Genomic DNA, 57,342 nt, shown 5'->3' with positions numbered 1-57,342 from the left:
GCACTTCAGGTAGCTTTAGGCGATGCTGCAAATAACTGGGGTGTAAAGATAATGCGTGTGGAAATTTCTGAAATTTCAGTGCCTGCTGGCATAGAGGAAGCTATGAATATGCAGATGAAAGCAGAGCGTGAAAAGCGTGCAATAGAGCTAAAAGCTGAGGCTGATAAGGCGGCACTTATACGAAATGCAGAGGCAAATAAACAAGAAAAGGTACTTCAGGCTGAGGCGATAGAGCGTATGGCTGATGCTAAAAAATATGAGCAAATAGCCCTTGCAACAGCCCAAAAAGAGGCTATGGATATGATAAACGCTAGTATGGCTAGTAACGCAAAGGCTGCTGAGTTTTTGCTTGCTAAGGATAGAGTTTCGGCGTTTAATGAGCTTGCTAAAAATAGCTCAAAGGATAAAATTTTAGTCCCTTATGAAGCTAGCGAGATGATAGGCTCTATGAGTGTTTTAAAAGAATTTTTAGGTTCTAAAAAATGATGATTAACGGTTATGTTTTGATGGCTATTGGCACTGTTTTGGGCGTAGCTGAAATTTTTGCATTTGGATCTTTTTACCTATTTTTTTGTGGTATAGGATTTTTTGTAACTGGCGTCATAAGTGTGATATTTGGCGACTTTGCTTGGTATTTTGGTTTGCTTTATTCTCTGACTTTGGCAGTTGTTTTTGCTTTTTTGTTTAGAAAAAGAATGCTTGGTTTGATAAAGCCAAAAGAGAGTTTTGAAGCTGAGTTTCTAACTCAAAGCGGAATTGGGGAAGTGCGAGAAAATATGGTATATTTTAAGGGTACTTTTTGGCATTTTGATCCGAATTTGGATTTAAAAAACGGAGATAAAGTAGAAATCCTAGGCACAAAAGGCAATGAAGTTATTATAAAAAACTAGCCCAAAATTTTGGGCTAGTTGTCATCTTATTTTACTGTGCAAAGTCCAGCATTTTGATGAGCCATATCGCAAGGCATTTTTTGTCCTGGCTTGATATGGGCGTGATTTTTGTCATGTGGCATAGCTTTTAAATTTTTATGTGTTGCATCGTTTGGCATAGGTGTGCCAGCTTTTACATCTTTATGGGTCGCATCATTTGGAACAGGCATCATGGCTCCGTGCATATGATGATGGTGATGATGTCCTTTTTTGCAACCACAGCTAGCGTTAGTAGTGTTCATCTCATGGTGTTTATGAGTCTGATGAGATGTAGCACAACCAGCGATAAATAAAATAGCACAAACGCTTAAAGCAAACTTTTTCATATCTATCCTTTAGATTTATTTATGGCAAAGCCATTGGATAATTTTACCTATAATATGTTTAAAAATTTTTAAACATATTTGATGTTTTCTAAAATTTTAAAGCATTTTTTGCTAAACTTGTATAAAAAGTAAAAGGAAAATTTTGAATAGACTTAGTATAGAGCAAGCGGTTGATCTTATAGAAAATGCGTCGCTTCACGAGCTTGGTGCCATGGCTTATGACAGAAAAAAGCAGCTACATCCTGATGGCACTACGACATTTATTGTTGATAGAAATATAAACTACACAAATGTTTGCTGGGTGGATTGCGAGTTTTGTGCATTTTATCGTCATGCAAAAGAGGAAGATGCCTATGTCCTTAGCTTTGAGGAGATTGGTAAAAAGATAGAGGAGCTTATAGAGATAGGTGGGACACAAATTTTATTTCAAGGTGGAGTGCACCCAAGATTAAAAATAGAGTGGTATGAGGAGCTCGTGGAGTTTATCACAAAAAACTATCCAAGCATAACTATACACGGATTTTCTGCGGTTGAGATAGACTATATAGCAAGAGTTTCTAAAATTTCAGTAACAGAGGTTTTAAAGCGCTTAAAAGATAAAGGGTTTTACTCTATGCCAGGTGCTGGGGCTGAAATTTTAAGCGATAGAGTACGCGACATCATAGCTCCAAAAAAGTGTGATACCACTGTTTGGCTAGATATCCACAGACAAGCGCACAAGCTTGATATAAAAACTACTGCAACTATGATGTTTGGAACTGTTGAGACTACGCGCGAGATAGTTGAGCATTGGGATCATATTAGGAATTTACAAGATGAAACAGGCGGTTTTCGTGCATTTATACTTTGGAGCTTTCAGGGATTAAACACAAAGCTTATGGCAAAACATCCTGAAATTTCTAAGCAAAGCTCAAACCGTTACTTGCGCCTATTAGCTGTATCAAGACTTTTTTTAGATAACTTTTTAAATATCCAAAGTAGTTGGGTTACGCAGGGTAGTTATGTTGGTCAGTTGGCACTTAAATTTGGTGCAAATGATCTTGGTAGCACCATGATGGAAGAAAATGTCGTAAAAGCAGCTGGCGCAGCATTTAGAATGAATCAGGCTCAGATGATAGAGTTGATACGAGATGTTGGTGAAAAGCCAGCAAAGCGCAACACAAACTATGATATTTTAGAAAGATTTTAGATGAAAATTTTAAATTTAAATGTAAAAAATATAGAAATTCCAGTTGTTTTTGAAAGCTCAAATTCGCTTGAAGTGGCAAATTTAAAGCTTGTTTTTAAAGTAGCCGGTGCGTGCAAAAATAAAAAGTCAGGACTTGCTAGGTTGGCTGCAAATATGCTAAATGAAGGCACGAAAACAATGGGCTCGGTAGCTTTTGCTAGAGAGCTTGAGAGCAGGGCGATAAGCCTTGATGTGAGTGCTGGATTTGAGACATTTGGGATTGATATTAGCTGTTTAAAAGAGCATTTTTCTTTTGCGTTAAGTTCGCTAGAAAAGTTGCTTCGCGATCCAAATTTAACTGATGAGTGCCTTGCTAAGTGCAAAACCATCACGCTTGGTGAGATCTCAAATAACCAAAATGACAACGACTATCTAGCAAGATGCGGGCTTTACAAAATGCTTTATAATGGCACAAATTTGGCTGAGCCAACTATTGGCACAAGCAAGAGTTTACAAGATATTTCACTAAAAGATATAAGTGAGTTTTTGAGTTTACATATGGATCTTTCAAATTTATTTATAGTTTTTGGTGGAGATGTAAAAGCTGATGAGCTTGATGAGTTAAAGAGTGCCTTAAGCGTGCTTAATGTTGGCTCTAAGCGCGAGCTTGAAATTTATAAAACGAGCGATAAGTGCGAAACTAGCATTATCACAAAGCAAAGTGAACAAGCTTATATCTACTTTGGTTCGCCGTTTAATGTTGCTAAAGATGAGAGATTTAAGGCTAGTGTTGCGATGTTCGTACTTGGAGAAAGTGGCTTTGGATCGCGTATAATGGAGGAAATTCGCGTCAAGCGTGGTCTTGCTTATGCGGCTTATGCTAGAGGAATTTATGGTCTTTCTAGTACGCAAGTTTTTGGATATTTGCAAACTAAAAATGAGAGCAAGGACGAAGCGATAAGCGTAGTAAGGGCAGAATTTGAGAAATTTATTAAAAATGGTGTAAGTAAATCTGAACTTTTGCAAGCAAAGAAATTTTTACTTGGTTCATTGCCATTGCGTTTAGAAACGCTTTTTAAGCGTTTAAATATAGCTCAAGATGAGTTTTATAAGGGCGAAAAGCTTGGCTCATTTATCCAAGAGCTTAAAAAGATAGAGCAACTAACACAAGATGAGCTAAATAGCTTCATCTCATCACACAGCGAGATAGGCAAGCTAAGCTTTTGTGTGCTTTTTGATGGAAAATGAAATTTGAGCCAAAAGACCGTGAAGAGCTAGCAAGCATTGGTATATTTAGCCTGCTTGACCTAGCACTTTGTCTACCAAAAAATTTTGAAAGCAGTTTTCTTACGCAAAGCCCAAGACAAGGCATGGTTTGCGTTGAGGCTGAAATTTCATCATTGCGGCGTGCAAATGGTGGCATGCTTGTAGCTAGTGCTTTTTGCAAGACTTGGGAGTGTGAGATAAAGATAGTTATATTTCACGCAAAGAGCTGGCACTATGGTGCCTTTAAAGTACATAAAGAGCTTATTTTAAGCGGTACTTGCGCCTATGCTTATGGAGCTTGGCAGCTTACAAATCCAAAAATCATCACAAAAACTGGCACTATCACTCCAAAATTTCGTCGCGATATGAAAGATGAGAAGCTGTTAAAAATTATCGCAAAATATATAAATGAGCAAAATTTAATAGATGAAGGTCTAAATGGCTTAGAAATTTCATATCTTTTATCGCTTCATGGTGGCGATGAAAATGCTGTTTTATTGCTTGAGAAGCTAAGAAGTGGTGAGCTTGATACGAATGTTTTAAAATTTGTAGAAATTTTTAACTATATAAAAAAACTAAATTCAAAAAAACTAGTCTATAAAAATCAAAAAGTGGAGCTTTTTGAGATTGAGCAGTGGTTAAAAAATTTGCCATTTAGTCCAACAAATGACCAAATTTCGGCTATTTACGATATAAGGACAGACTTAAAAAACAATCACGCTGTGAGGCGAGTGGTGATGGGAGATGTTGGTAGCGGAAAGACTATCGTTATGCTTGCTGGTGCTCTTAGTGTTTATCCGCAAAAAGCTGTCTTGATGGCTCCAACAAGTATCTTGGCTGAGCAGCTTTATAGTGAGGCTGTGCGACTGCTACCAGAGTTTATGCGTGTTGTTTTGTTAAAGAGTGGCGAAAAAAATTCTAACTTAGATAGCGCAAATTTAATAATCGGCACCCATGTTTTGCTTTATACTGATTTACCAAAAGCTCCACTTGTTATGGTTGATGAGCAACATCGTTTTGGCTCAGCACAGCGCGCAAAGATAGAAGAGCTTGTAAAAGATGGTGACCGTATGGCTACTTTTGTTCAGTTCTCAGCCACGCCTATACCTCGCACTCTTACGCTTATTAACTCATCTTTGGTGAGTTATAGCTTTTTACGAGAAATTCCTTTTAAAAAGCATATAAGAACGCAAGTCATTAAAAATGCGGACTTTTTGTCGTTTTTAAGCCATTTGCGCTCAGAGATAGCAAAGGGCAGGCAAGCCATCATCGTCTATCCGCTTGTTGAAAGTAGTGAGAATTTTAACTATCAAAGCCTGAGTGAGGCAAGCGAGTTTTGGCTTAAAAATTTTAAAAATGTCTTTATAACGCATGGAAAAGATAAAAATAAAGAGGAAATTTTAGCTAAATTTCGTGATGAGGGTGAAATTTTACTTGCTACTACGATCGTTGAGGTAGGTATATCTTTGCCGCGACTTAGTACGATATTAGTTGTTGGGGCTGAACGGCTTGGACTTGCTACGCTTCATCAGTTGCGTGGTCGTGTTGGTAGAAACGGCGGTGAGGGGTATTGTTTTTTATATACAAAACTTAAAGCCATCCCTGCAAGACTTACTGAATTTTCGGCAACGATTGATGGTTTTAAGATAGCTGAACTTGACCTAAAAAACCGCCAAAGCGGCGATATATTAAACGGTAGCGTGCAGCATGGAGCGACATTTGAGTATTATGATTATGAAGAAGAGATAACCCTTGCAGCAAAGGATAGGGTGCAAAAATTAAGCTATGTCTAAAATGCATGAAGTTACTTAATTGCTATTTTATTGCTCATTAATAAAAGGATAAAAAATGAAAAATATAAAAATTTTCTTGCTTTGTATAGTGTGTGTGATTTTTGCAGGTTGTACAAAAAAGAGTTTAGAGGAGCGTCTAACAAAACTAGATGATCCTACAGCTAGATACTGCGTGCAAGTTGGCGGTAAAATTTTACCAAGGGTAAAAACTGAGTCAAATAAGCGACTTCTTTGCAGGCTAAGCCCTGTAAAAGTAGTTGATGCTTGGGAGCTTTATGAGGCTTCACGAAAGCTTAATCCTTAAAAAGTTCACTTTTTAGCTTTAGAAAATTTTCATACATATCTTTGGCATTTTGACGCAGCTCATCATCTCTTGTGTAAACACTTGTAAGAGTTACAAAATCATCGATCATGATCTCGCACATGATTTTTATCCGCTCTCTATCCGCCTTGCTTACGCCTTTATCGCTCATTGCACGAATTTTACTTAGATATTCGTTGCCTTGGGATATGTAGGTTACAAATTTTAGTGAGTTCGTAGCATTTGCGTGTGTTGCGGTTGCCATCTTATTATATGCATCAATGCTAAGTGCCTCTTTGCTTAGTTGTAAGGCTTGCTCGTAGTTTCCGATACTTTCGTAAAATCTTGCTTTAAAACTTAGCTGGTACGAGCCATTAGTCGCAAAGAAAAATGAAAATAGTAAAACAATCGATATGCCTAAAATAAGGGCTAAATTTTTAGCTCTCATTGCTTTGCTCGTTTTGCTTCTTTGCTTTTTTAGCCCACCAAATTTTAAGGTTTGCCACAAAGTCGCTTTTATTTTGCAAGGCACTTTTTCCGCCATCTTGCTCGCTAGCTAGCCACAGCTTATTTTGAATGAGCTCTTTTGCCTCATCTTGTGACATATCAGCCACACTAAATGGCTTTGAGAGACTGAAATTTATAGTGCAAAATGGTTTTGGGATTATCATCTTATCCCAGCTTTTTAGCTCCCAAAATGAGCTTGCTTCATAGTTTAGCGCGTAAATTTCACGATTGGTTTTTTGTGCTATCACGACCGCTCCATCAGCCACGCTATGTCTTGGTCCGCGTGGTCCATCTGGCGTAATGATGACATCGGTGCCATTTTTTATCTCACGAAGTGCCTCGATGAGCGCCTTTGCACCGCCTCTTGAGCTACTTCCGCGGATGGTGCCGATACCAAAAAATTTTATGATTTTTGTTATTAGCTCGCCATCTCTGTGATCACTTATGATGACCTTGCCAGCCTTTTTACCGCCAAAGTCCTTGCCCCAGTATCTTAAGTATGCAAAGCTCATAAAAGCAAGCCGACCGTGCCAAAATACAACGACACAGCCATCTTGCGGGAGCTTGGTATTTGTATAAGTTTTTTTGCAGGTCAAAAATATAAACCAAATCAGCGCATTTATCGCAATCACAGCGCAATTTAGCTTAAATTTTTTAAACCAACTCGCCATAAAGCACCATGCGCTTTGGATTATCAACGCGGACTTTTAGCGTCTTGCCAAGTAGCTCTTCACTACCTTGGACTTGAACTAAGAAGTTATTAAAGCTACGCCCAGCCACACCGCCGTTTGCGCGAAGCTCTTCAAAATAAACATCAAACACCTTGCCATTTTGCGCCGCCACTATCTCATCAAGTATCTCATTATGGCGCGCTTGCAGGCGTGTTAGGCGTGCGGAGGCTACTTTTTCATCGATTTGATTTGTAAATTCAGCCGCCTTCGTAAGCGGGCGTGGAGAGTATTTAAAGCTAAAAATTTGCTCAAACCTCACCTTTTCTATCACATCCATCGTATCCTCAAACTCCTCATCGCTCTCGCCAGGAAAAGCTACGATGATGTCGGTTGAGATGCTTACATCAGGGCAAAGCGAGCGAAGTTTTTGCGCGCGGTCCAAAAACCACTCTTTTGTATATCCGCGCTTCATTTCGCGCAATACCTTTGTATTTCCGCTTTGAAGTGGCATATGCATGGACTTGCAAATTTTAGGATTATTGGCAAAAATTTCTAGGAATTTATCATCCATATGAAGCGGATGTGGGCTAGTAAATCGGATACGCTCAATGCCATCAATCTCGCTAAGCCTTACCAAAAGATCTGAAAAGTCCATCTTCTCGTGCGAGTTTGAAAACCTTTTTCCATAATTATTTACATTTTGACCGAGTAAGAAGATCTCGCTCGCACCGCTTTTGGCAGCTCTTTGCGCCTCTTTTACTATAAGATTTGCAGGGATTGAAATTTCATCGCCTCTAGTGTGTGGCACGATACAGTAGGTGCATTTTTTATCACAACCGATTGAGATGTTGATATGGCTTTTATACGGAGAGCCACGAAACTCGCCAAATGCGTAGTCGCTCTCATCGTAGTTTATATCAGTTGAGATAAATTTTGGTGTTTTTACGGCAGTTGAAATTTTGCTCACATTTCTAGCGCCAAGCACAAAATCAACATAAGGTGCGCGCTTAAAAATTTCACTCCCAAGATGGCTTGCCGTACATCCGCAAACACCGATCTTAGCGCCGTTTTTCTTAGCTTTTTCAAATGCCCCAACCTCGCTAAAAAGCTTATGCACAGGCTTTTCGCGCACAGAGCAAGTGTTTATAAGTATGAGATCAGCCTCGCCCATCTCATTTGTGAGCTCATAGTCATCTTTATCTTTTAGCTCAGCGATGATATGCTCGCTATCGCGGACATTCATCGCACAGCCTAGTGTCTGAATAAATAGTTTTTTAGCCATTATAATATATGAACTTCATACATATAGTCGTTGTCATCAAGTCCGTACTTAACCGTTCTGTGATACACACTAAGCCCCTTTTCTTCAAAGTGTTCAACAAGGGCTATAAGCTGTTTGTGGCTATTTTCTTTATCAAAGTAAAAAATTTTCTGTCCCTCTTTATTTACGGCAGCTTCTATCTTATCAAGTGAGATAGCTTTTGGCTTTGCGTCTATCTCGTTTCTAGCAAGTTTTAACTCCATTTTTTATCCTTATTTTGACTTTTTGAATTCGTGAGTATATCAAAATGCTAATAAAAAGCACATTAAACTTTTTATTAGTAACAAAATTGTATAATTATCAAACTTCACGATTTAAATCCCAAAATTTATCGTCAACAACGGAGAGATAATGGAAAGAATTTCAGATATTATAGAGTCTATAGCAAACGAAAAAGGGCTTGAGATAGATGATGTTAAAGAGCGTGTAAAGCGTGCTTTGATAAATACTGCAAGACATGTGTATGGTGAGCATTACGAGTATGATGTAAGCCTTGATGCTAATAAAAATTTAAAGCTTTATCAAAAAATTTTGATATTAGCAAATGATGATGAGCGTTTAAGCGAAGATAACGAACATTTTATAGGCGTCAGTGAGGCGAGAAAGATTCACGGAAGCGTGGAAGTTGGAGATGAACTCACATATGAGCTAAGCCTTGATAACCTAGGTAGAACAGCTGCTCAAACGCTTCATAAAGAGCTTGAGTTTCATATACAAAGACTTGTTGAAGAGAAAATTTTTCAAAAATATGAAGAGATGGTTGGAAATGTTGTTTTTGGAACGGTTGTGCGTGTTGATGAGCAGGAAAATACCTTTATCGAAGTAGATGAGCTTCGCGCAGTTTTACCGCGTAAATACCGCATAAAAGGTGAAAAATTTAAGATGGGCGATGTTGTAAAAGCGGTTATTAGAAAAGTTTATAGTGATAAAAATTTGGGCATAAAAGTAGAACTTTCTCGCACATCCCCTAAATTTCTTGAGGCACTTTTAACGGCTGAAGTGCCTGAGATAAAAGATGGTGGTATTGTCATACAAGGTAGTGCGCGCATACCTGGAGAGAGGGCAAAAGTGGCGATAATGTCAGTTTCTCCTAGCATTGACGCTGTTGGTGCTACCGTTGGTACTAAAGGCGTGCGTATAAATGCTGTAAGTAAGGAGCTAAAAAACGAAAATATCGATGTTGTTGAGTACTCTCACGAGCCTATCATCTTTATCACTCGTGCGATGAGTCCAGCCATTATTAGCTCTGTAAAGATCGATTACAAAAAGGCTATAGTAAGCCTTGTGAGTGATCAAAAAAGTAAGGCCATAGGTAAAGCTGGCATCAATATCCGCCTTGCAAGCATGCTAACTGGCTATGAGATAGAGTTAAATGAGCTCGGTGCTGGCGGTGCAAAAACAAACAGCGATGGCAATAGCATGACTCGTGATTTAAAAGCTTTATTTGGGGATTTGTAGTATTTGTGAAAACAGCTTTGGTTGTTGGCGCAACTGGTGTGGTTGGGCGTGAAATTTTACTTCAGCTCTTAGCCGATGAAAGATATGACAAAGTTATAGTTTGGGCTAGAAGAGAGATTAAAATTTCTAGCGCCAAACTTGAAACAAGGGTTATTGATTTTGAAAAAATTTCAGAACTTAGTTTATATGGCGTAGATGAGGTTTTTTGCGCTCTTGGTACTACTATAAATCAGGCAAAAACTCGTGCAAATTTTATCAAGGTAGACTTTACATATACTTTTGAAATCGCAAAAGTTGCTAAAATATCAGGTGTTCAAAAATTTATCCTAATCTCTGCTCCAAATGCAAATTCTACTTCAAAAAATTTCTATCTTTGTACAAAAGGCAAGGTTGAGGACGCGATAAGGGGTTTAAGATTTAAAGCTCTACATATTGTAAGAGCGCCTTTGATTGATGGTAAAAGAGCTCAATTTAGGCTTGGAGAGTGGATTTTTATAAAACTTTTTAAAATTTTGCCAAAGGGATTTTTAAAAACATATCAGCCCTTAGGTGGCAAGCAGATAGCAAAAGCGGCGATACTTAAGGCTCAGGATAGAAGCTTAGGAGTTTGCGAGTATTTTGTATTTGAAATTTTAGGCTAATACTTTTTGTAAAAATCGTAGTTGTTTTTTACGCTTTGTTAGTTTTATTAATGTATCTTTTTAATATTATCATCGCAGCTACGCTGTCAAATTTACCATCTCGCTCATCTTTTGTAAGCTCACTTGCCTCAAAACTACTTAGCGCCTCATCTTGGTAAAAAATTTCCCCATCAAACTCTAAAAGTGATACAAAATGGCTAATCCGCCTTTTCATCTCATCTTCACTCGCGCCCCCAAGCGGAACACCAACAACTAAAATTTCAGCTTCTCTTTGTCTTATTGCTTCACTTACATCTCGCGCGGCTTGGTTGCGATTTTTACGAAGTATGGGTGTAAGAGGTAAGACTACTTCGCCGTAAGAAAATGCCATACCTATGCGCTTAAGACCTATGTCTAGTGCGATGATTTTGATCTTTTTTGTGCTTGTCATGCCATGCTTTTTACTTGTAAATTTTTTATCTCAAGCTTGCCAAGAAGTTCATACTCATAAATCTTATCGCCAAATTTTGAAAGCGCCATATCAAGTGAAATGCCACCATTGCAAAATTCTAAAATCTCATCACTTTGAGTTTTAATTTCACTTTTTTTGCCAAAAATGCTAGCAAAATTTTCAAAGTTATCTATGATTTTTGCCTTACCTTCGCTTAAGAGTTTATTTGTGCCACGACTTTCATTGATACGCTGTGGCAGGACAAATATCGGTACTCCAAGCTCACTTGCTAGCCTTGCGCTTTGCATAGAGCCACTTTGTAAGTCCGCTTGTGCTATGACAAGGGCTTGTGAGAGAGCTACAACTATGCGGTTTCTTTCTAAAAAGCGAAAGCCAAGAGCAGGTGTTTTAGCTGGATATTCACTTAATGCAAGACCTTGTGCATAAATTTGCTCTATAGTTTTTGTGTTTGATGGTGGATATATGGTATCAAGACCAGTTGCAAAAACACCAATGGTACAAGGTAAAGATGCTTTATGTGCGGCTATATCAACACCTATAGCACCCCCACTAACTACACAAATACCAAAATTTACAAGCGTTTTACAAAGCTCGTTAACACACTCTTTTGTATAAACACTCGCTTTTCTTGAGCCAACGACTGCTACTTTTGGCAGGCTTAACAACTCCAAATTTCCGCTGTAAAAAAGCTCTTTTGGGATATTTTTTAGCCTTTTTAGCTCGTGCGGAAAAATTTGATTATTTAAGCAGTTCATAAGCTTCATTGATATAGATAAGTTCTACATCTTTAAGTAGTTCATTTGCTGATTTTAATACGGCTATCGTATTTTTTCGCGGATGACCTATGGCGATAGCAACACCATTTGTTTTGGCGATATGCACAGCTAGTTCAAGTTGTTTTTGTATCTTAGAAACACTGTCTGTATCATCAAGAAATACATCTCTACAAAAGTAGGGTACTTTATGATTTTTTGCAACCAGTTCGACCTTGCTAGAGGCTATGGTTTTGCTGTCCATGAAGATAAAGCCTTGATTTTGTAGTATCTCAAATGTCTTATTTATGGCGTTAAAGTTGCTCGTAAATTTTGAGCCAGTATGGTTGTTTATAAATTTTGCTTTCGGGAAGTCGGCGCGGATTTTTCTTATCTTCTTTTCTATGCTTTGAGAGCTTTCATCTACCAAAAGAGTTTCTGGCTCTTGGTTGCTTGAGTTTTGTGCTTGCATAGGCAGATGTATCATAAAGTAGCCAAATTTTTTGGCTATCTCTTTGGTGTCTGGGTAGTTTTTTGAGACAGGAAAAATGGATGGCGTCATCTTTAGTCCAGTTGATAACATCATGTTTACATGCGCATGTGTCGCGACATCATCTATAACTATGGCTAGCTTCGGCTTGCCTGTATTTAGGTATTTTGATCCAGTTTGTTTTTTTGTTTTATACTCGCTAAATTTTGTGTTTTGGGTTTGGTCTTTAGTTTTTTGAATTTGTTTTTTTGTCTCTTGTTTTTCTGCTTTTTCTTTTATATGTGACTCTTGATTTAGTGGTTTTTGCTCAGGCTTTTTTTCGGCTTGTGTTGCAGGTTTTGTTAAATTTTCTTCTGATTTTATGGATATTTTGCGCCAATCATCAGTCGTTAGCTTGTCACTAAATATGACATCAAGCTCTGTTGGCGTGTAAGTTTTACTTTGATTTGTCTCTGTGTTATTAATATCTTGTGCTTTTGTTGCGTTAGTCTCAGGTTTTATATCCAAAACTTTATCATTAGGCAGTTTTTTAATAGGCTGCTCTTTTGGTGTTTTTGGTTTTGGTTTTTGCGAGAGTGCATGCGTTTCGTCTATGCTTTTTGGGTCAAGGAAAATTTTACTTAGATTTTCATCTTTGTCAAATTTTATAACCTCTCGTACATTTTTTTGCTCTTTTTTTATCTTTTCTGCGACATTTACGGCTTTGATTTGCTCTGATTTTTGCTGTTTTGGTTGTTCGGTTAAATTTGGTTTTTTGCTATCTAGTGCAAGATAAAAAAGTCCAGCACATAACAGAACAAAAAGTAAAAGTGCAACATAAATTTTAGTTCGCCCAAGCGCAGGCTTTTTGCCTTTGCTCGAGCGTTTTTTGGCTGGTGCCGTAGATTTTTTGTTAGCCAAATTAATTTTTGCTTTGATCTACGATTTTATTTGAGCTTATCCATGGCATCATAGCGCGAAGTTTTTTGCCAGTTTGATTTAGCAAGCTTCTCTCGGCTAGCCCGCGCTCAGCGTTCATTCTAGCATAGCCTGTTGTTTTTTCTAGTACGAAATTTTTAGCAAAAGTGCCGTTTTGTATCTCTTTTAAAATCTCCTTCATAGCCTTTTTGCTGTCTTCGTTTATCACGCGTGGTCCGCTTACATAATCACCATACTCAGCTGTGTTTGAGATAGAGTAGCGCATATCAGCCATACCGCCTTGATACATTAGATCCACGATAAGTTTTAGCTCGTGCAAGCACTCAAAGTAAGCCATCTCATGCTCATAACCAGCCTCTACAAGCGTTTCAAAGCCAGCATTTACAAGTGAGCATAGACCGCCACAAAGAACAGCTTGCTCGCCAAATAGATCTGTTTCTGTCTCATCTTTAAATGTTGTTTCGATTATACCAGTTCTTCCGCCGCCTATCGCGCTAGCGTAGCTTAGAGCGATCTGCTTTGCTTTGCCGCTTGCATTTTGCTCAACCGCGATAAGATCAGGTATGCCACCGCCTTTTACAAACTCGTTTCTTACGGTGTGACCCGGTGCTTTTGGAGCTATCATGATAACATCAATATTTTTTGGAGCTTTGATCTGTCCAAAATGCACGTTAAATCCATGCCCAAATGCAAGTGCAGCACCATCTTTTAAATTTGGCTCGATTTCATTTTTATAAATTTCGGCTTGATGCTCATCTGGTGTAAGTATCATAACTACATCAGCGTCTTTTGTAGCCTCTGCTACCTCTTTTACGCTAAAGCCCTTTGCCTCAGCCTTAGCCCAGCTACTGCCACCCTTTTTAAGACCGATAGTTACGCCAACTCCGCTGTCGCGCAGATTTTCAGCGTGTGCGTGTCCTTGTGAACCAAAACCGATGATGCTTACTTTTTTGCTTTTTATCAAGCTTAAATCGCAATCTTTATCATAGTAAATATTTACTGCCATACTCTCTCCTGTATTAAATTTTGACCGATTATACATTTTAAGAGCAAAAATAACGCTGAAAGAGATAAAAATTTACACTTTAAGTTTTATAACAAGGCAATTTTGATACAATTGCCGATAAATTTTATAAAAATGAGAGCTGAAAATAATGAATGATTCTATTTATACTAAGATAAAGACACTGCCACCGCTTGATGATACTGTTGTAAGAATTCAGCGTTTGTGCGCAGACGAGAACAGTTCTATTGGTGATCTAACCAAGATAATCGAAAAAGACCCTATGCTTACTGCAAACATCTTGCACTCAGCAAATTCTCCGCTCTATGGTTTTAGTAAAGAGATAACAGCTATATCTAGAGCTATATCACTTTTTGGGATGGCTACCATCCGTGGTTTTGCTCTTTCAAGTGCTATTAAAAAGAGCTTTAGTATAAATTTAGAGCCTTATGGTATCACATCGCATGACTTTTTAAGTATCTCTATAATGCAAAATGCGCTTATGTATAACTGGTATTCTAAAATTAAACCAAAAGATCTTGAGATACTCTCTCCAGCATCTTTTATGATAGAGGTTGGTAAGATAGTTTTGGCTAACGAGATAAGTGAAAGCGGTAAGATAAATGACTTTAAAGATCAGCTAAAAAATGTAACTCATCCAAGTGACCTTGCAACAATAGAGACAAATATGTTTGGCATTACAAACGAGGATATAACTGCTAAAATTTTCGAACAATGGAACCTTGAGAGCGAGCTTGTTGGCTCTATACAGTTTGCAAATGACCCAGATGCGGCTCCAAAACACATAGTCGAATATGCAAAAGCCCTAAAAGTGGTAAAAACTGCAGTAAATATTTTTGGTCAGCTTGATGACACAAGTATCCAAAATTCGCTAATGCTGCTTGATGAGTATGGTTTTGACCACGATACATTTTTAATGGCTGTTGCAAAAGTAAAAGATAATCTGTGAAGGAATTTCTCTACGCCCTTCTTAATGGCGTAAAAGAGCGAGAGATCTCAAACGAAAATAGGGAAATTTTACGCAACCTTGAAAATTTAAAAGCTGTAAGCCAGCACAAAGCAAGCTTTTATCTAAATGATGGTTTTGTTTGTGGGCGACTTGATATAAGTATAAACGGCACAGGTTATCTTACGCCGTTTGACCCACGCTTTAAACAAGACATAATAATAGAAAATAAAAATTTAAATAACGCCCACTATGGTGATATAGTTTTAGCCAAAATTTTACGAACCAAAAAAAAGCGTGAGAGCGCAAAGGTAATCATGAGCCTAAAGCTTGCGAACGAAACAAGTGTGGTTTATACGAAATTTTTTGGACAAGCTATACTTGGCGTAAATGTAAAAACTGGACTTAGTACAACCTTAAGAGCCAGCCAAAAGAGCCTAAAACAGCTGCCTATAGGTACTTTGCTAAAGATAAACAACATAAATGGTGAGGTTACAGAGGTTTTAGGCAATATAAACGACCCGCTGAGCGATGAGAAAATTTCACTTGCTATCTATAATAAAAATGATAAATTTAGCGATGCTTGCGAGGATGAGGCGCTGGCTTGGGGTGATAGTGTCGAGGCTAGCTTTTATCCAGATAGGGTCGATCTAAGAGAGTTGGAATTTGCTACTATTGACCCAGTTCATGCAAAGGACTTTGATGATGCGATATATTTTGATGTCAAAAAGCGTGAAATTTATGTTGCTATCGCCGATGTAAGTGAGTATGTAAACGCCTATTCTCCTATCGATAGTGAGGCAAAAAAACGCGGTTTTTCTATATATTTTCCACATATTGCTATACCAATGTTGCCACGAGCTTTGAGTGAAAATATATGTTCGCTTAAGCCAAATGTTGATAGGCTTGCATTTTGCTTTAAAATCTCACTTGATGAAAATTTAGATGTCGTTAAAGAGGAGCTTTTTGAAGCTATCATAAACTCAAAAAGACGCTTTAACTATGATGAGATAGATGAAATTTTAGACGGTAAAAAAGATAGCGAAATTTCTTGGGTAAAACCACTTTTTGTCATTACCTCAAAGCTTAGAAAAAAACGCCTTGTAAATGCTTTTGACTTTCGTACTAGCGAACTTAGAATGAGTCTTGATGAGGCAGGTATGCCAAGGCAGACTATCTTTGAGACAGACAGCGATTCTCATAGGCTTGTTGAGGACTGTATGTTGCTTGCAAACAAAGCCGCTGCAAAGCGTATAGGACGCGGAGTTTTTAGGAATCATGCTTCGCCAGATTTTAAGAAAATTTATAATTTGCTTGAAGACTTAGCCTTGCTTGGTATAGATGTTGCCTATGAGAATGACCTTGCTAAGCTGATACGGAAGGTTCAAGCTCAAGCTGACTTGCTGGGCAACCGTGAAGAGATAGATAAGCTTATTATTAAGGCACAAAAAAAGGCTGAGTACAGTAGTGAAAATTTGGGACATTTTGGTCTTGGATTTGATAGATATACACATTTTACAAGTCCGATAAGGCGTTATTCTGATTTGATATTGCATAGAATCTTAAAAGCAGGGCTTAAAAATGATGAAAGGCTCGTAAATTATCTGCTTTTAAATATTCAAAGCACATGTGCTACTCTAAGTGAGCTAGAGCGTGAAGCAGATAAAGTGGCATATGATTTTATGGATCGTAAATTTGCACGCTGGGCGGCGCAAAATATCGGAAAAGAATTTCGTTGCTATATAAGTGAAAATCAAGGCGTGGTAACGGCTAGGCTTGATGATGAGCTAAAGGGAGCTAGAATTTTTATCACAGGCTTTGGTTGCGAGCTTTTAACTCCAGTTATAGTACGCATAACAGAGTCTGACATAGCTCTTGCAAAGATAGTTGGCAAAGTGGTAAGAAAGCTCGAAAAAAAGAGTTCTGATGTATAGAAGAGAGCTTGAAAGTCAGCTAAACTTTGGTTTTAAAGCGAATTATTTTTTACTTTTTGGTGCCGATGAGTATCAAATAGAGATGTTCGCAAAGGAAATTTTAGCTATTTACTCAAATGATGATAGTAATGTTTTAAGCCTTTATTTTGATGAGTATGATTTTACTCTTGCAAAGTCTCATTTAGCCGAAAGTTCTTTGTTTGGAGGCGAAAATATACTTCATATAAAAACTGATAGAAAAATTCCAACCAAAGAGTTAAAAGAGCTTATAAGCATATGCGAAGCTGATAAAGACAAGAAATTTGTCTATGAGTTTTATGAGTATGATATGAAAATTGTCATGGATGCACAAAAGACTTTTGGAGTAAATTTTGCTAGATTTTTTAAGCCAAGCAATCCATCAGAGGCGGTAGAGCTTTTATCCAAAAATGCTTCAAAAATAGGGCTAAATATAACTCGCAACGCTCTTTTTGAGCTTTATGCAATACAAAATGAAGATCTATATCTTGCAGCTGCGGAGTTAAATAAGCTTGCCAGCTTAAATACACATATTGAACAAGATATGGTAAGAAAGCTTGTTTTTGGGCTTGGTAGCGTTAGTTTTGATGATTTTTTTGCAAAACTTATAGGGCTAAAAGATATAAAAAATGACTTTTTTGCATATGAGCAAGATGTAAATTTTAATGAAATTTTACTAATAAATTCACTCTACAAGGCATTTTCTAGACTTTTTAAATTGTATGCTCATGTAAAAATAAACGGGCGTTTTGATATAAAAGAGACCCTTGGTTATGCTCCGCCAAAAAATATTGAAGAGGCGCTAAAAAAGCAGAGTTTATCTATAAATTTAAAGAGTTATAAGGATATTTTTATGGCTTTAAATTTGGCTGAATTTGAGCTAAAAACCAATAGCAAAATAGATAAAAATACCTACTTGCTTACATCGCTTCTAAATATCCAAAATATCATCTCAACAGCAAATATTAAGTAAAAAAAGAGTACAATCTCCAGTTGCCGTTTGGCAAACATCCTTGCTTATGCCACCAGGCACAGGCGAAATCCATAAGGAGAATACATGAGACATTACGAGCTTTTATTTATTCTTAAGCCAACGCTTACAGAAGAAGAAGCTAAAGCAAAAGTTGACTTCGTAAAAGAGGTTATTACTAAAAATGGCGGCGAGATCGCTAGGATAGACGAGATGGGTACACGCAAGCTTGCCTATACTATACAAAAGTATGAGCGCGGTACATATTTTGTTATTTACTACAAAGCTCCACCAGCACTTCTTGCGGAACTAGTAAGAAATATAAGAATTACAGAAGATATTATTAGATTCTTAAGTGTTAAATATGAAAACAAGCGTGAGATAGCTGCTTGGGATAGAATGAGCAAAGGTATAAAGCAAACTATCGTAAGAAAAGAGCGAGAGCCAAGAGCACCACGCGAGCCAAAAGCTGAAAAAAGTGAAGAAATAGCGTTTTCAGAAGAAAACTAAAGGAATAAAAGATGTTTAATAAAGTTGTTTTGGTAGGAAATTTAACTAGGGATATTGAGTTAAGATATACTACAAGTGGCGCTGCCATAGGAAACACTGGGATAGCTGTTACTAGGCGTTTTACTGCAAACAACGAAAAGCGTGAAGAGACATGCTTTGTAGACATCTCATTTTTTGGAAAACAAGCTGAAATAGCAAATCAATACTTAAGCAAGGGCTCAAAAGTCCTTGTTGAAGGACGCTTAAAATTTGATCAATGGACAGACAATAATGGTCAAAATCGAAGTAAACATAGCATAAGCGTTGAAAATATGGAGATGCTGGGCGGTGGTTCAAATCAAGGTGGATTTAATCAAAATAATCAGGGCGGTTATGGCTCAAATGGCGGCTATTCACAGCAAAACAGCTATGGTAACCAAAATAATTCACAAAACTACGGTAATCAAAATAGCTACAACTCAAATAACCAGCAAAGAGTAGCCCAAAACCAGCCAAATAAACAGCGAAACGATGATTATTATGAAGAAAAAATTCAAGAAGTAGATGTCAATGCCGATAAATTCGATATTGACGAAGATAATATACCATTTTAAAAAGGGATAACAAATGGCAGAAAAAAGAAAATATTCACGCAAATACTGCAAATTTACAGAGGCTAAGATTGATTTTATAGACTATAAAGATACTTCACTTTTAAAGTATTGTTTATCTGAGAGATTTAAGATTATGCCACGCCGATTAACAGGCACATCTAAAAAATATCAAGAGATGGTTGAAAAAGCTATCAAGCGTGCTCGTCATGCGGCTATCATACCTTATATAGTTGATCGCGATAATGTAGTTTCAAATCCATTTGAGGGTCTATAACATACCAAAATTTCGCTCAATTTTTTGAGCGAAATTTCTCATTCTTTCTAAGCCAATACAGAAAATAAAAGTTAGCTTTTATAAAAAATAAATCTTGTAAAGTATAAATTTTTAGTTATTAGTGCCACATTTATGGTTAGTCTTATCGGGCTTAAAAATTCCCTCCATCAAAACCACAAATAGATAAAACATCTTTTCATCGTTTGCTTTACAAATTTCTTGCAATGTTTGACTTTTGCTTTTTACTTTTATATCGCCATCATTTAAAATTTGCTCCACATCTGCATTAAACTGCTTACTGAGCTCATCTACTCTAACATCTTTTAATGCTTCGATAAAACGCGTTGTGTTGCATTCTAGTTCAACTTTTTTGCCTCGCAAAGCATTTGCAAATTCACTTGTAAGTTTTTTGATCTTTTTCTTTTTGATGTAAGCATGTATAAGAGATATGGACACAAGCATTACTCCAGATATAGCGTGTGTTTGTATTAAAAACTCGCTGTATTTGCCTTGATAAAACATAAAGCCACTTATGCCAAGCGAAAATACAAGTGCTACTAAAGCTATTAGTATAAGATATTTAAATACGACTTCAGCTAGATCACTTTGCATATCTCATCCTCAGAGTAAATTTTAATTCCTACAGCGCTTAGCTTTTTTGTTGTTAATCCTTGCCCCACAATTAGTCTTTTACCAAAGCTCCCATCATAAATTTGATAAACGCCACAGCTTGGGCTTCGCTCTTTTAAGATTGCTATTTTGCAGCCATTTTGTTGAGCTATATTTACGCATATTTTCGCACCCATTAAAAACTATTCACTTGCATCTGTGTGGCTAAATTTTGTAATTATTTTTTCACCTACTATCTCGGCAGGCTCTCTTAGAGTACTAAGTCCACCAAGCTCTTCAGGGCAGAGTGCTATTAGTTCAAATTTTTCTTTTAGCGCCTCTAGGTTTGGCATTAGCTCTTGCTTTAAGTTATTGCCGCCATTGTATTTACAGTTTGTGCCAAGCAAACAAGCGCTTATTAAAATTTTTTCTTTCACTTTGATTCGTTGACAAATTTTTGTTCGTATAATTGTCGTAACTGTTTTGTGTGTTTGCCAACTTGTCCGCCATTTATTAGGTGCTCATCAGCTTGAACGATAGGCAAAAGTATAAGAGTCGCTGCGCTTATAAATGCTTCGTCGGCTTCATAAACTTCATCAAGTGTAAAATCCCTAAGTTCAGTTTTTAGACCAATTTTATCAGCAAATTCGAGTAAGTTTTTGCGTCTTATGCCTGGTAAAATTTCATTTGAGAGTGGCTTAGTTATCAAAATATCATCTTTTATGATAAAAACACTTGAGCTTGAACCCTCGCTGACAACTCCATTTTCTATCATTATAGCTTCAAATGCGCCTTGTTTTGCTGCTTCGTTTTTTGCCCAACATTGCGCTAGTAGGGATATTGACTTTATGTCACGGCGTTTCCATCGTATATCTGGCACACTTGCGACATGTATACCACTTTTTGCAAGTGGGTTGTTTATGATTTGAGCTTCGTAGCAAAAGATAAAAATAGTAGGGGCAAGTCCGCTTAAAAATTTAAAATCTCTTGGTGCTGAACCGCGAGTTATTTGCATATAAATGCCACCTTCTTTAAGCTCATTTTTTGTTATGATGTCTTGCAAAATTTGCTCAAATTCCACATGAGAGTAGGGTAGTTTTAACTCGATCTCGCTCATACTTCGTTCAAATCTTTGCCAAAACTCAGCCTTATCAACCATCTTTGAGTTTAGCACAGGAACAACCTCATAAATTCCATCGCCAAATATAAAACCGCGATCAAACGCACTTATTTTAGCTTCGTTCGCGCTTACAAATTCGCCATTTACAAAAACTGTATTTTTTAGTTCAGACATCATTTTTCCTTAGTTTGTTTTCTTAATTTTATCCAAAAATTTATCATATTTTGAAAAAATTTGCTATAATTTGCCAAAAATTTATAAAGATTGAGTAGATGTGTATAAAATTTAAAAAACTAATTTTAGATAGAATTTTTATAGTTTCACGCCAACCAGTGCTTTTTAGAGATCTTTTGGAGGCAAATTCGCTTTATAATGAGGGTATGTTGATTGATTGTGCAAAGCTAAATTTTAGATTTGATACACTAAAAACATATGGAATTTACACAGTTATCTGCACTCTTATACTTTTTATTTCGCTATTAATAACGCATAGTTTTTTGGCTAAAATAGACAGTCACATCTCGATAATAGGCACTATGGTTATAACATCTTTGATATTTTTAGGCTTTGATATGTTTAAAATTTGGGCTAGAAAAGAAAAGAGCGCTGAGCTCATAAAGCAAGCTTGGACTGTTCATTTTCCATTTTTTGCCTATGAAAAATACTCAAAAAAAGTCGATGAAATTTACACTCAAGCTGTAAAAGATGGTATCACAAAAAGTGACTTAGAACAACATGTTTTAGAAAAGTTAGTTTCAGAACGAAGTGAGTAGTTAAGGCTTTAGAACACAAATTTATGCTACTACCACTATTCTGCTTGAAGTGGATTTTTGATATTTATTTTGTATTTTAACGCTTCTAATTTATTTTTTAAAACGCGATTTTCCTCAAGCAAAACATCTCTTTTGTTGCTAATCTCAGTTATTTCCATACTTATATAGTAAATTTTATTTGCAAAGTAGATTTTTGGTAAAAATATACAAAAAGCTATCGCAAGGCATGCAAACGCCACAAATAGCGTCCTCCAACCCAAATTTTCCTCTCGCATTTGCTCAATGTCATGAAATTTTAAAAGCTCTTGTTTTTCACTCATCTTGATACCTTAAATACACGCATTTTTGCACAGCTACTACGCGAGTTTTGTTTTATCTCAGCTTGGCTTGGTGTGATAGCTTTTTTGGTCATTATCTTTCCGATCGCATGGTTGTTGCCACAAACACAGCGCATTACACCACTTGGGCAGATACAGCTTTTTGCCCAATCTTTAAATGTATTTTTTACTATCCTATCCTCAAGTGAGTGAAAGCTTATTATGCAAACTAGACAGTCGTTTAGCTCTGAGTTCTTGATACTTTGAAGTAAATTTTTAAGCTCATTAAGCTCGTTATTTATCTCAATGCGAATTGCCTGAAAAGCTAAAATGGCAGGGCTAACTGAGCGTCCGTTAAAGCTTTTTGTGCCGACTATCTCGCTTAGCTCTTTTGCGCTTTTTATGGGAGCTTGTTCTCTTGCACTTACTATCTTGCTGGCGATATTTTTTGCATTTTTTAGCTCGCCATACTCAAAAAATATGCGTGAAAGCTCATCATGTGAGTATGAATTTACAACTTCGTATGCACTAATGCCACTACTTGTATCCATTCGCATATCAAGAGTATTTGAATTTATACTAAAACCACGCTCATTTTTATCTATCTGAAGTGAGCTAACGCCTATGTCAGCTAAAATTCCACGGACATTTTTTAGCTCATTTTTGTCTAATTTATCAAGTAGGTTTGAAAAAGTTGATTTATAAATTTTTACTCTTTCGCCAAAGTTTGCTAGCCTTTTAGTGCTAAAATTTATAGCTTCATCATCACGGTCGCATGCTATTAGCTTGATATTTTTATTATTTTCTAAAATTTCACTACTATGACCAGCGTATCCTAGTGTGCAGTCGATAAAAATTCCGCCAATTTGAGTAAAAATCTCTTTCACTTCATCAAGTAAAACACTTTTATGAGGACTTTGCAACTTTTTCCTTGTCTAAATTAATACGATAATTTAGCAAAATTTTACTTAAAATAAGAAATTGTGTATAATTTTACACAAAATTTTTAAAAAGGTGTTTAGATATGGAGATTAAGCGATCGATACAAGAGATGAAAAAAATTTCACTTGCGATGTTTAGAAAGAATTTTTTTGGTGTTTTTCATGGTTCCATCTCATCAAAAGTAGAGGGTAATCAGTTTGTTATAAATAAACAAAATGCAATATTTGACGACATAGGAGATGATGATGTTGTCGTACTTTCGTCTAAAAAGGACTATAGATGGAATGACGCTAGTATGGATGCTGCTATACATCACAATATCTATAAAAACATAAATGAAGCAAGATTTATCTGCTATGCTATGCCTCATTATACGACTGCTTATAGCTTAAACCATAGTGTTTTAGTGCCAAAAGATTATTTTGGATATATGAAATTTGATGAGATAAATATCTATGATCCAAAGCAGTTTGAAGATTGGTATGAGCGTGCAGAAACTGAAATTTATAGGCACTTAATTGAAAATAAAACCAACATAATGATAATTAGAGGTTATGGTGTTTATGCTTATGCGAGAACTGCCTCTCAGCTTGCAAAAGATGTTGCTATACTTGAAAATAGTGCAAAACTTTTGATGCTTTCAGAAGATACTCGCTCTCAACTAACAGAAAATTAGAAAATGTTAGTAAAAATTGCCTTGAAAATGTCGATTTTAACGATATTTAAGGCTAAAAAATGTAAAATAACACATTTTTATGTTAGTAAAAGATTAAGGAAATTTTATGATAACTTGGATGCAGAAAAATAAAAAATATCTTGTTCCAACGATTTGGATAAGCACGATAGCCTTTGTGGGTGCTGGTTTTGTGGGCTGGGGCGCTTATGATATGAATACTAATCGCGCTACATCTGTCGCAAAAGTTGGCGATCGAGCAGTAAGCATTCAAGAGGTTAATGAAAAGTATTCTCAGCTTTACAACCAGTATAATAACATCTTTGATGGAAAGCTTACTGAAGAAAAAGCTGGTGAGCTAGGACTTCAAGGCATGGCTTTGCAAGCTGCTATACAAGAGAGTATGTTGCTAAATTTTGCAAATGAACTAGGGCTTAGTGCCAGCGATGAAGACACGGTAAGATATATCGCAAAGAGCCCAGAATTTCAAACAGACGGTGTTTTTAATAAAAATTTATACTATGACACACTAAGAAGAGCTAGGATAAATCCAAATGATTTTGAAAAAGGTATTAAGCGAGCGGTGTTGTTAGAAAAGCTAAATACAGCACTGTCGCTTAATGCTAGCGCAAAAGATGTCGAGATTATGAGTTCTGCTTTTTCTATGCAAGATACGATAGCTTTTAGTATCATAAGCGCTGATGAAAGCGAGATAAAAGTTGATGAAGCAGAGCTTAAAAAGCTTTGGGAATCAAATAAAGATAAATACCTGACAAAAAAGTCATACGATCTTGAGACATTGACCATTGGTATTAGCAATGATGAGGCCGATGAGGCTTTGGTTAAGGCTTTTTATGAGGAGAATAAAGCAAACTATCGAGATGCAGAGGATAAAATTTTGTCTTTTGAAGAGGCGAAAGAGCGTGCTAATAAAGACTATTTGATAGAGCAAAGTAGAAGAAGTGCACTTGAAAAATATGTTGCTGTTAAAAAGGGTGAGCTAGCAACTGATGGAAGTTTGAGTTTTGCAGAAGATGATGCAAAGCTACCTCTTGAAGAGTTTAGTAGTGCCAAAAGCGGAGATGTTTTAAAGCCTATACTAACTCACAATGGTTATATTATAGCAAAAGTTAAGAGTGTAAATTTGCCAAAGCCAATGGAATTTGATGCGGCAAGAGAACAGGTTTTAAAATTTTATATGCAGGATAAATTTAGTGCATTAATGAGTGAAAAAGCAAAGAGCGAGTTAGTAAAATTTGATCCAAAAAATGCCGAAAAAACTACTATAGCAAAAGACAAAGAGAGTAAAGTTGGCGATCTTGATATGTTTGAAGTCGGAAATTTTGTATCACAAGTTTTTGACTCTGCTAACAAAAAAGGTTATGTTGTGTTAGGAGAAAAAGCTGTTATATACGAAATTTTGGAACAAAAATTGCTTACTAACAGTGATGAAAGCCATAATGTGTTAGCTATGCAAAACATGCAAGCTATGAAAAATAATGAGATGTTACAAGATCTCATAAAAGAGCTTCAAAAGCGCTATAAAGTAGAAGAATATATTAAAAGGTAGTCTGTTTTGGGAACAAAAATTTTAGGTATTGATATTGGCTCTTTTCAGATCAGAGCCGTTATGGCGGAGCAAACAGAAGACAGTATAAAAATTATAGGCATTGGCGAAGAAAAAGCTCAGGGTGTTAAAAAAGGAACTATTAGCAATATCGAGCATGCCTCAAGGTCTATTAAATCTGCTATCGAAAAAGCTCAGCGAATAGCTGGGACTCAGTATGAAAAAGTCGTAGTTTCTATCTCTGGAGCATATACAAAAAGCACAGAGAGCGGAAGTGTTGTAAATTTACCAAACCATGAAATAGGCATTAAAGAGATTGAGCGTGCCATAACTACCGCAAAACATAATGCCATGATACCTAGCGATTATGAAATTTTACATGTGCTTCCTTACAGCTTTAAGGTAGATGAGCAAGAGCATATAGAAGATCCTCTTGGCATGAACGCTAATAGGCTTGAAGTTCAGACTTACATTATAATGGTTCAAAAGTCATATTTAAGCAATGTTAAAAAAGCAGTAAGTATGGCAGGAGTAAAGGCTGATAATATCGTTCTTTCTGGCTATGCATCGGCTATTTCTACATTAAATGATGATGAAAAAGAGCTTGGTGTTGCACTTATAGACATGGGTGGTTCGACTTGCAATGTTGTGATACACTCTGGAAATTCTGTAAGATATAATGGATTTTTACCAGTTGGCTCTACAAATATAACAAATGATATATCTATGGTCTTGCATACTCCGTTTCATAAGGCGGAAGAGCTTAAGCTAGAGTATAGCTCGCTTTTAAAAAGATCAACTGATATTATTGAAATTCCAGTTCTTGGAGATGAGAGCAAGACGAGCGAAGTTTCTATGGATATCGTTTCAAATGTTATTTTTTCAAGAGTTGAAGAAACTTTAATGATACTAAATGAAATGCTTCAAACTAAACGAGAGTTGGTGGGTGCAGGAGTTGTTTTAACGGGCGGTATGACAAAGCTTGACGAGCTTAGGGATGCTGCTGGGGCCATATTTAAAAACATGCAAGTTCGCATAGCAAAGGCAAAAGAATTTGATGGCCTTTATGAGCGAGATCCATCTCACTCTTGTGCTATCGGTCTTTGTATGTACGGGGCTGGCTACTTTACCCCTTATGAGCTTGACTCGGAACAGAAAATGAGATATAAAGGCGAGGCTATAACAAAGCCAAGGGCTGAGTTTAAAAACATGCATGCTGAGCATACAAAACCTATAATACAAGAGCAAAAACTAGATCTAAATTTAAGCGATATAAAGATAGAAAATACACAAGCGCAAGCTAAAAATGAACTGGCTGACATTAGCATAGAAAAACCAAAAAAGCCAAATATTTTAGCAACATTTTGGAATAAATTAACACAGGCATTTTAAGGAGCAACAATGGGAAATTTTAAGGTAGAAGAGAGCCACGGCACTTACGGCACAAAGATAAAGGTTATTGGTGTTGGTGGCGGCGGCGGAAATATGATAAGCACTATGATAAAGGAGTATCCAGATCTTGATATAGACCTTATCGTGGCTAATACCGATAGACAAGCACTTGATAAATCAAAAGCTTATACTAAGCTTCAAATAGGCGAAAAGATCACTCGTGGTCTTGGTGCTGGCATGAAACCAGAAGTCGGCAAGGCTTCTGCTGAAGAGAGTTATGATGAGCTAAAAAGTGCGTTTGAAAATACCGATATTGTGTTTATAGCCGCTGGACTTGGTGGTGGTACTGGTACGGGTGCAGCTCCTGTTGTTGCTCAAGCTGCAAAAGAGTGTGGAGCCCTTGCTGTTTCTGTTGTTACTTTGCCATTTGCTAGAGAGGGTAAAAAGCGACGCTTACTTGCCGATCAAGGCTTGGCTGAGCTTAGAAAAGAGAGCGACTCTGTTATTGTTATCCTTAATGAAAAGCTTGTCTCGCTAATTGATAGACGCATGAGTGTTTCTGATAGCCTAAAGATAGTGGACGGTGTTTTAACTCGTGCTGTTGGCGGTATGAGTAGCGTTATACTTGGAAATGGCGACATAAATATCGACTTTGCTGATGTTAGAACGATCATGAGTCATCGCGGTATGGCGATAATGAGTGTTGGAGAGGCTGTTGGTGAGAGCGCAGCTCAAGAGGCTATGAAAGAGGCAATACAGTCACCACTTCTTGATGACATTAGTATAGATGGAGCACAAGGTGTTTTAGTGCATTTTAAACATCATCCAGATACACCTCTTTATGATATCAACGAGGCTATGGAGATAGTAAATGACTCTGCCGATGACTATGCTGATATTATTTTTGGAACAACTGCTGATGCTAGTATGGAAGAGGGTAGAGTTGAAGTTACTATCGTGGCTACTGGTTTTGAAATTCCAGCTGCTCAGACTATAACTCCAGAAAAAGAGATTCAAAAGGACGCTATAAAGCGTGATTATGTTATGCGTATTAAAAAAGCAAGTGGTGGAGAGGGTTTTGATAGCGAAGCTTATCTTGATCAGCTTGACACACCGCCTTGCATACGCCATCAAATGGACTAAACTTTTAAACTGCATTTAAAGGGCGCAAGTCGTCCTTTAAACTCTACAAATTTTTTATCTTTAATCTGAAATTTTAAAAAAATAAGTATAATACATAAAAATTTAGTAAAGGATTTTTATGGCTTTTGAAAAAGTTATACAAGCTATTGATGACATTAAAAATGGTAAAATGATTGTCATGGTTGATGATGAAGACAGAGAAAATGAAGGAGACTTGGTATTTGCTGCGGATAAAAGCGATATTCAAAAAGTAAATTTTGCTATCACACATGCAAAGGGAGTGCTTTGCCTTGCGATGGACGAAGATAATGCAAGGCGACTGGATTTGCCGCTTATGGTACCTAAAAATACCTCAAGTCATGAGACGGCTTTTACTGTAACTATAGATGCAAAGCAGACGACAACTGGTGTTAGTGCTTATGAGCGAGACCTTAGCACGCGTTTGGCTGCTGATCAAAACTCAAGACCAGAGGACTTTGTAAGACCTGGACATATTTTTCCACTTATCGCCAAAAATGGCGGAGTTCTTGTTCGCACTGGTCACACTGAAGGTTCAGTAGATCTTTGTCGCTTGGCTGGATTAACTCCGATGGCTTCAATCTGTGAGATAGTAAAAGATGATGGTAACATGGCTCGCAGAGATGACTTAGAAATTTTTTGTAAAAAATTTGGACTAAATATGCTTTCTGTTTCTGAGCTCGTTGAGTATAGGTTAAGTAGTGAAAGTTTGGTTAGTGTTAGTGAGCCTATAAGCTGTCAGATAGCACAAAAAAACGCAATGCGTTACGATGTTACCGATCATGAAGCTAACAAGCATGCCGTCTATCTTTTTGGTGATATCAAAAATGTAACAAATGTAAAATTTATGAAATCAACTAGCGACTTTGATTTTGTTAGTTCAGTAAAGTTTGATGAGCTTTTGGTTGCTATTGAAATTTTAAAGAAGGAGGGTGGCTTGCTCGTATTCTTATCAAGTCAAACAAATTCTACAAATGCTAAAGACTATGGCATAGGCGCACAAATTTTAAAATATTTTGGCGTAAAACAGATAGCCCTTTTGTCAAATAAAAATAAAGATTTTGTTGGCATTAAAGGGTTTGACTTAGATGTGGTTGAATATAAAAATCTTTAATATTAACTTTTTATAAAAAGCAATCTTTTTTAAAATCCAAATTTACATAAAACTGTTTGGAGGCGATGAAAGTCGCTTTCAAATTTTTATAAACACATAAAATTTTGTATACTATTTTACAAACTCTCTCATCATACAAGCCCAATGTGCGCCAATGCTCTTTATCATATCAAGGTTGTTAAAATTTACACCACCGATGGCATAGGTAGTGATATTAAGCCGTAAAATTTCCTCTAAAAACTCAATTCCACGACCGGGCTCGCCTGCATGACTAGGAGTATCAAAAATGTGTCCTGCAATGATGTAGTTAGCACCTAAATCACGAGCTATTTTTGCCTGCGAGATAGAGTGTATAGATACTCCCACGCTATCAAACTCATCAAAGCTAGCACCGCCGTTTTTTAACCCTACAAAGTCATCAAAGCCAAAATGCACCATTTTTACACCTAGCTTTCGCGCGACATTAAAATGAGTATGCACGATGAGCTCGTACCTGCTTGCTTGCAAAATTTCACTGACATTACGGACTAGTTTCTCATACTCACTTTCGCTTAATGAGCGCTCCCTAAGTATGAGATAGTCAGGCTTTTTTTCATATGCTATGCGCCTAACATCGCTTAAAAAGTCATCGCTTAAATGGCGGTTACTAACACAGATGAGTTTGAAATTTTTACTGCTAGACATAGATATGGTTACTCATCACGGGCGCTAATCCAAGAGCCTTCATGTCAGTATAAATTTGCTCGACATCACGGCAGTCGCTTATGATAAACTGCCCGTCGCCTTTCTTTTCATCTTCGCTATGCTCGCCCACGCCCACGCTCACTCCAGCTGAAATTTTACTAGCTGCCACGCCCACTACGCCGTTTCGAAATTTCTCACTCTCTCTGGTTGAGATGGTGATATTTGCATACGGTAAAAATATACGATACGCGCAAAGCACGGCAAATAGCTCTTTTTCACTCACTCCATCGCTACCTACGCTATCATCACACTTTGTAGGACGTAGCCTAGGCACTGATAGCGCTATCTCGGCGTGAGGATACTTTTGCTGTATAAAGTGTGCGTGAAGTGCTGTAGCCAGCGCGTCTTTACGAAAATTAGCAAGTCCAAGCAGGGCTGCAGCCCACGCTTCGCATACCGCCCATTAGTGCGCGCTCTTGTGCGTTAAAACGATATGAAAATACCCGCTTTGTACCACCAAGGTGCTTTTGCGCGTAAATTTCAGTATCATAAGTCTCTTGAAATACCACCACATAATCCACCCCGCACTCGTGTAAATACGCGTACTCATCGCTGTTTAGCGGATAAATTTCAACACCTACATTGCTAAACAGTTTGCTTGCTTGCTTGCACGCCTCGCCGATGTAGGTAAGGTCACTTTTTTTGGTGCTTTCGCCGGTTAGTATAAGCACATCTTTTAGCCCAGTTTTTGCGATATTTTCAAGCTCAGTGGCGATTTGTGCATCTTTTAGCCTTAGTCTTGCTATCTTATTTCTCGCGCTAAATCCGCAATAAACGCAGTTGCTATCGCAGTAGTTAGAGATATAAAGCGGGGTAAAAAGCTCGATGGAGTTGCCAAAAAACTGCCTAGTCTTTGCCTTTGCTACTTGCGCCATTTGCTCGGTATACTCACCCCCAGCCTCGCTAAGTAGGGCTTTTAGTCCGTTTATACTAAGTCTTTCTTCATTCAAGGCGCGCGCTACATCAGCGCTGGTGTAGCCTTTTGGATCGTAGCTTGCACGCTCATTTAGGACTTTTTGCATGATCTCATCGCCGATATCTTGCATGTTTTCATGATAAGATGTGGCGTCTATCGCATAGCTAAATTTCATCTAAAAACCCACTTAACGGTGAGCTAGCACGCGCACTTTCACTCACATCGCCAAGCCCTGATAAGTACGCCGCTCTGCCAGCCTCAATGCCTAGTCTAAACGCTCTAGCCATGAGCCTTACATCGCCAGCTGTGGCTATGGCTGTATTTGCCATCACGGCCGCACAGCCCATCTGCATGGCCTCGCAAGCTTGAGCAGGCGAGCCAATGCCAGCATCCACAATAATAGGAAGCGAAATTTCATCAAGTAAAATTTTTATAAACTCCCTTGTCGCAAGACCCTTATTTGTCCCGATCGGCGCACCAAGTGGCATTACGCACGCAGCTCCCGCGCTTACTAAATCGCGCGCGACATTTAGATCAGGATACATGTATGGCATGACGATAAAACCATCATTTGCGAGTATTTCTGTGGCTTTTATGGTTTCGTAATTATCCGGTAAAAGATACTTGCTATCGCGAATGACTTCAAGCTTGATAAACTCCCCGCACCCAAGCTCGCGTGCAAGCCTAGCGATACGCACGGCTTCGTTTGCGTCTCTTGCGCCTGATGTATTTGGCAAAAGAGTAACGCCTTTTGGTATAAAATCAAGTATATTTTCACGCCCTCCGGCATTTGCCCGCCTTAGTGCTAGAGTGATGATCTGTGCGCCAGCTTCTTCTACGCATGCCTTGATGAGCGGTAGTGAAAATTTACCCGATCCCATGATAAATCTCGAGCAAAATTTATGCCCGCCAAGCTCTAAAATATCGTTCATTTTTATCCTTTTATGTTATAAATTTCACCCGCCAGCTACAAAGCAGACTATCTCAAGGCTATCGCCATCTTTTAAAATTGTATCAAACTTATCAGCTGTTAAAATTTCCATATTTAACTCTGCTGCTATTACGCCAGCTGTGAAATTTTGACTTAGTAAAAACTCTTGCACACTTTTGCCTATGAAGCTATCTTGCTTTTCACCGTTTATTTTTAACACTATTTTTTCTTTTTGATTTATTTGTATCGTGGGACTTAAGGGATCTGCCTACGCTAGTATTATCTAGTTCAGGTCATAAGGGTTTAGGGCGATGCCCATTCTCAGCCAAAGCTCCCCTGATACATTTTGGTGATTATATCAAATTTTAGCCGTTTTGTAGCAATGCTTTTGCTATCTCGCTTATGCGTTTTGCGTCTGCGCTTGCTCCGATCTCTTGTTTTGCTGTTTTTACAAGAGTACCGAGCTCTTTTAAGCTGTGTGCACCAATACTTTTTGCCACTTGGCTTACCTTTTCTTTTAGCTCATCATCACTTAGCTGTGCTGGTAGATAGCCAGATATGATAGCTATCTCGTCTTGCTCTTTTTGTGCCAACTCGGCTCTACCGCCTTTTATGTAAAGCTCTGCTGAGTCGTTTCTTTTTTTGATCTCTTTTTGAAGTAATGGTAGTGCGATCTCGTTAGTTATTGTAATACGCTGATCTACTTCTACTTGTTTTAGCGCTGCATTTAGCATACGCAAAGTGTCGCGCACGAAGTCGTTTTTATCTTTCATGGCTATTTTTATGTCATCTAAAATTTGCTCTTTTATACTCATTTTAACTCCTTTAAATTTTCATTATTTTATTAAAAATTCACTTAAATTTCCATCTTTGTAAGCCACTGCTATCCCCTCTCTTAAACCATCATCTATGACGATTAGCTCGGCATCACACTCTTTTAAAATTTCAGCCAAAAGTACGCCACCAGCTACTAGGAGCATTTGTCTGTTTTTGCCAAATATCTCGTCTGCTTTTTGTGCTGATATTTCTAAAAACTCAGCTGTTAAACTCTTTATATCATCAAGACTTAATCTTGTTTTGTTTATCTTGCTGGCGTCATAATTATAATATGTTTGACCTATTTTATATGCTGCCATTGTTGTAGGAACGCCAGATGTTAAAATGATGTGGTGTGCATTTAGTGAGTGTAGGAAAATTTTAGCTTCCATGCATGTTGTTTTTGCTGCTTCTTGCATTTTGTCTAGTGTTTTAAAATTTTCATAAAATGTTATGATGCCAAAGTTAAAGCTTTTACGCCTATCTTTATTTCCTATCTCAGTACTAGCCCCGCCAAGATCGATAAATGCGCACTTTTTAAGATTCAAGCCCTCTCTTTTTAGTGAATTTTTTACTCCCAAAAAAGTTAAATTTGCCTCGCTTTTTCCCTTTATAATGCAAAAATTTAACCCAAATTTTTCCTTAATATCAGCTAGAATATATTTTGCATTTTTTGCTACGCGCCATGCTCCAGTTGCTACGCCTTGGTGTTTTTGGGTTTTGAAGTTAAAAAGGTTATCAGCTTTTTCAAGGGTTTTATAGAGCGTATCTATGGCTTGGTCTGAAATTTTGCCAGTTTTATTTAGATTATGAGCTGCGCCAATAATATTTTCATAAACTTTTATTTGCCTTAAATTTTTATCGACAAGCAAAAAACGCACGGTGTTTGAGCCTAAATCTATACTTAAAAACATCTCGTCTCCAAAAAAATTTACTTTGTGTTGAAATTTTATCAAATTTCAATAAAATTAAGGCTATAATTTGGAAATTTTTGCAAAAAGGACAAGATCTTGGGACGCGAAAACGCCATTATGTCGGCTGGATTTTTAATCTGTTTGGCATTTTTTTCATACTGGGGATATAACTACATTCCATCTGAGCATCATCTCTTATTTTTTCTAACTAGTGTATTTGGTATATTTATGGCGTTTAATATCGGCGGGAACGATGTGGCAAATAGTTTTGGCACTAGTGTAGGCTCAAAGACGCTAACCTTAAAGCAAGCTTTGATAATAGCCGCTATTTTTGAGCTAAGCGGGGCTATATTTGCAGGCGCAGAGGTTACTGGAACTATACGAAATGGTATTATAAAATTCCCAGATAGTGGCGTTGATCCGATGAAATTTGTTGCCATTATGACCTCAGCACTTCTTAGCTCTGGACTTTGGCTATTTTTTGCCTCAAAAAAAGGTCTACCAGTCTCTACTACTCACTCAATCATTGGTGGTATAGTGGGAGCTGGTGTTGTTATGGGATATACAACTTATGGCGGAAGCGAGGCGTTTGCTATGGTTAGCTGGAAGGAGATAGGTCGTATAGCCATTAGTTGGGTTATCTCTCCACTGCTTGGTGGAGCACTCTCTTATGTTGTTTATGGATATATAAAAGGCAAAATAGTTGAACCTACTTTAATGCTTAAAAATTCTCTAAAAGTGCTAAAAAAAGAGCGTAAGCAGTATAAAGAAAATTTTATAAAATCTCTTGCACAAAAACCACATGATGAGCAGATACGCACACTTTCGCACATGGTTTTGACAGATGATGATGAAGTTGAAAGTATAGGATATGGCGAATATCGTTCACAAATGCGAGCCATGAAAGAGCGTGAAAAGCAGATAGATACATTTGCAGCCATTAAAAAGCATGTGCCGTTTGTTGCGGGGTTTGCAGCTATGATGATATCTATAATGATGCTTTTTAAAGGGCTTAAAAACTTACATCTAAATTTTGATGTCATAGAGACTATATGGATAGTGTGTGTGATAGGAATTTTAGCATATTTGGCTAGTTTTGCCATTATAAATTTGATGCTTAAAAATGACAGTGAAAAGAGCATAAACCGCATATTTTCATGGTTTCAAATTTTTACCGCTAGTGCCTTTGCTTTTTCTCATGGTGCAAACGACATTGCAAATGCTGTTGGACCATTTGCAGCCATCATAGATGTATTAAAAACTGGAGCTATAAACGAAAAGTCAGCAGTGCCTGATATGGCTATGCTGATGTTTGGTATCGCTCTTGTCGTTGGACTCTGGTTTTTGGGCAAGGAAGTTATAGGCACCATAGGCTCAAAGCTGGCTGAAATTTTACCGACCACTGGCTTTAGTGCCGAGCTTGCTTCAAGTATAGTTATTTTAGTTGCTACAAAGCTTGGCATACCTGTAAGCTCTACTCATATCCTTATCGGGGCGGTTATTGGTATCGGTATACTTAATAAAAATGCCAACTGGGCGATGGTGCGACCTATCATCTTGGCATGGATCATCACTTTGCCAACCGCAGCAGTAAGCTCTGCTTTATTTTATATGATACTTAAAAATTTTATGGGGCTTTGAAATTATTTGTAGTTAAATTTATAAAAGACTAGGCTCTAAAGCTTACCAGCTTCCGCTAGAGCCTCCACCACCAAAGCCACCTCCGCCACCACGAAATCCGCCACCTCTACTACTTCTACTGCCAAAGCTACTACGAGAGCCTCCCATGTTTGTGCCACCAAAGCCACCGTTTATACTGCTTCCAAAGTCATCATCGTCAGTATAGTTGTTTTGCCTTGGTTTCGCGCTTGCAATTAAAATATAGACAACTAAAAATATACATACAAAAAGCCCAATCCCCATCGCCGAAAAGGGCGCGACCGCTAAGGCGTCGTTGATGAAGGTTGCTAAAAGTCCTGAAAATGCAAGAGAAAAGCCTATTTGCTTACCAGCTTTACTTTTAAGTATCGCACCTAAAAATGTAAGCGCAAAACCAAAAAGTGCCCCCATTAAAGATAGGGGTAAATTCTCATCATCGCTGCCATCTGTCTTAAATGCTCCAGATGCGGCTGCTATTATACTAGTTACACCATCTTTTATGCCTGCGTTGTAGTCATTTTGTCGAAATTTTGGCAAAATCGATCGTTGTATTATCAATCCTGCTACGGCGTCTGTTAGCTCGCCCTCAAGCCCATATCCAACCTCTATGCGAACTTTACGCTCATTTGGAGCTACAAGAAGCAAGACTCCGTTATCTTTGCCTTTTTGTCCGATACCCCATGCCCTTGCTAGTTCATTTGCGTAACTTTCTATGTCTTTATTTTGTAGCGAATTTATAGTAGCTACAACAACTTGCGTTGAGTTATTGTGTTCAAAATTTTCAAGCGTAACTTCTAACTCATCTTTTGTAGTTTGGTTTAGAATTTTGGCACCATCAACAACACGACCACTAAGCTGTGGAAAGTCTATGCCAAAAATGGATCCAACAATTAAAAAAAGAGCTAGAAATTTATACACTATTTTTTCTCAAAACTTACGGTTGGTACGCTTTGTTCAGCTTCGCTAGCCTCAAAATTTGCCTTTGGACTTAGGCTGGGGTGTAAAAATTTCGCCACTAAGTTGCCAGGAAATGTTCGAAGTGCGACATTATACTCTTTAACTGCCGTTATATAGTCTTTGCGTGCAACCGAGATACGATTTTCGGTACCTTCTAGCTGGTTTTGTAGAGTGATAAAATTTTGGTCTGCTTTTAGTTGTGGATAGTTTTCGCTAACTGCCATTAGTCTTGATAGCGCGCCACCGAGTGAATTTTGTGCTTCTAAAAATGCTTTTACTTTGGCTGGATCACTAAGCGAGCTAGCATCTAAAGTGATATTTGAAACTCTACTTCTAGCCTCTGTAACTTCGGTAAATACGCTCTTTTCGTGGCTTGCATAGCCCTGAACCGTCGAAACTAAATTTGGTATAAGGTCAGCTCTTCTTTTGTATTGGTTTTGCACCTGCGACCATTTTTCGCTTACACCTTCATCAAGTACTGGGAATTTGTTGTATTGTGGGACTATAAGCACGCCAAGAAGTAGCAATGCCCCAACTATAAAGCCTAAAATTTTCATATCTTTCCTTTGTAAATTTTGGGCAAATTATAGCTAAATTTTGTAAATAAAGCACAGCGGTAAGCCGAGTTCTGTCGTGAGCGATCATTTATCTACGCTTGCATTTACATACAAGCTTAAGCGAAGGGTTTAATATAAGACTAAAACCACCCCTTCTTGCTGCAAGTTGGGTTTATAAATGCGTGTGTTACCAAACGCAATGGTGGGCTCTTACCCCGCCGTTTCACCTTTACCGCTTACGCGGAAGTCTGCTCTCTGTTACACTTTCCCTTGGGTTTCCCCAGCCATCCGTTAGATGGAACTTTGTCTTATTGCAGCTCGGACTTTCCTCTATTTCTAGCGATCGCTTGCTGTGCTTTGGCTATTATATCAACTTTGCCTTAATTTAATTTGTATTTGATATAATTTACAAATGGATAAAGAGCAGTTTGTTATAAATGACTTTAAAAACCCATTTTTAGGCGACGACGCTGCCGTTGTTAAAGATCAAGTCTTTAGCAAGGATCTGTTTTTTGAGGGCACGCACTTTAAACGCGAATGGATGAGCCTGGATGAGATCGGATATAAGGCGATGGTGGTAAATTTTTCAGATACGATCGCGATGAATGCAAAGCCAAAATTTGTCCTATTAGGACTTGGACTCCCAAGCTCTATAAAAAGCAGTGAAATTTTAGAGCTAAATGGCGGTATAAAAAGAGCTTGCGATGAGTTTGGCGCAAAAATCATCGGTGGAGATACGATAAAAAGCGATAAAATTTTTATAAGCGTAAGCGTGATAGGTGAGCTTTGCTCTAAGCCGCTTTTAAGAAGTGCGGTAAAAAATGGTGATCTTATAGCGTACACAGGAAAGCTAGGCAGTAGTTTAAAAACACTAAACGCGCTACTTAGAACGCCAAAAAATGGCTTTAGAGCAGGGCGAAAGTCTAGGTTTTTCACCCCTATTTTAAGGGATAAATTTTTATACAAATCAGCTAAGTTTTTAAACTCGGCGATGGATATAAGCGATGGCTTAGAACAAGATCTGCCAAAGCTTTGCAAGAGCGCCAAAATCTCATATAAATTTCTTAAAAAACCGCTAAAATACGAGCTTAGAAGCGGGGAGGAGTATGAGGTGCTATTTAGCTTTGCGCCCAAAAATTTAGCCGTCATACGCAAAATGGCTGCAAAGTGCAGAACAAAGGTAAAAATAATCGCAAAAGCAGTGAAAGGAAGATGTAGAAACAATGTCAGAAAACACCATTTTTAAGCCACTTTACGCGCTTACTCACGCGCCGATAAATGCGCATTTTAGCAAAAACTCAGATGATTTTGTCGTGCGAGAGGTGCCGCTATATGAAGCTAGCGGAGAGGGCGAGCATCTTATGCTACATATCCAAAAAAAGGACTTAAGCACACAGGAAGCCTTAAGGGTGCTAAGCGAGACAAGTGGCGCAAAAATGCGTGAGTTTGGCACTGCTGGGCTAAAAGATAAGCAAGGCCTAACCGTGCAATACATCACAATGCCGGCAAAATTTGAGAGCAAACTAAGCGGGTTTAGCCACGAAAAGATGAAAATTTTAAGCGCCACAAGGCATAATAACAAGCTTCGCACAGGACATTTAAAGGGCAACAACTTCTTCATCCGTCTAAAAAAAGTAATGCCAACAGACGCACAAAAGCTAGCTGGGGCGCTTGATAAGATAAATGAGATGGGGTACGCAAACTACTTTGGCTATCAGCGTTTTGGCAAATTTGGCGACAATGCCAAAAGCGGCCTTGAGGCGTTAAAGGGCAACGGTGTGCGAAATGTCAAGCTAAATGAGTTTTTGATCTCTGCTTTTCAGAGCGATCTTTTTAATCGCTGGCTTAGTAAGAGGGTTGAGATGTCGCGATTTGCGCAAGATTTTAGCGTTAGCGAGCTTTGCGATATCTATAAATTTGATAAAGAGAGCGCAAAAGAATTAAAGTCGCAAAAGCAGTTTTTCAAGCTTTTAAGGGGCGAAGTTCTGGGGCATTATCCATTTGGTAAGTGCTTTTTATGCGAGGATTTAGAAACTGAAATTTCACGTTTTAACGCAAGGGATATCACAAGCTGTGGCTTGCTGGTGGGCGCTAAGAGCTATGAAAGCGCGGGAGCAGCAAGGCAGATAGAGGATGAAATTTTTGCACCAGCTCAGCCGTATCTCAGTAAAATGCAAGGCTCTCGCCGCTTTGCGTGGAGCTACTTATCAGACCTAGAGTATAAATACATCCCTGAAAAAGCGCACTTTCAGTTTAGTTTTATGCTTCAAAAAGGCTCTTATGCGACTGTGGTCTTGGAAGAGATACTACATAGAGACATTTTTGAGTAAAAATGTAAAAATTTAAGTGATTTAGCCGTTTTATAAGCTATATGATTTATAAAATTTGCTAAAATGTTAAAAAGGAGTAGTTTTTGAGAGTTAAATTTATTGTATTTTTGTTGTTTTTAAATATAGCTTTTGCTAATCACTGCGAACTTTTAAAACAAAATCCACTTGAGCATCTAAAAACAAGCGAAATATTAAGCGAACATGAGTTTTTTTGCGATGGCTCGGTGCTTACACTACATGAACTACAAAGACTTTTTGCAGTAACAAAAAAGATAAGAGATGAAAATGAAGCATGCGTTGGTAACGCTGTTGTAAGTGAAAATTTATCAAAATTTGGTAAGCGAGTTTTGCTTGCTAGCTATGCCCACGAAAACTACCTAAAGCTACTTAAAAAGCCAGAAACTGCCGAGGCTATAAAAGATGAACAAATAGCGTTTTTAAGGTATTGGGGTTATCAGTGTTTTGATAACTTTTTAAAATTTAAAGAGTTTTGGATAGCTTATAATGAGGCGCAAACCCCGCTTGTAAAATTTTATGAAGCAAAGGGGCTTGATACCCAAAGTGCAGCATTTTATGCAACTAGTATTTTAAACGATTTTTTGGATTTCGCAGTTGCAAACCAACTTATAAAAGGTGCTGATATAAGCCCCGAACAAAAAGCCTTAAGCGATAGAAGCAGTGGCGAAGAGGCGGTTTTAAGTATGCTTTATTCAAAAAAATTTAGTCAAAATGAACTTGATGAAATTTTAAAAACAGCACTTCTTTTAAATAAAGATACACAAATCATAGCACAAATTTTAAGACTCTCACAAGGGCTTGAAAATACAAATGAAAGTATACTATTTTACGCTCTGGGTTCTGAACAAAATGTTGAGTTTTTGCTAAAAAATGGCGCTGATATAAGGCTTAAAAACAGCTTTGGAGCCAATGTCTTGTTTGATGCTGTAAAGTTAAAAAATGAAAAATTAGTAAAAATTTTAATTAACGCTGGAGCAGATGTTAATCAAAAATTAATCGATCAAAATACCAAAAGTATGATGGCTGGCATGGGACAAAGTCTGCCGTTTTATCTTAAATTTTGTGAGCTAGAACATACTGCTATGAGCCTTTTTATGCATGCTGCAGCAACTTCAACGGCTGAAATTTTAGAAATTTTAGTTGAAAGTGGCGCTGATGTGAATGCACTTGATGATCTTGGGTTTAATGCACTAGATTATGCAAAAAGAGTAAAAAATAGTGAAAATATAAAATTTTTAGAGCAAATTGGATTAAAAGCAAATATCGAATAAAGGAGCAAAGATGAAGACAACAGCATTTATAACTGGAGCAACAAGTGGTTTTGGTGAAGCTATAGCAAGAAGACTTAGTAAAGAGGGATATAAGATCATAGCTCTTGGACGCAGAAAAGAGCGTCTTGAAAAGCTTGCAAACGAGCTTGGCAACACGCACATTATAGCTTGCGATATAAGGGATAAAGAGGCTGTTTTAAAGGCGGTTAGTGAGCTTCCAGAAAATTTTAAGGGTATTGAAATTTTAGTAAATAACGCAGGTCTTGCTCTTGGCACTAATGGCGTTTTGGATGCTAGTATAGAGGATTTTGAGGTTATGGTAGATACAAATATCAAAGGACTTTTGTACTCAACAAAGGCTGTTTTGCCACTTTTAAAACAGAGCAAAAATGGCTATATCTTTAATCTCGGCTCAACTGCTGGTGCTTGGCCTTATCCTGGAAGTAATGTTTATGGTGCGACAAAGGCATTTGTAAAACAGTTTAGTAGAAATATCAGGAACGACCTTCGCGGTACAAATATCCGAGTAACTGAGATAGCACCTGGACTTTGCAAGACAGAATTTAGCGAAGTTAGGTTTGGTGGAGATAAGCAAAAAGCAGATGCTGTTTATGAGGGTACAAATTTTATCACAGCTGATGATATAGCTGAAATTTTAGTAAATTGCCTAAACATGCCACCTCGTGTTAATATAAACATCGTTGAAGCGATGGCAAATACCCAAACTTGGGCTGGTTTACATATAGAAAAGTTATAAATTTATTAAAAGGAAAACAATGGGGAGATTCTTATTTTTATTGACGGTGTTTTTGCCAGCCGTATTGCTTGCAGATGCGGCTGAAAATGCAAAAATTTTTGGTATATGGACGCTTGTTCCGCCAGTAGTGGCAATAGCACTAGCGTTTATCACAAAGGATGTTATATTATCACTTTTTATAGGGGTTTTTAGCGGAACATTTCTGATAAATATCATAAATGAAAATGTTTTTATGTCCTTTATCAAAGGCTTTACTGGTATAGTTGAGCGTATAGTTGGCTCCATGGCTGATAGCTGGAATGCTGGCATTATGCTGCAAGTGCTTTGTATCGGCGGTGTGGTTGCGTTAGTAACTAAAATGGGCGGAACAAAGGCTGTTGCTTTATGGCTTAGTAAAAAGGCAAAAACAGGAATTTCGGCACAAATTTCAACTTGGATAATGGGTATTTTTGTATTTTTTGATGACTATGCAAATGCACTTATAGTAGGTCCTATAATGAGACCTATAACTGATAAGTTTAAAATAAGCCGTGAAAAATTAGCTTTTATAATCGACGCAACAGCAGCACCTATCGCTGGCATAGCTATCATATCAACTTGGGTTGGACTTGAAATTTCGCTTATTAAAGATGGATATGGGCTTATTGGCGTTGAAAATATCAACTCTTATGGGGTTTTTATAGAGACCATACCGTATAGATTTTATAATATCTTTATACTATTTTTTATAGTTTGTACAGCCTTTATGCAGCGTGAATACGGACCAATGCTCGCAGCTGAAAGGCGAGCTAGAAGAGGCGAGCTTCACTCTGGAAAGACTATGATGGAGGATATTGAAGATAAGACGCTTGAGCCAAAAGAAGGGATAAAACTTCATATGTCAAATGCTGTTGTGCCTATTTTGGTGCTTATCGTAGGAGCATTTGTAAGTTTTTACTTTAGTGGTTTAAAGGCCCTTGAAGGTGAGGCTCTTGAGGCTGCTTTGGCTAGTCCGCTGTCTTTTATGACTTTTAGAGAGACCTTTGGTGCAGCAGATGCTTCTGTGGCGTTATTTCAGTCTGCTCTTTTTGCAAGTATTGTCGCGATAACCATGGGTATTTGGCGTAAAATTTTTACTGTTAAAGAGGCCATAGGTACTTGGGTAAAAGGCTGGAAAACAATGATTATAACGATAGTTATCTTGCTTCTTGCTTGGAGTCTTAGTTCAGTTATTAAAGAGCTTGGCACATCTAGATATTTGGTTGAGTTATTAAGCGATACCACGCCTAAGTTTATCTTGCCAGTTGCCATCTTTATGCTTGGTTCATTCATATCTTTTTCAACTGGAACTAGCTATGGTACGATGGGAATTTTAATGCCACTTGTCATACCACTTGCAAATGCTGTTGGGCTAAACTATGGGCTGAGTGGCGAAAGTATGCATGCATATATGATAGTAAATATCTCAGCTGTTTTAACTGGAGCGATCTTTGGCGATCACTGCTCTCCAATATCTGATACGACGATACTTTCATCAATGGGTGCTGGTTGTAACCACTTAGATCATGTAAGCACTCAGTTTGTATACGCTTTAAGTGTAGGGGCTATAGCTATTTTTGCAGGATATTTACCAGTTGCGTTTGGTGTTAGTATCTGGATAGTTTTACCGCTTGGGCTTTTTGCAACTTGGGCTTTAGTGCGTTTTGCTGGCAAAAAGGTGGAAGCATAGTTGAATTGTACCCATTTTGATGAATGCGGTAGTTGCGTTCTTGGTGGAAGTTATGAGGAGCAAAAAGCTTTAAAGATAGATAAAATTTCATCTGATTTTGCTGAGTTTTATGATGGCAAACTGGAGTTTTTTGCTTCAAGCGAGAAAAATTACCGTATAAGGGCTGAGTTTGGCATTTGGCATGATAGATATGATATTTATTATACTATGCATGCTAAGCAAAAAGGTTGTAAAATTTTTATAAATGAGTGCCCAAAGGTTGCAAAACCTATAGCAAAGTTAATGCCAGATGTTCTTAAAAATTTGCAAAGTAATGAGATGCTAAAAACTAGACTTTTTGGAGTTGAGTTTTTAGCCTGTACAAGCGGAGTTTTGCTAACTTTGCTATATCATAAAAAACTTGATGAAAATTTTCAAAATGAACTAAAAGTTTTTGCTAGCAAGCTCAATATCACCGCTCTTGCTCGTTCTCGTGGGCAAAAAATTTTAAGTGATGAGCTTAGTCTTATCGATGAGCTGGAAATTGATAAAAAAATATACAAGCTTAGCCTTAGTGAAAATGCTTTTACTCAGCCAAATAAAGCTGTAAATGAAAAGATGATAAGCTGGGCAAGGAGCTGTGTGCAAAACTCCAGTGATTTGCTTGAACTTTACTGTGGACACGGAAATTTTACCATCCCGCTTAGCTCTTGTTTTACTCGTGTTTTGGCTACTGAGATTTCAAAAAGTTCAATCCTAAATGCGACAAAAAACTGTGAATTAAACGATATAAACAATGTTTTATTTTTAAGAATGAGTGCAGATGAGTTGATGAGCGCATTTAAAAAAGAGCGTGAGTTTAATCGCTTAAAAGGACTTGATCTTTTTTCTTATAACTTCTCGCATATCCTAGTTGATCCGCCACGCGCTGGACTTGAAGATAGTGTTATAAATTTTATAAAAAAATATGAAAACATCATCTATATATCATGCAACCCACAAACACTAAAAGATAATCTAAGAGAGCTAAGTGCGACACATGAGATAGTAAAATTTGCTATTTTTGATCAGTTTGCACATACAAATCACATAGAGTGCGGTGTTTTGCTAAGGGCAAAAAGAGCTTTTTGAGTTAAGAAAAGCTTAAAAACAGCAAAAATCTGATAGAATAAATGCTTTAAAAAAGGAAGAAAATGGTATCACTAAATAAAATCATTCAAGCAAAAATAACCACTGGACATTTTATTAACAAAACTCCACTTGCTTTTTCGCAGCGTCTTAGTGATATGAGCGGTGCAAAAATTTATTTAAAAGAAGAAAATTTACAACGAACTGGAGCATATAAAATCAGAGGTGCTTATAATAAGATAGCAAATCTAACCCCAGAGCAGAGTAAAAATGGTGTGGTTGCTGCAAGTGCTGGTAATCACGCTCAAGGAGTTGCTATCAGTGCTAGAGAATTTGGAGTAAAGGCAACAATAGTAATGCCTGAGTCAACACCCCTTTTAAAAGTTTCTGGTACAAAAGACCTTGGAGCTGAAGTTATTTTAAAAGGAAATAACTTTGATGAAGCTTACGAGTTTGCGACTGAGTATGCAAAAGATCATAATATGTGCTTTGTTCATCCTTTTGATGATGAATTTGTGCAGGCTGGTCAAGGAACAGTTGCTCTTGAGATGTTAGATGAGATAAGTGATTTTGACATTGTTGTTGTCCCAGTTGGTGGTGGCGGTCTTGTAAGTGGTGTTGGAAGTTGCGTAAAGCAAGTTAATCCAAATATAAAAGTTGTTGCAGTTGGGGCAAAAGGTGCGCCAGCCATGTTTAATAGCTATAACGCCAAAAAGAGTATAAATTCAAAGTCTATTCGAACTATTGCTGATGGCATAGCTGTTCGCGATGCAAGCGAGATAACTTTGGCAAATATACTTGAATGTGTCGATGAGTTTATTCAAGTTGATGATGAAGAGATAGCAACTGCGATACTTTTTTTGGTTGAAAAGCAAAAGATAGTTGTTGAAGGTGCTGGTGCTGCTGGTGTTGCAGCCTTAATGCATAATAAGATAAAACATAAAAAAGATGCCAAAATAGGCATAGTTTTAAGTGGTGGCAATATCGATGTGCAGATGTTAAGCATTATTATTGAAAAAGGTCTTATAAAGTCATCTCGTAAAATGATAATCAGAGTAACGCTAATCGATAAACCAGGTGCACTTTTAAGCCTCACTGACTCTCTTAAAAGAGCAAATGCAAATATTGTTAAGATAGACTACGACCGTTTTTCTACTGAGCTTGACTATGGCGATGCAAATATAACTATAACTCTTGAAACAAAAGGTAAAGAGCATCAAGAGCAGGTCGCCAATTCTTTAAAAGAGTCTGGTTTTGAGTTTAAACAAATTTTTTAATTTAATATAAATTTGCTTAAACTTGTTAAAATTCCTAAAAAGGATAGAAAATGAACGAGATTGTAACACTCATACTTGCTATTTTGTTGCTTATATCTTTTGTATTTATATACCGTGCAAACAAGGCACTAAAAGATAAGAAAGATAGTGGCGAGACAAGTATAGTAAGCGATATTTCTCAACTAAAAAGCATTGGCGAGTTGAGCGTTTTTCAAATTTATAGCAAAGAGATCATCACAAAAACAGATCACGCTTTTGGAAATTTTGGCAAAGAGTACTTACGCTGGCTTATAAGCGAAAAAAAGCTCTCTATGATATTTGAGTTTGAGATAAACTTTATATATGATCTGCGTTCTACAAAGATGGAGATTTTGCCACTTTCAAGCTCATCATATCTTATAAAAATGCCACCTTGTAAGTATAAATTTTCAATTGCAAATATGAAATTTTATGATGAAGAAAATGGAAGATTTATACCATTTTTGCTTCCAGACTCATTAAATGGCTTTTTTGGTGGCGGTTTTAGAGAAGAGGATAAAAATAGGCTCATCATGCAGGCGCGCGAAGAGGCTGAAAAAATGAGCATAAAGCTTATTAGTGACCTAGAGTATAAAATTCACAAATCAGCAGCCGATACACTAGAAGCTATAGCAAAGAGCTTTGGCGTTAGTAGAGTAAGTTTTGAATTTAATGACAACAAAGATGAGCTCGCAAATAACCCAGTTTTACAAAATATAGCTTAAAATTTCTGCCTAATTTTTATAAATTTGTAGGATTAGGCAAGAAATTTGTAGAATCTATCTAACACTTTACAAAAAATTTCAGTAAAATATTATAAATTTTACATAAAGGATCAAAATGACAAATTTTAGTTTCTGCAACCCCGTTCGTGTCGAGTTTGGCAAGGATAAAGAGAAAAATATCGGCAAATACATGAAAGAGTGCGACTCAAAAAAGACGCTTGTGCTTTACGGAAGCGAGCGTGTAAGAAAGAGTGGGCTTATGGATGTGGTTGAGGCTAGCTTGAAAGAAAACGGCATAGAGTATGTTTTGCTTGGTGGTGTTAAGTCAAATCCCGTACTAAGCAAGGTAAATGAAGCGATAAAGCTGGCTAAAGAATTTAGTGCAGATAGTATCTTGGCTGTGGGCGGTGGTAGCGTGCTTGATAGTGCTAAAGCTATAGCTGCTGGCGCTTGCTATGATGGCGATGTGTGGGACTTTTTTACTGGCAAAAAGCCTGTAAGTGCGCTTAAAATTTTTGACATCATAACACTTGCTGCGACTGGCTCTGAGATGAATAAAGGCGGCGTCGTTACAAACGAGGCAACAAAGCAAAAGTACTCACTTGACGCACCATGTCTTTATCCAAAAGTATCTGTGATAAATCCAGCGCTTCAAGCCACAGTCACTAGCGAGTATCTAGTTTATAGCGCAAGCGACATCATCGCGCATAGTATTGAGGCATATTTTACGGCGACTCATCATCCAGAGCTTATCAGAATGCAAATCGAAGCAAACATCAAAGCCACCATCCGCACGACTGAAATTTTACTGGCAAATCCAGATGATTACGACGCTAGAGCTGAGTTTGCGTGGGCTGCTACGATGGCGCTAAATGGCTTAACTCACCTTGGCGTTAGTGGTTTTGGCTTTCCAAACCACATGATAGAGCACGCCATAAGTGCCGTCACAGACTGCGCACATGGTGCCGGACTAAGTGTCGTAATGCCAGCGTGGATGAAGTGGTATGCACCGAAAAATCCAGCTGCGTTTGAGAGATTTGCTAGGGAAATTTTTGGCAAAAACACAGCCGAGGAGGGCATAGAGGCGTTAAAAGCGTGGTTTGATAAGATAGGCACGCCAACAAGCCTAAGTGGCGTAGGAGTAACGGACGCAAATCTAGAGGAGGTCATCAAAGTAACGCTTATGCACTCAAAAGACTGGGGCATGAGTGACATCTACACGCGCGAGAGTCTTGAGACTATCTTTAGCCTAGCAAAATGATACAAATTTTCGCCATTTCGGTGGCGAAATTCTCATTTTTTTGATAAAATTAACTCTAAAAAAGGGTTGATTTGACAAAACTACGATACTTAAATTTCACTGATATTTTGATACTTTCTTTCATAATGTTTTCGCTTGCGATTTACAACTCGACAAATTTACTTTTAGAAAATTTTACAAGCGGTGCAGATGTGCTTGTAAGCGAGGCTAGCGAGATGGATGATAGTGGGCATTTGTGGCTTATTATAGAGGAGCTATTTACCGCAATGCTAGCGCTTTTGTATCTATACTATAGGCGTTTTGACTTTAGCTCATGGCACTTTAAGATAAGTTTAAAAGACACTGCGCTTGCAGTGGCGATGTTTTGCGTGTGCTCGGTTTTGATGGATCTGTTTTTTTACATTTATGACGCATTTTTTGCATTTTGGCAGGAGCAAGATGCGCAAGAAAATGGCATGTTAGCCTTACAAATAAGCACTCTTAGCATACTTAGCTCGTTTGTAAATGCTATCTTTGAAGAGCTGTTTTTTATAGCTATTTGTCTTAGTGTAAGGCGCGAAAATTTGATGAAGGTCTTTATCTTTTCACTTATCATTCGTATTAGTTTTCATACCTATCAAGGCATTTACACGGCTGTTCTTATCGGGCTAATTTTGGGGATACTTTACTTTTTTGTCTATGAAAAGCTTAGATATAAAAATTTGTACGCATTTTTTGCTTCGCACGCTTTGGCTGATGTTTTTGGGCTAGGGCTTGTTAATTTTTTATATTTTGAGCTTGTATAAAGTTTAAAAAAGTATAATTTATTAAAAATTTGAAAGGCGTAAGATGAATTATATTGAAATTTTAAGACAAAATGGACTTTTGCGTGAGATCAATGAGCCTTGCGATATAGAGCTTGAGATAGCTCACGCAAGCTATATTGAGGTAAAAAAATCAGATAGCAAAGCACTTTTATTTACAAATGTAACTGATAAAAATGGCAAAAAGTATCCACCCGTTCTTACAAATATCTTTGGCTCAAAACGCGCTACTGAGCTTATTTTGGGCGTTCATCCTGATGCTGTGGCTAGTGAAATTTCATCACTTTTAAAGCCCAAAAAACCTAAAAATTTTGGCGAAAAGCTAGACTTTTTAAGCTATCTTTTTGGAATGAGAAAGGTCTTTACAAAGCGTTTAAAAGAGCGTGGAGAGTGCCAAGAGGTGGCTTATTTTGGTGAGGCAGCAAACCTATATGACTTGCCAGTGCTTAAAACTTGGGCACTTGATGGCGGGGCGTTTATCACGATGGGACAGGTATATACGCAAAGTTTAAATGGCGAACTTCAAAATTTAGGCATGTATCGCTTGCAAGTTTATGATAAAAACCGCCTTGGCATGCACTGGCAGATACATAAAGATGGTGCAAATTTTTTTAACGAGTATAAAAAAGCAGGGCGTAAAATGCCTGTATCTGTGGCTATCGGTGGTGACCCACTTTATATCTGGTGCGGTCAAGCTCCACTTCCAAAGGGCATTTTTGAACTGCTTCTTTATGGCTTTATACGAAAACAACCAGCTCGCCTTGTAAAATCGCTAACAAATGAAATTTATATCCCACACGATGCTGATTTTGTGATAGAGGGCTTTGTTGATACATCTAAGAGCGAGCTTGAAGGGCCGTTTGGCGATCATACTGGATTTTACACGCCCATAGAGCCATTTCCTGTGATGGAAGTAACGGCGATAACGCATAAAAAAGAGCCTATCTTTCACGCCACAGTCGTTGGTAAGCCGCCACTTGAAGATAAGTATTTTGGCTGGGCGACTGAGAGAATTTTCCTGCCACTTTTGCAAACCACTGTGCCTGAGCTAGTTGATTATAATATGCCTGAAAATGGTGTCTTTCATAACCTAATCCTAGCAAAACTTAACACACTTTATCCAGCTCATGCAAAGCAGGCTATGCACGCATTTTGGGGAGTGGGGCAGATGAGCTTTGTAAAGCATGCAATTTTTGTTGATGAAAATGCACCAGATTTGGGTAAATATGATGAAATTTCAGACTTTATCTTAAATCGCTTTGGGGTAAAAAGTATGCTAGTTAGCGAGGGTGTGTGCGATCAGCTAGATCACGCTTCGCCAAACTCTTGTTATGGTGGAAAGCTTGGAATAGATGCGACAAATGATTTTAGCATTAATGCGCCAGAGCTTTTAAGTGATGAAGCTTTGCTATCAAAATTTCAAAGCGAAGTGGGCGAAATTTTAGCTCTAAAACAATACAAAACAAACACTAAAAATCCAATTTGCATAGTAAAAATAGATAAAAAAGAGCCAGTTAAATTTGCTTTTGAAAAGCTAGTGAAGTTTAGTAGTAATTTTAGAATTCTCATCTTTGTTGGTTGTGAAAATCGCCTGGATAATGCTTATATGCTGATTTGGCGAGTTGTAAATAACATCGATGCATTGCGTGATATTTTTATAAATGAAGCAGTAGTTGGTGTCGATGCTACAAGCAAAAACGCAGCAGATGGGTATGAAAGAGAGTGGCCAAAGCAAACTGACTGCAGCCGTGAAGTAGTAGAAAATCTCATTAAAAAAGGCGTGGTTAAAGACGATCAAGAGTTGTTTGAAAAATTTGAAATTTTTGGGTGAGTTTGCCCAAAAAGTGGTGGGCTGGCAAAACAGCTAGTCTACCTTATATCCTTTAATCTAATCCACGCGAGAATTTGTATAATAAAACTTATTATAAGTATAAAAATCCCAATTCCAAAAGCAAGCATAATAATCCCAGCAACATAAAAACATGTGTGATAGAAAAATAATGGCTCGCAAGAGATAAGAGAAATTTTCTTAAAAACTTTAAAATACTTAAAAGTAGCTACTGCTAATAGGCAAACTCCAACGGCCGCTATTGTAATTCCAGTTGCATTTTGTGGGCTTATCGAAGCACAAGATACGCCGTAAATAAGTTTATCACTAAATATACCAGCCAAAAATAGTCCAAGCACTATCAAGGCAAGGGATATTGCTGTACCAAAAATAGAGATAAGATAGCTTATTCTTAGCTTATGATCTTTACTAAGTTCTGAAATTTCTGTAATAGCGTGAAGTAAAAATATATATCCAGCTACTATAAATATCAACCCAAAGTAGGGCAACGCACCAAAGACAAGAGGTAGGGCTGAGCCTACTACTCCAAGTCTTTTAATGCGTGAAATTTTATCGCTAGAGTTAGTTTTGATGCTTTGCACAAAAACTCTTTTTAGAGCTATGCTTGAAGCTTTTAGCTTGCATTACTCTTTATGCTCTTGTACCATTTGATTGTAAATTCTAAAAATTTCTTGACTTAGTGTCTCAATGTTTTTAAATCTATCAACTACAACATCGATATTCGCACCATCAAAACCATCTTGTGTTAATGCTAAGTTGGTTTCTATATTTTTCAAAAATTCCTCAACAGGTGCTTTTAGTTTTTGGTATGAGCGTGTGTCACCAAAATTTTCTTTTGCATCATTTTCTATCCAAGTGCGTAGCTTTTGCGCCATTTCTTGGCTATTTTGTAAATTTACAGTTTCATTTATGATGTCTGAATATGCCCTTGTTTTTAACACAATCTGTGAAATTTTAGCGACTATGGTTAAGTTTTTATTTTCAACATGTTGTGAAGTTTGAGCTGTATTTTTTGCATCTTTATCAAACTGCAATACAGAGTGCTTAAATTCCTCAACACTTGCGCTTGAGCTTTGAGCGATCTTTGCTATCTCATCTGAGTTTGAGCTTATCTCTCTTGCTTCTTGTTGTAGAGTTTGTATACTTATACCGATCTCGCTTGTTGCTTTTTGAGTGTTTTCGGCTAGTTTTCTCACCTCATCTGCAACAACGGCAAAACCTCTACCATGTTCGCCAGCACGAGCTGCCTCAATAGCTGCATTAAGCGCTAGTAAATTTGTTTGCTCTGCTATGTCTTTTATGAGGTCAACCACTGAGCTTATCTCGTCAGTGCGCGTAGATAGCGAGCGGATAGAGTTACTTGAGTTGCTAATAAGCTGCTCTAGTGTGCCTATGTTTGAGCTTAGTTGGCTCATGTTGCTTAGTGTTTGATTTGCTGTTTGGGCTGTCTGCCTAGCATCTTTTGCCATTTGTCCAAGTATATGTATACTTTCATCTAGGTCTGTTTGAACTTCGTTCATGCCTTCATTGCCATTTCCAAGCTTACCAAATTTTTCAGATAAAATGCCTCTTATCTTACCCTTTTGTCCCTCTTGTATACCTATAACACCCTTATTCATACCAACAGCATTTGTTTTAAACAGTCCACGAAGTCCATCTTCAAATATATTTCTGTATTTTATACCGTTTTGGGCTTGAGTTACGCAGGTTGCCATTTCACGCTGAAGAGCCTCTACTTGATCTAGCAAGTCATTGATGCCATTTGCTATCTCATAAAGGGGATCGCTTGGATCCGGATTTATAACGCGTGGTTCTAGTATGCCGTTTTTAGCAGCTGTTATGACTTTTAAAATTTCGTCTTTGCATTTTGATTTTTTACTAAACATTGTTTTGCCCTTATAGTCTTTGTAGGTTATTCATAAGTTCGTTGTAGCTAACGCCTTTTTTTGCTAAAATTTCATCTAGCATCTTTTTTGAAGCGTCTATCCCTCCACTTTTTTCAGCCAAAAGTAGTTGCTCATAAAGTGGCTTTATGACTTCAAGTGCTTTTGGATTTGGTTTTCGACGAACTGAATAGTAGCCAACTATGTTGCCATTTTCATCAAGAGAAGCAGTAACATTTGCAAAGACCCAGTAATACCCACCATCAAAACTTCTATTTTTTACATAGGCAAAAATTTCCTCTTTATTTTTTACATATTGCCAAAGTAGTTTAAAAACTATGCGTGGCATATCAGCATGACGCACTATGTTGTGTGGTTTTCCGATTAGTTCGCTGCCTTTTGCACCGACTATTTTTATAAAAGGCTTATTGCAGTATGTTATGATACCTTTTGGGTCAGTTTTTGAGACCAAAAATGAGTTGTTCTCAACCTCTTTGATAAATTCTGACATGAAAAATCCTGTTTTAAGAAATAAAGATTATATTTTAACATAAATTCTTTAAACTTTTATGATTTGCGCCATATCCCACATCGGTGTAAAGATACCAAGTGCTAAAAATGTTACAAAAAGTGTTAATACGCAAAGTAATATCGGCTCGATATAAGATGATATGTTTTGTATAATATTTTCAAATTTTTGTCTAAAATATTCACTAACTTGCCTTAACATCTCATCTAAATTTCCACTTTGCTCGCCAGCATTTATCATGGCTATTAGCATATTTTCAAAAATTTTCGTCTGCTTAAAGCTGTTTGTAAGGCTAATGCCTTGCATGATGTTTGTATTCGCTAAAAGTAGTTTTTGTTTTAAGTATTCGTTACTAAGGGTATCGGTGGCTGTTTTTAGGGCTTGAGAGATGGGGATGCCGGCTATAACAAGCTCAGCAAAAATGAGTGAAAAGCGACTCATGTTTGAGTAAAAAATGATGTTGCCAATTAGATAAATTTTAAGTACAAAGCTATCAAATTTTAGTTTAAAATATGGATTTTTATTATAGCTATGTTTGGCATATGCCCATATAAAAAGAGAGGCTATAAGTAAAAATATAGCGTAGTTTGTAAAGAATTTTTCCAACCAGATGAGAACTTATGTTGCAAATGGAAGTTCTGAGTTAAAACTATCAAACACAGCTTTAAATTTTGGCACAACAAGGGTTATGACAAATATAAATGCAGCTATAAGCGAGATTATGATGATGGCAGGATATCGTATAGCTTTTTTAAAATTTTTCTCATTTTGCTCGATACCTTCTAAAATTTCAGCGAGCCTAGCAAGACTTTCACTCATATTTCCAGTATTTTCGCCAAGTTTTATAAGTGCTAAAGTAATGTCTCCAACTTACTCTTTAAAAGCACTTAAAGCAGCCAAAAGACTTAGTCCTTGAGATAGGTCTGTAGCCACTTTACTAAAAATTTTCTTTATCCTTATGTCATCGTTTGAGTTTGCGATCTCTTTAATACTTTCATTTATAGCGATACCAGCACGATTCATAACGCTAAGTTGTCTTACGCATGCGATAAGAAGCGGTAAAGGAAGTTTTGGTTTAACAAAAAGTCTTAGAAATTTATCTTTTAAACTTACTTGATCGTTTTTAATAATACTTTCGCTTAGTTTTGTTATCATGCCTTTGTTGCTACTGTTTGAGATATTTTTGATGGTTGTTTTGTTGTCTACTTTTAGCGATATTTTTTGATGTTTGCCATCTTTTATCTTGTCTATCTGGATATTTTTCATTTTTAAGCTTTTGCTACCCTAAAAACCTCTTCAAGGCTGGTTATACCGTTTACAGCTCGTAAAAGCGCATCTTCAAACATATCTTTAAATCCATCTTTTGTAGCACATAAAAGTAGCTCATCTTTGTTGGCTTGGTTTGCTATAAGACTTTGTAGTTTTGTTGTAATATGTAAAATTTCACCTATCATCTCGCGTCCCATGTAGCCAGTTTGTGAGCAGTGGTGGCAGCCAACGGGAGTATAAAACTGATATGAGCTTGGCAAAAGATGTTCTATGCTTTTTAGTTGATGATGTGTTGGCAAAAATTTTGCTTTGCAGTGCGGGCAAAGTTTACGGATGAGACGCTGAGAAAGGACGGCAACTAAAGAACCGCTTATGAGATATGGCTCAATTCCCATGTCTGCTATTCGCGTTATAGCTGAAAATGAGTCGTTTGTATGAAGCGTAGAAAAGACAAGGTGTCCTGTAAGTGCGGCACTAACTGCAATACGAAGCGTTTCATGATCACGAATCTCGCCAACCATGATAATGTCTGGATCTTGACGAAGTATCGAGCGCAGAGCATTTGCAAAACCAAGTCCAGCCTTTTCATTTACTTGGACTTGCTGTATGAGATTTAGTTGATACTCGACAGGATCTTCAACTGTTATTATCTTTGAGCGTATGCTTTTTATCTCGTTTAAGCCAGCATAAAGTGTTGTTGTTTTGCCACTTCCAGTAGGTCCTGTAACAAGGACTATGCCGTAAGGCTGGCGCAAACTAGTTTGAAATTTAGCTAAGTTTTGCTCGCTCATGCCAAGATGTTTTATATCAACGATAATGCGTGACTTATCAAGTATGCGAAGAACTATGCTTTCGCCATTTAATATAGGCAGTGTTGAGATACGAAAGTCATACTCACGCTCTAAAATTTGTTTTGAAAATCTGCCATCTTGTGGCTTTCTTCGCTCGGCAATATCCATGTTAGAAAGTAGCTTTAAACAGCTTGCCATAGGCGCATAGATATCTTTATCAAAGATAAATGTTTCACTTAGCATGCCGTCTATGCGGCTTCTTATGATACAGTTTGTGGTGGTTGGCTCTATGTGGATGTCGCTTGCACGCTGAGCTATGGCTGTTTTTAGGATAACTTCAATGAGCTTTAAAATCCCAGAGTTTTGCTCGTTTTGACTTTTGTTTGTATTGTTTGAAATTTCACGACGGATTTCAGTGATAAGATCTTTGATATTTTCATTTAGTTCCAGTTTTGCTATATATCGGTCTATCTGGATTGGCTGAGCTAGCGCAGGCTTTAGAAGTTTATTAGTAAAAAGCTCTTGTATGCTATCTAGTGCGATGATGTCAAAAGGATTTTTAAACACCACATACACATTTAGCTCATCCTCTTTTATGGGCAATGCGCCAAATCGCCTAAAATGTCCTGCACTGCTTTTTTCTGCTATACGGTAGTCAATATCAATGTCATCAAGGTTAAAAATTTCAATACCATATTTTTTGCTGGCACTTTCTAAAAACTCTTTTACATCAAAGCCAAGCTTATTTGTAGCCTTATCTCATTTTTACGAAAAAGCTCAACTGCAAAAGATAAAAGCTCACTTTCACTTAGCAAATTTTGCTTTAAGATAGCTGTTATTAGGCTCTCATCACTAATGTCTATCTGGGATTTTATCGCATTTTTTGTATGCAAAAAATTTAGCAGAATTTTTTCAGTTTCGTTCATTAGTAGTACTCGATTTTTTCTAAAATTTTATTATTTTTATGTATTGTTAGGATTATTTTTGGTATTTTTGTGCTTTTATCGGCATAAAGCCCATAAAAAATATCTGAGTTTTTCTCTCTAAAAATATATCCATCACCTTCTTTTTTAAAATCATTTTTTACAAATCTATCAAATATCATAGATAAGATATAATCACTCTTTGAAAGCCTTATATAGCTTATATCTATGTTGTCAATGAGTGCGTGATAAAGCAGTTTTTTCTTAAGCAAAATATCAGCAAAATAGGCCGCATTTTCTCTAGATTGTGGGCTTTGTCTAAGCTTTGTTATGGGTAAAAAGAGGCTATTTATCTTATGTATTTTAACGCAAGCCGTAGCATAAAGACTAAACAACGCTTCATCATTTGCTTTTAAGCATAAATTCTCTACGCTTTTACTACAAACTTGCTCAAATTTTTGCTCATCAAATAACATTTTAACATCGCTTACGCTAAGTGCAAATAGCACATTAAACAGTGCAAAAAATAGCACTAAAACTCTCATATCTCACCCTTTTTTATCTCTCTTATTAATAAATTTACGCTTTTTTTGTTTTTGTTTGTATTGTAGCTTTCAAGTGCTCTTAGCGCCCCTTCTTTATCGCCTAGTTTAAATTTTGCCTTTGCAAAGATAAGCCAGCTATCCTCTTTTTGCTCATCTATCTCATTTGCCATAATGGCAAGCTCTAAAGCTTTAGTAAATTCACTGTTTTTATAAGCCCCGTTTGCAAGTTCTATAAGCTCGTTAAAACCTAAAATGCTCTCATTGTTCACTGTTTGTTTAGCTGGTTTTAGTGTTATTTTTGATTTTTGTTTTTGTGATTTATATTCTAAGGCTTTTGTCTCTTGTTGGGTTAAATTTTCTATATTTTTAAGCTCAATAGCATTTAAATTTAAATATCCTTGTTCGCTTTGCTTGGCTAAAACTTTTTTATCTTTTTCCTGCTCTATTTGTGCGTTTTTTATAGTTTGTGGGAGCTTAAAATTTAGCTCTGAAATTTTAGCTTTTAGTAAAGCTACTTCACTTTGATTTTGTGTATTTAAGTTTTGAGCAGAGTTTTGCTCTGTTTTTATGCTCTTTTGCTTTGTAAAAAAGTTAAAACTAGCCACACTAAGAGCTATAAAAAGAGCCAAAACGCTTAAGTATTTGTATAAATTTTGGCTCTTTTGTATGGGCTTTCGCTTTGTTTTTAGGGCGTTAAATTTTGCTTCAAGTTCATTTAGTTCGTTAATGCTAAGCACTTATAGCTCCTGTTGCGATAGCTGCCATGAAAAGCACTTTTTCGTTAATATTTGGCTCGGTTAGCTTTGATGGCATTTGCGCTTCATAGCTTTCAAAAATTTCAAAAAATTTATACATTAGCTTGTTTAACGATCGTAAATTTGCATTAGAAAATTTAAATATAAGCTTAAAGTCGCTTTCACTAAAAAAGAATTTTTCACTCTTAATTTTTTCAAGCACATAAAGTCTAATTTCGTTAATATCAATCTCTTTAAGCTCTACTCTTTCCCAAATTCTAGATCTAAAATGATCCTTGGCTAAAAGCTCTTCATTGTTTGTCTTATGAATGATAAAGAGAAATTTAAACATTCTGGTATCGCTCATAAGACGAATTTTTTCGACTAACTCATCTGGGTAAAGTTGTGTCTCGTCCAAGATGATTGTCTTTTGATTTTTTAGAATTTCACTATTTTGTGTAAAATTTTGCGTATAATAATACATAAAACTCTCAAAATTTTCTACATTTTCTAGCTTTTTACCATAAATTTTCTCACAAAGAGCAAAGATAAATTCTCGCTCATTAAAAAACGGATACGCAAAAAATATCAAATTTTTATCTTGCTCTGAAATTTTATTTAACAAAAAAGTTTTACCGCTACCAGGTTTGCCATAAAAAAGCACTATTTTAAGGGGTTTTGCAAGTACCTTAAGTAGTTTTTGTTCGCACTCAATAGAGCTTTTAAGTCGGATAAACTCGCCACTATCGCTATTAATAAAAAGTTCTTTTATCTTTGCATAGATACTGCTCATTACATAGCTCCAGAAAAACCAAGCTCTTTTAGTGTTTTTGTATTTGGCGAAAGTGGGTTGCTAGCATCTACGATCTTTGGCGTGATGATGAAAATAAGCTCGGTTGTTGAGGTGATCTCTTTGTTTGATTTAAATGCATTGCCAATAAGTGGTATGGCTGATAAGAAAGGCACTTGCGTGTTGTCTTTGCCTTTTGTCTGTCCGATAAGTCCGCCCAGGATAATTGTATCACCATTATTGACATGTACGACGGTTGAGAGCTTTTTTTGGTTTGTGTCCGGTGCTATTTCTCGCACTAGAGTACTTCTAGCGTCATCTTCGCGGTATT

60 protein-coding genes, 1 other RNA gene, 4 pseudogenes and 1 riboswitch (2 of these 66 cut by a window edge) are annotated in these 57,342 nt (G+C 37.2%); of the genes and pseudogenes, 32 read left to right on the top strand and 33 right to left on the bottom strand.

Annotated features, from left to right (window positions below; all coding sequences use genetic code 11):
- Positions 1–486, top strand: the 3' portion of a protein-coding gene (locus LQV35_RS04205) for an SPFH domain-containing protein (protein WP_230056605.1). It extends 429 nt beyond the left edge of the window; the window shows 486 of its 915 coding nt (coding positions 430–915); its start codon lies beyond the left edge, outside the window; the stop codon is at positions 484–486.
- Positions 483–890 (top strand): NfeD family protein, encoded by a 408-nt coding sequence (locus tag LQV35_RS04200; protein WP_230056604.1) that lies wholly within the window; start codon positions 483–485, stop codon positions 888–890. The genes LQV35_RS04205 and LQV35_RS04200 overlap by 4 nt, the downstream gene beginning before the upstream one ends.
- 26 nt (positions 891–916) lie before the next feature.
- Here LQV35_RS04200 and LQV35_RS04195 read toward each other — a convergent pair whose 3' ends face one another.
- Entirely contained in the window at positions 917–1,255 is a 339-nt protein-coding gene (locus tag LQV35_RS04195) for a hypothetical protein (RefSeq protein WP_230056603.1), read from the bottom strand.
- Between the two features lie 142 nt (positions 1,256–1,397).
- Here LQV35_RS04195 and LQV35_RS04190 point away from each other — a divergent pair, with 142 nt between their 5' ends.
- Genes LQV35_RS04190 through LQV35_RS04175 form a run of 4 tightly spaced genes read left to right on the top strand, consistent with a single transcriptional unit; the run spans position 1,398 to position 5,786 of the window.
- Positions 1,398–2,444 carry a dehypoxanthine futalosine cyclase gene (locus LQV35_RS04190; RefSeq protein ID WP_230056602.1) on the top strand — a complete coding sequence of 349 codons (1,047 nt, stop codon included), beginning with the start codon at positions 1,398–1,400 and terminating at the stop codon, positions 2,442–2,444.
- Positions 2,445–3,671 carry a M16 family metallopeptidase gene (locus LQV35_RS04185; RefSeq protein ID WP_230056601.1) on the top strand — a complete coding sequence of 409 codons (1,227 nt, stop codon included), beginning with the start codon at positions 2,445–2,447 and terminating at the stop codon, positions 3,669–3,671.
- Complete coding sequence (gene recG / locus LQV35_RS04180; RefSeq protein ID WP_230056600.1) at positions 3,668–5,482, top strand: ATP-dependent DNA helicase RecG; 1,815 nt, start codon at positions 3,668–3,670, stop codon at positions 5,480–5,482. The genes LQV35_RS04185 and recG overlap by 4 nt, the downstream gene beginning before the upstream one ends.
- 55 nt (positions 5,483–5,537) lie before the next feature.
- Complete coding sequence (locus LQV35_RS04175) at positions 5,538–5,786, top strand: DUF333 domain-containing protein (RefSeq protein ID WP_230056599.1); 249 nt, start codon at positions 5,538–5,540, stop codon at positions 5,784–5,786.
- Here the strand turns inward: LQV35_RS04175 and LQV35_RS04170 are convergent.
- Genes LQV35_RS04170 through LQV35_RS04155 form a run of 4 tightly spaced genes read right to left on the bottom strand, consistent with a single transcriptional unit; the run spans position 5,776 to position 8,485 of the window.
- Positions 5,776–6,231 carry a hypothetical protein gene (locus LQV35_RS04170; RefSeq protein ID WP_230056598.1) on the bottom strand — a complete coding sequence of 152 codons (456 nt, stop codon included), beginning with the start codon at positions 6,229–6,231 and terminating at the stop codon, positions 5,776–5,778. The genes LQV35_RS04175 and LQV35_RS04170 overlap by 11 nt on opposite strands.
- A complete protein-coding gene (locus LQV35_RS04165; RefSeq protein WP_230056597.1) occupies positions 6,221–6,961 on the bottom strand; it encodes a lysophospholipid acyltransferase family protein in 741 nt (246 codons plus the stop codon). The genes LQV35_RS04170 and LQV35_RS04165 overlap by 11 nt, the downstream gene beginning before the upstream one ends.
- Positions 6,945–8,246 (bottom strand): tRNA (N6-isopentenyl adenosine(37)-C2)-methylthiotransferase MiaB, encoded by a 1,302-nt coding sequence (gene miaB, locus LQV35_RS04160; RefSeq protein WP_230056746.1) that lies wholly within the window; start codon positions 8,244–8,246, stop codon positions 6,945–6,947. The genes LQV35_RS04165 and miaB overlap by 17 nt, the downstream gene beginning before the upstream one ends.
- Positions 8,243–8,485, bottom strand: coding sequence for an HP0268 family nuclease (locus LQV35_RS04155; protein ID WP_230056596.1), 243 nt, complete (start codon positions 8,483–8,485; stop codon positions 8,243–8,245). Before LQV35_RS04155 ends, miaB begins: the two co-directional genes overlap by 4 nt.
- 148 nt (positions 8,486–8,633) lie before the next feature.
- Here LQV35_RS04155 and nusA point away from each other — a divergent pair, with 148 nt between their 5' ends.
- Complete coding sequence (gene nusA, locus LQV35_RS04150; RefSeq protein WP_230056595.1) at positions 8,634–9,740, top strand: transcription termination factor NusA; 1,107 nt, start codon at positions 8,634–8,636, stop codon at positions 9,738–9,740.
- 5 nt (positions 9,741–9,745) lie between these two features.
- Positions 9,746–10,381: an NAD(P)H-binding protein gene (locus tag LQV35_RS04145; RefSeq protein WP_230056594.1), complete on the top strand. Its 636-nt coding sequence runs from the start codon at positions 9,746–9,748 to the stop codon at positions 10,379–10,381.
- A 28-nt stretch (positions 10,382–10,409) separates the two neighbouring features.
- Here LQV35_RS04145 and ruvX read toward each other — a convergent pair whose 3' ends face one another.
- The 4 genes from ruvX to ilvC are packed head-to-tail and all read right to left on the bottom strand — an operon-like array spanning position 10,410 to position 13,998.
- Positions 10,410–10,811, bottom strand: coding sequence for a Holliday junction resolvase RuvX (gene ruvX / locus LQV35_RS04140; RefSeq protein ID WP_230056593.1), 402 nt, complete (start codon positions 10,809–10,811; stop codon positions 10,410–10,412).
- Positions 10,808–11,587: a DNA-processing protein DprA gene (dprA, locus tag LQV35_RS04135; protein WP_230056592.1), complete on the bottom strand. Its 780-nt coding sequence runs from the start codon at positions 11,585–11,587 to the stop codon at positions 10,808–10,810. Before dprA ends, ruvX begins: the two co-directional genes overlap by 4 nt.
- Entirely contained in the window at positions 11,571–12,974 is a 1,404-nt protein-coding gene (locus LQV35_RS04130) for a divergent polysaccharide deacetylase family protein (RefSeq protein ID WP_230056591.1), read from the bottom strand. Before LQV35_RS04130 ends, dprA begins: the two co-directional genes overlap by 17 nt.
- Before the next feature lies 1 nt (position 12,975).
- A complete protein-coding gene (ilvC, locus tag LQV35_RS04125) occupies positions 12,976–13,998 on the bottom strand; it encodes a ketol-acid reductoisomerase (RefSeq protein ID WP_230056590.1) in 1,023 nt (340 codons plus the stop codon).
- Between the two features lie 148 nt (positions 13,999–14,146).
- On the opposite strand from ilvC, the gene LQV35_RS04120 reads away from it, so the two are divergent.
- The 6 genes from LQV35_RS04120 to rpsR all read left to right on the top strand — a co-directional run bounded on the left by LQV35_RS04120 (position 14,147) and on the right by rpsR (position 19,261).
- Complete coding sequence (locus tag LQV35_RS04120) at positions 14,147–14,965, top strand: HDOD domain-containing protein (protein WP_230056589.1); 819 nt, start codon at positions 14,147–14,149, stop codon at positions 14,963–14,965.
- The gene (locus tag LQV35_RS04115; RefSeq protein ID WP_230056588.1) at positions 14,962–16,896 is read left to right on the top strand and encodes an RNB domain-containing ribonuclease; all 1,935 of its coding nucleotides are present in this window, start codon (positions 14,962–14,964) and stop codon (positions 16,894–16,896) included. The genes LQV35_RS04120 and LQV35_RS04115 overlap by 4 nt, the downstream gene beginning before the upstream one ends.
- On the top strand, positions 16,889–17,887 hold the full coding sequence (gene holA, locus LQV35_RS04110; protein WP_230056587.1) for a DNA polymerase III subunit delta: 999 nt from the start codon (positions 16,889–16,891) through the stop codon (positions 17,885–17,887). The genes LQV35_RS04115 and holA overlap by 8 nt, the downstream gene beginning before the upstream one ends.
- Positions 17,888–17,971: 84 nt before the next feature.
- Positions 17,972–18,394, top strand: a complete 423-nt coding sequence (gene rpsF / locus LQV35_RS04105; RefSeq protein ID WP_230056586.1) for a 30S ribosomal protein S6 — start codon at positions 17,972–17,974, stop codon at positions 18,392–18,394.
- Between the two features lie 11 nt (positions 18,395–18,405).
- Positions 18,406–18,987: a single-stranded DNA-binding protein gene (locus tag LQV35_RS04100; protein WP_230056585.1), complete on the top strand. Its 582-nt coding sequence runs from the start codon at positions 18,406–18,408 to the stop codon at positions 18,985–18,987.
- Positions 18,988–19,000: 13 nt separating this feature from the next.
- The gene (gene rpsR, locus LQV35_RS04095; protein WP_230056584.1) at positions 19,001–19,261 is read left to right on the top strand and encodes a 30S ribosomal protein S18; all 261 of its coding nucleotides are present in this window, start codon (positions 19,001–19,003) and stop codon (positions 19,259–19,261) included.
- Positions 19,262–19,372: 111 nt separating this feature from the next.
- On the opposite strand, the gene LQV35_RS04090 is transcribed toward rpsR, so the two are convergent.
- The 3 genes and pseudogenes from LQV35_RS04090 to LQV35_RS04080 form a co-directional block, all read right to left on the bottom strand.
- On the bottom strand, positions 19,373–19,873 hold the full coding sequence (locus tag LQV35_RS04090; RefSeq protein WP_230056583.1) for a chemotaxis protein: 501 nt from the start codon (positions 19,871–19,873) through the stop codon (positions 19,373–19,375).
- A pseudogene (locus tag LQV35_RS04085) lies at positions 19,858–20,307 on the bottom strand (2-thiouracil desulfurase family protein). The gene LQV35_RS04090 and the pseudogene LQV35_RS04085 overlap by 16 nt, the downstream one beginning before the upstream one ends.
- Entirely contained in the window at positions 20,304–21,167 is an 864-nt protein-coding gene (locus LQV35_RS04080; RefSeq protein ID WP_230056582.1) for a D-amino-acid transaminase, read from the bottom strand. The pseudogene LQV35_RS04085 and the gene LQV35_RS04080 overlap by 4 nt, the downstream one beginning before the upstream one ends.
- Before the next feature lie 95 nt (positions 21,168–21,262).
- On the opposite strand from LQV35_RS04080, the gene LQV35_RS04075 reads away from it, so the two are divergent.
- Positions 21,263–21,763: a hypothetical protein gene (locus LQV35_RS04075; RefSeq protein ID WP_230056581.1), complete on the top strand. Its 501-nt coding sequence runs from the start codon at positions 21,263–21,265 to the stop codon at positions 21,761–21,763.
- Positions 21,764–21,798: 35 nt separating this feature from the next.
- On the opposite strand, the gene LQV35_RS04070 is transcribed toward LQV35_RS04075, so the two are convergent.
- Positions 21,799–22,083 carry a hypothetical protein gene (locus LQV35_RS04070; RefSeq protein WP_230056580.1) on the bottom strand — a complete coding sequence of 95 codons (285 nt, stop codon included), beginning with the start codon at positions 22,081–22,083 and terminating at the stop codon, positions 21,799–21,801.
- Entirely contained in the window at positions 22,080–23,003 is a 924-nt protein-coding gene (rsmH, locus tag LQV35_RS04065; protein WP_230056579.1) for a 16S rRNA (cytosine(1402)-N(4))-methyltransferase RsmH, read from the bottom strand. Before rsmH ends, LQV35_RS04070 begins: the two co-directional genes overlap by 4 nt.
- Positions 23,004–23,104: 101 nt before the next feature.
- Here rsmH and LQV35_RS04060 point away from each other — a divergent pair, with 101 nt between their 5' ends.
- The 5 genes from LQV35_RS04060 to LQV35_RS04040 all read left to right on the top strand — a co-directional run bounded on the left by LQV35_RS04060 (position 23,105) and on the right by LQV35_RS04040 (position 28,929).
- Positions 23,105–23,698 carry a class II aldolase and adducin N-terminal domain-containing protein gene (locus LQV35_RS04060; RefSeq protein WP_230056578.1) on the top strand — a complete coding sequence of 198 codons (594 nt, stop codon included), beginning with the start codon at positions 23,105–23,107 and terminating at the stop codon, positions 23,696–23,698.
- A 106-nt stretch (positions 23,699–23,804) separates the two neighbouring features.
- Positions 23,805–25,265, top strand: coding sequence for a peptidylprolyl isomerase (locus tag LQV35_RS04055; protein ID WP_230056577.1), 1,461 nt, complete (start codon positions 23,805–23,807; stop codon positions 25,263–25,265).
- A 6-nt stretch (positions 25,266–25,271) separates the two neighbouring features.
- Complete coding sequence (gene ftsA / locus LQV35_RS04050; RefSeq protein ID WP_230056576.1) at positions 25,272–26,654, top strand: cell division protein FtsA; 1,383 nt, start codon at positions 25,272–25,274, stop codon at positions 26,652–26,654.
- A 9-nt stretch (positions 26,655–26,663) separates the two neighbouring features.
- Positions 26,664–27,797 carry a cell division protein FtsZ gene (gene ftsZ / locus LQV35_RS04045; RefSeq protein ID WP_230056575.1) on the top strand — a complete coding sequence of 378 codons (1,134 nt, stop codon included), beginning with the start codon at positions 26,664–26,666 and terminating at the stop codon, positions 27,795–27,797.
- 118 nt (positions 27,798–27,915) lie between these two features.
- Positions 27,916–28,929, top strand: a complete 1,014-nt coding sequence (locus LQV35_RS04040; protein ID WP_230056574.1) for a bifunctional 3,4-dihydroxy-2-butanone 4-phosphate synthase/GTP cyclohydrolase II — start codon at positions 27,916–27,918, stop codon at positions 28,927–28,929.
- 111 nt (positions 28,930–29,040) lie between these two features.
- Here the strand turns inward: LQV35_RS04040 and LQV35_RS04035 are convergent, their stop codons facing one another.
- The 6 genes and pseudogenes from LQV35_RS04035 to LQV35_RS04010 all read right to left on the bottom strand — a co-directional run bounded on the left by LQV35_RS04035 (position 29,041) and on the right by LQV35_RS04010 (position 33,250).
- Complete coding sequence (locus tag LQV35_RS04035; RefSeq protein ID WP_230056573.1) at positions 29,041–29,613, bottom strand: thiamine phosphate synthase; 573 nt, start codon at positions 29,611–29,613, stop codon at positions 29,041–29,043.
- A pseudogene (gene thiH, locus LQV35_RS04030) lies at positions 29,606–30,764 on the bottom strand (2-iminoacetate synthase ThiH). The gene LQV35_RS04035 and the pseudogene thiH overlap by 8 nt, the downstream one beginning before the upstream one ends.
- Positions 30,754–31,521, bottom strand: coding sequence for a thiazole synthase (locus tag LQV35_RS04025; protein ID WP_230056572.1), 768 nt, complete (start codon positions 31,519–31,521; stop codon positions 30,754–30,756). The pseudogene thiH and the gene LQV35_RS04025 overlap by 11 nt, the downstream one beginning before the upstream one ends.
- Positions 31,522–31,545: 24 nt before the next feature.
- Complete coding sequence (gene thiS, locus LQV35_RS04020) at positions 31,546–31,740, bottom strand: sulfur carrier protein ThiS (RefSeq protein WP_230056571.1); 195 nt, start codon at positions 31,738–31,740, stop codon at positions 31,546–31,548.
- A 28-nt stretch (positions 31,741–31,768) separates the two neighbouring features.
- Positions 31,769–31,868, bottom strand: a riboswitch (TPP riboswitch).
- 17 nt (positions 31,869–31,885) lie between these two features.
- On the bottom strand, positions 31,886–32,335 hold the full coding sequence (locus LQV35_RS04015) for a GatB/YqeY domain-containing protein (protein WP_230056570.1): 450 nt from the start codon (positions 32,333–32,335) through the stop codon (positions 31,886–31,888).
- Positions 32,336–32,356: 21 nt separating this feature from the next.
- The gene (locus tag LQV35_RS04010) at positions 32,357–33,250 is read right to left on the bottom strand and encodes a Ppx/GppA phosphatase family protein (protein WP_230056569.1); all 894 of its coding nucleotides are present in this window, start codon (positions 33,248–33,250) and stop codon (positions 32,357–32,359) included.
- A 96-nt stretch (positions 33,251–33,346) separates the two neighbouring features.
- Between LQV35_RS04010 and LQV35_RS04005 the strand changes: the two genes are divergently transcribed.
- Positions 33,347–34,891, top strand: a complete 1,545-nt coding sequence (locus LQV35_RS04005) for an inorganic phosphate transporter (RefSeq protein WP_418884436.1) — start codon at positions 33,347–33,349, stop codon at positions 34,889–34,891.
- 42 nt (positions 34,892–34,933) lie between these two features.
- Here the strand turns inward: LQV35_RS04005 and LQV35_RS04000 are convergent, their stop codons facing one another.
- From LQV35_RS04000 to rnpB, 3 genes are all read right to left on the bottom strand, one after another.
- Positions 34,934–35,827 (bottom strand): TPM domain-containing protein, encoded by an 894-nt coding sequence (locus tag LQV35_RS04000; RefSeq protein ID WP_230056568.1) that lies wholly within the window; start codon positions 35,825–35,827, stop codon positions 34,934–34,936.
- Positions 35,827–36,423, bottom strand: coding sequence for a LemA family protein (locus tag LQV35_RS03995; RefSeq protein WP_230056567.1), 597 nt, complete (start codon positions 36,421–36,423; stop codon positions 35,827–35,829). The genes LQV35_RS04000 and LQV35_RS03995 overlap by 1 nt, the downstream gene beginning before the upstream one ends.
- 44 nt (positions 36,424–36,467) lie before the next feature.
- Positions 36,468–36,782: RNase P RNA component class A (gene rnpB, locus LQV35_RS03990), an RNA gene on the bottom strand.
- 53 nt (positions 36,783–36,835) lie between these two features.
- Between rnpB and LQV35_RS03985 the strand changes: the two genes are divergently transcribed.
- The 11 genes from LQV35_RS03985 (at position 36,836) to LQV35_RS03935 (ending at position 49,529) form a co-directional block, all read left to right on the top strand.
- Positions 36,836–37,669, top strand: a complete 834-nt coding sequence (locus LQV35_RS03985) for a thiamine-phosphate kinase (RefSeq protein ID WP_230056566.1) — start codon at positions 36,836–36,838, stop codon at positions 37,667–37,669.
- Complete coding sequence (gene truD / locus LQV35_RS03980) at positions 37,647–38,753, top strand: tRNA pseudouridine(13) synthase TruD (RefSeq protein WP_230056565.1); 1,107 nt, start codon at positions 37,647–37,649, stop codon at positions 38,751–38,753. The genes LQV35_RS03985 and truD overlap by 23 nt, the downstream gene beginning before the upstream one ends.
- An 83-nt stretch (positions 38,754–38,836) precedes the next feature.
- Entirely contained in the window at positions 38,837–40,042 is a 1,206-nt protein-coding gene (locus LQV35_RS03975) for an ankyrin repeat domain-containing protein (protein ID WP_230056564.1), read from the top strand.
- Between the two features lie 10 nt (positions 40,043–40,052).
- Positions 40,053–40,799 carry an SDR family NAD(P)-dependent oxidoreductase gene (locus LQV35_RS03970; RefSeq protein WP_230056563.1) on the top strand — a complete coding sequence of 249 codons (747 nt, stop codon included), beginning with the start codon at positions 40,053–40,055 and terminating at the stop codon, positions 40,797–40,799.
- A gap of 19 nt (positions 40,800–40,818) precedes the next feature.
- Positions 40,819–42,507, top strand: a complete 1,689-nt coding sequence (locus tag LQV35_RS03965) for a Na+/H+ antiporter NhaC family protein (protein ID WP_230056562.1) — start codon at positions 40,819–40,821, stop codon at positions 42,505–42,507.
- The gene (gene trmA, locus LQV35_RS03960; protein WP_230056561.1) at positions 42,508–43,617 is read left to right on the top strand and encodes a tRNA (uridine(54)-C5)-methyltransferase TrmA; all 1,110 of its coding nucleotides are present in this window, start codon (positions 42,508–42,510) and stop codon (positions 43,615–43,617) included. It abuts the gene before it with no gap.
- A gap of 62 nt (positions 43,618–43,679) precedes the next feature.
- On the top strand, positions 43,680–44,891 hold the full coding sequence (ilvA, locus tag LQV35_RS03955; RefSeq protein WP_230056560.1) for a threonine ammonia-lyase: 1,212 nt from the start codon (positions 43,680–43,682) through the stop codon (positions 44,889–44,891).
- A 50-nt stretch (positions 44,892–44,941) separates the two neighbouring features.
- The gene (locus LQV35_RS03950; protein WP_230056559.1) at positions 44,942–45,634 is read left to right on the top strand and encodes a DUF4230 domain-containing protein; all 693 of its coding nucleotides are present in this window, start codon (positions 44,942–44,944) and stop codon (positions 45,632–45,634) included.
- Between the two features lie 115 nt (positions 45,635–45,749).
- Positions 45,750–46,895: an iron-containing alcohol dehydrogenase gene (locus tag LQV35_RS03945; RefSeq protein WP_230056558.1), complete on the top strand. Its 1,146-nt coding sequence runs from the start codon at positions 45,750–45,752 to the stop codon at positions 46,893–46,895.
- Between the two features lie 71 nt (positions 46,896–46,966).
- Entirely contained in the window at positions 46,967–47,680 is a 714-nt protein-coding gene (locus LQV35_RS03940) for a CPBP family intramembrane glutamic endopeptidase (protein ID WP_230056557.1), read from the top strand.
- A 43-nt stretch (positions 47,681–47,723) separates the two neighbouring features.
- Entirely contained in the window at positions 47,724–49,529 is a 1,806-nt protein-coding gene (locus LQV35_RS03935; RefSeq protein ID WP_230056556.1) for a menaquinone biosynthesis decarboxylase, read from the top strand.
- A 38-nt stretch (positions 49,530–49,567) separates the two neighbouring features.
- Here LQV35_RS03935 and LQV35_RS03930 read toward each other — a convergent pair whose 3' ends face one another.
- From LQV35_RS03930 to mshL, 10 genes and pseudogenes are all read right to left on the bottom strand, one after another.
- On the bottom strand, positions 49,568–50,128 hold the full coding sequence (locus tag LQV35_RS03930) for a hypothetical protein (RefSeq protein WP_230056555.1): 561 nt from the start codon (positions 50,126–50,128) through the stop codon (positions 49,568–49,570).
- Positions 50,129–50,170: 42 nt separating this feature from the next.
- A complete protein-coding gene (locus tag LQV35_RS09165) occupies positions 50,171–50,962 on the bottom strand; it encodes a methyl-accepting chemotaxis protein (protein ID WP_268250089.1) in 792 nt (263 codons plus the stop codon).
- A gap of 481 nt (positions 50,963–51,443) precedes the next feature.
- Positions 51,444–51,941 carry a PAS domain-containing protein gene (locus tag LQV35_RS03920; RefSeq protein WP_230056554.1) on the bottom strand — a complete coding sequence of 166 codons (498 nt, stop codon included), beginning with the start codon at positions 51,939–51,941 and terminating at the stop codon, positions 51,444–51,446.
- Positions 51,942–51,989: 48 nt separating this feature from the next.
- Complete coding sequence (locus LQV35_RS03915; RefSeq protein ID WP_230056553.1) at positions 51,990–52,565, bottom strand: type II secretion system F family protein; 576 nt, start codon at positions 52,563–52,565, stop codon at positions 51,990–51,992.
- A gap of 12 nt (positions 52,566–52,577) precedes the next feature.
- Positions 52,578–53,114, bottom strand: a pseudogene (locus tag LQV35_RS03910) (type II secretion system F family protein).
- A 113-nt stretch (positions 53,115–53,227) separates the two neighbouring features.
- Positions 53,228–54,945 (bottom strand): annotated as a pseudogene (locus tag LQV35_RS03905) (GspE/PulE family protein).
- Positions 54,945–55,487 carry a hypothetical protein gene (locus tag LQV35_RS03900; protein WP_230056552.1) on the bottom strand — a complete coding sequence of 181 codons (543 nt, stop codon included), beginning with the start codon at positions 55,485–55,487 and terminating at the stop codon, positions 54,945–54,947. The pseudogene LQV35_RS03905 and the gene LQV35_RS03900 overlap by 1 nt, the downstream one beginning before the upstream one ends.
- A complete protein-coding gene (locus LQV35_RS03895) occupies positions 55,484–56,224 on the bottom strand; it encodes a hypothetical protein (protein ID WP_230056551.1) in 741 nt (246 codons plus the stop codon). Before LQV35_RS03895 ends, LQV35_RS03900 begins: the two co-directional genes overlap by 4 nt.
- A complete protein-coding gene (locus LQV35_RS03890) occupies positions 56,217–57,014 on the bottom strand; it encodes an ATP-binding protein (RefSeq protein ID WP_230056550.1) in 798 nt (265 codons plus the stop codon). The genes LQV35_RS03895 and LQV35_RS03890 overlap by 8 nt, the downstream gene beginning before the upstream one ends.
- Positions 57,014–57,342: the 3' end of a pilus (MSHA type) biogenesis protein MshL gene (gene mshL / locus LQV35_RS03885; protein WP_230056744.1), read on the bottom strand. Its footprint extends 1,117 nt past the window's final position; only the last 329 of its 1,446 coding nucleotides appear in the window; its start codon lies beyond the right edge, outside the window; its stop codon occupies positions 57,014–57,016. The genes LQV35_RS03890 and mshL overlap by 1 nt, the downstream gene beginning before the upstream one ends.

The organism is Campylobacter suis (assembly GCF_905120475.1).
Taxonomy (GTDB): Bacteria; Campylobacterota; Campylobacteria; order Campylobacterales; family Campylobacteraceae; genus Campylobacter_A; species Campylobacter_A suis.
The sequence above is the reverse complement of the archived record's forward strand: the minus strand, read 5'-3'. Positions and strand labels throughout refer to the sequence as shown.

Coding starts and splice junctions, on each gene's coding strand:
- LQV35_RS04200 (WP_230056604.1), top strand. CDS start 483: ATGATGATTAACGGTTATGTTTTGATGGCTATTGGCACTGTTTTGGGC.
- LQV35_RS04195 (WP_230056603.1), bottom strand. CDS start 1,255: ATGAAAAAGTTTGCTTTAAGCGTTTGTGCTATTTTATTTATCGCTGGT.
- LQV35_RS04185 (WP_230056601.1), top strand. CDS start 2,445: ATGAAAATTTTAAATTTAAATGTAAAAAATATAGAAATTCCAGTTGTT.
- recG (WP_230056600.1), top strand. CDS start 3,668: ATGAAATTTGAGCCAAAAGACCGTGAAGAGCTAGCAAGCATTGGTATA.
- LQV35_RS04175 (WP_230056599.1), top strand. CDS start 5,538: ATGAAAAATATAAAAATTTTCTTGCTTTGTATAGTGTGTGTGATTTTT.
- LQV35_RS04170 (WP_230056598.1), bottom strand. CDS start 6,231: ATGAGAGCTAAAAATTTAGCCCTTATTTTAGGCATATCGATTGTTTTA.
- LQV35_RS04165 (WP_230056597.1), bottom strand. CDS start 6,961: ATGGCGAGTTGGTTTAAAAAATTTAAGCTAAATTGCGCTGTGATTGCG.
- LQV35_RS04155 (WP_230056596.1), bottom strand. CDS start 8,485: ATGGAGTTAAAACTTGCTAGAAACGAGATAGACGCAAAGCCAAAAGCT.
- nusA (WP_230056595.1), top strand. CDS start 8,634: ATGGAAAGAATTTCAGATATTATAGAGTCTATAGCAAACGAAAAAGGG.
- ruvX (WP_230056593.1), bottom strand. CDS start 10,811: ATGACAAGCACAAAAAAGATCAAAATCATCGCACTAGACATAGGTCTT.
- dprA (WP_230056592.1), bottom strand. CDS start 11,587: ATGAACTGCTTAAATAATCAAATTTTTCCGCACGAGCTAAAAAGGCTA.
- ilvC (WP_230056590.1), bottom strand. CDS start 13,998: ATGGCAGTAAATATTTACTATGATAAAGATTGCGATTTAAGCTTGATA.
- LQV35_RS04120 (WP_230056589.1), top strand. CDS start 14,147: ATGAATGATTCTATTTATACTAAGATAAAGACACTGCCACCGCTTGAT.
- holA (WP_230056587.1), top strand. CDS start 16,889: ATGTATAGAAGAGAGCTTGAAAGTCAGCTAAACTTTGGTTTTAAAGCG.
- rpsF (WP_230056586.1), top strand. CDS start 17,972: ATGAGACATTACGAGCTTTTATTTATTCTTAAGCCAACGCTTACAGAA.
- LQV35_RS04100 (WP_230056585.1), top strand. CDS start 18,406: ATGTTTAATAAAGTTGTTTTGGTAGGAAATTTAACTAGGGATATTGAG.
- rpsR (WP_230056584.1), top strand. CDS start 19,001: ATGGCAGAAAAAAGAAAATATTCACGCAAATACTGCAAATTTACAGAG.
- LQV35_RS04090 (WP_230056583.1), bottom strand. CDS start 19,873: ATGCAAAGTGATCTAGCTGAAGTCGTATTTAAATATCTTATACTAATA.
- LQV35_RS04080 (WP_230056582.1), bottom strand. CDS start 21,167: ATGATGTCTGAACTAAAAAATACAGTTTTTGTAAATGGCGAATTTGTA.
- LQV35_RS04075 (WP_230056581.1), top strand. CDS start 21,263: ATGTGTATAAAATTTAAAAAACTAATTTTAGATAGAATTTTTATAGTT.
- LQV35_RS04070 (WP_230056580.1), bottom strand. CDS start 22,083: ATGAGTGAAAAACAAGAGCTTTTAAAATTTCATGACATTGAGCAAATG.
- LQV35_RS04060 (WP_230056578.1), top strand. CDS start 23,105: ATGGAGATTAAGCGATCGATACAAGAGATGAAAAAAATTTCACTTGCG.
- LQV35_RS04055 (WP_230056577.1), top strand. CDS start 23,805: ATGATAACTTGGATGCAGAAAAATAAAAAATATCTTGTTCCAACGATT.
- ftsZ (WP_230056575.1), top strand. CDS start 26,664: ATGGGAAATTTTAAGGTAGAAGAGAGCCACGGCACTTACGGCACAAAG.
- LQV35_RS04040 (WP_230056574.1), top strand. CDS start 27,916: ATGGCTTTTGAAAAAGTTATACAAGCTATTGATGACATTAAAAATGGT.
- LQV35_RS04035 (WP_230056573.1), bottom strand. CDS start 29,613: ATGTCTAGCAGTAAAAATTTCAAACTCATCTGTGTTAGTAACCGCCAT.
- LQV35_RS04025 (WP_230056572.1), bottom strand. CDS start 31,521: ATGAACGATATTTTAGAGCTTGGCGGGCATAAATTTTGCTCGAGATTT.
- LQV35_RS04015 (WP_230056570.1), bottom strand. CDS start 32,335: ATGAGTATAAAAGAGCAAATTTTAGATGACATAAAAATAGCCATGAAA.
- LQV35_RS04010 (WP_230056569.1), bottom strand. CDS start 33,250: ATGTTTTTAAGTATAGATTTAGGCTCAAACACCGTGCGTTTTTTGCTT.
- LQV35_RS03995 (WP_230056567.1), bottom strand. CDS start 36,423: ATGAAAATTTTAGGCTTTATAGTTGGGGCATTGCTACTTCTTGGCGTG.
- LQV35_RS03985 (WP_230056566.1), top strand. CDS start 36,836: ATGGATAAAGAGCAGTTTGTTATAAATGACTTTAAAAACCCATTTTTA.
- truD (WP_230056565.1), top strand. CDS start 37,647: ATGTCAGAAAACACCATTTTTAAGCCACTTTACGCGCTTACTCACGCG.
- LQV35_RS03970 (WP_230056563.1), top strand. CDS start 40,053: ATGAAGACAACAGCATTTATAACTGGAGCAACAAGTGGTTTTGGTGAA.
- LQV35_RS03965 (WP_230056562.1), top strand. CDS start 40,819: ATGGGGAGATTCTTATTTTTATTGACGGTGTTTTTGCCAGCCGTATTG.
- ilvA (WP_230056560.1), top strand. CDS start 43,680: ATGGTATCACTAAATAAAATCATTCAAGCAAAAATAACCACTGGACAT.
- LQV35_RS03950 (WP_230056559.1), top strand. CDS start 44,942: ATGAACGAGATTGTAACACTCATACTTGCTATTTTGTTGCTTATATCT.
- LQV35_RS03945 (WP_230056558.1), top strand. CDS start 45,750: ATGACAAATTTTAGTTTCTGCAACCCCGTTCGTGTCGAGTTTGGCAAG.
- LQV35_RS03935 (WP_230056556.1), top strand. CDS start 47,724: ATGAATTATATTGAAATTTTAAGACAAAATGGACTTTTGCGTGAGATC.
- LQV35_RS09165 (WP_268250089.1), bottom strand. CDS start 50,962: ATGAGCCAACTAAGCTCAAACATAGGCACACTAGAGCAGCTTATTAGC.
- LQV35_RS03920 (WP_230056554.1), bottom strand. CDS start 51,941: ATGTCAGAATTTATCAAAGAGGTTGAGAACAACTCATTTTTGGTCTCA.
- LQV35_RS03900 (WP_230056552.1), bottom strand. CDS start 55,487: ATGAGAGTTTTAGTGCTATTTTTTGCACTGTTTAATGTGCTATTTGCA.
- LQV35_RS03890 (WP_230056550.1), bottom strand. CDS start 57,014: ATGAGCAGTATCTATGCAAAGATAAAAGAACTTTTTATTAATAGCGAT.